At 34.0% G+C, this 57,509-nt stretch carries 59 protein-coding genes and 1 tRNA gene (2 of these 60 only partly in view); 32 read left to right on the top strand and 28 right to left on the bottom strand.

Annotated elements, in window-relative coordinates; all coding sequences use genetic code 11:
- Positions 1-672 carry the 5' end (the start) of a leucine--tRNA ligase gene (locus B0M43_RS03010; protein ID WP_078006889.1) on the bottom strand. Its footprint begins 2,337 nt before the window's first position, so 672 of the gene's 3,009 nt are visible here — the first part of the coding sequence; its start codon is at positions 670-672; its stop codon lies beyond the left edge, outside the window.
- A gap of 319 nt (positions 673-991) precedes the next feature.
- On the opposite strand from B0M43_RS03010, the gene B0M43_RS03015 reads away from it, so the two are divergent.
- The 5 genes from B0M43_RS03015 to truB all read left to right on the top strand — a co-directional run bounded on the left by B0M43_RS03015 (position 992) and on the right by truB (position 4,643).
- A complete protein-coding gene (locus B0M43_RS03015) occupies positions 992-1,339 on the top strand; it encodes a winged helix-turn-helix domain-containing protein (RefSeq protein ID WP_078006888.1) in 348 nt (115 codons plus the stop codon).
- Positions 1,340-1,850: 511 nt separating this feature from the next.
- The gene (locus B0M43_RS03020; RefSeq protein ID WP_065448618.1) at positions 1,851-2,726 is read left to right on the top strand and encodes an ABC transporter permease; all 876 of its coding nucleotides are present in this window, start codon (positions 1,851-1,853) and stop codon (positions 2,724-2,726) included.
- Positions 2,727-2,806: 80 nt separating this feature from the next.
- Positions 2,807-3,064, top strand: a complete 258-nt coding sequence (locus B0M43_RS03025) for a DUF3098 domain-containing protein (RefSeq protein WP_065448619.1) — start codon at positions 2,807-2,809, stop codon at positions 3,062-3,064.
- Positions 3,065-3,150: 86 nt separating this feature from the next.
- Positions 3,151-3,948 carry an undecaprenyl-diphosphate phosphatase gene (locus tag B0M43_RS03030; protein ID WP_065448620.1) on the top strand — a complete coding sequence of 266 codons (798 nt, stop codon included), beginning with the start codon at positions 3,151-3,153 and terminating at the stop codon, positions 3,946-3,948.
- Entirely contained in the window at positions 3,948-4,643 is a 696-nt protein-coding gene (gene truB, locus B0M43_RS03035) for a tRNA pseudouridine(55) synthase TruB (protein ID WP_078006887.1), read from the top strand. Before B0M43_RS03030 ends, truB begins: the two co-directional genes overlap by 1 nt.
- A gap of 369 nt (positions 4,644-5,012) precedes the next feature.
- Here truB and B0M43_RS03040 read toward each other — a convergent pair whose 3' ends face one another.
- A complete protein-coding gene (locus B0M43_RS03040; RefSeq protein ID WP_065448622.1) occupies positions 5,013-5,630 on the bottom strand; it encodes a thioredoxin family protein in 618 nt (205 codons plus the stop codon).
- A 189-nt stretch (positions 5,631-5,819) separates the two neighbouring features.
- On the opposite strand from B0M43_RS03040, the gene pyrH reads away from it, so the two are divergent.
- From pyrH to B0M43_RS03055, 3 genes are all read left to right on the top strand, one after another.
- A complete protein-coding gene (pyrH, locus tag B0M43_RS03045; RefSeq protein ID WP_065448795.1) occupies positions 5,820-6,527 on the top strand; it encodes a UMP kinase in 708 nt (235 codons plus the stop codon).
- Positions 6,528-6,603: 76 nt separating this feature from the next.
- Entirely contained in the window at positions 6,604-7,167 is a 564-nt protein-coding gene (frr, locus tag B0M43_RS03050; RefSeq protein ID WP_065448796.1) for a ribosome recycling factor, read from the top strand.
- 117 nt (positions 7,168-7,284) lie between these two features.
- Positions 7,285-9,777, top strand: coding sequence for a DUF5686 family protein (locus tag B0M43_RS03055; protein WP_078006886.1), 2,493 nt, complete (start codon positions 7,285-7,287; stop codon positions 9,775-9,777).
- A gap of 413 nt (positions 9,778-10,190) precedes the next feature.
- Here the strand turns inward: B0M43_RS03055 and B0M43_RS03060 are convergent, their stop codons facing one another.
- The 4 genes from B0M43_RS03060 to B0M43_RS03075 form a co-directional block, all read right to left on the bottom strand.
- Positions 10,191-12,461 (bottom strand): cation:proton antiporter, encoded by a 2,271-nt coding sequence (locus tag B0M43_RS03060; RefSeq protein WP_078006885.1) that lies wholly within the window; start codon positions 12,459-12,461, stop codon positions 10,191-10,193.
- Between the two features lie 114 nt (positions 12,462-12,575).
- Positions 12,576-13,295 (bottom strand): LytTR family DNA-binding domain-containing protein, encoded by a 720-nt coding sequence (locus B0M43_RS03065; protein WP_078006884.1) that lies wholly within the window; start codon positions 13,293-13,295, stop codon positions 12,576-12,578.
- On the bottom strand, positions 13,258-14,019 hold the full coding sequence (locus B0M43_RS03070; protein ID WP_078006883.1) for a sensor histidine kinase: 762 nt from the start codon (positions 14,017-14,019) through the stop codon (positions 13,258-13,260). Before B0M43_RS03070 ends, B0M43_RS03065 begins: the two co-directional genes overlap by 38 nt.
- A gap of 266 nt (positions 14,020-14,285) precedes the next feature.
- The gene (locus tag B0M43_RS03075; protein ID WP_065448629.1) at positions 14,286-14,615 is read right to left on the bottom strand and encodes a multidrug efflux SMR transporter; all 330 of its coding nucleotides are present in this window, start codon (positions 14,613-14,615) and stop codon (positions 14,286-14,288) included.
- 179 nt (positions 14,616-14,794) lie between these two features.
- On the opposite strand from B0M43_RS03075, the gene B0M43_RS03080 reads away from it, so the two are divergent.
- From B0M43_RS03080 to rpoN, 4 genes are all read left to right on the top strand, one after another.
- Positions 14,795-17,161, top strand: a complete 2,367-nt coding sequence (locus B0M43_RS03080) for an RND family transporter (protein ID WP_078006882.1) — start codon at positions 14,795-14,797, stop codon at positions 17,159-17,161.
- A 419-nt stretch (positions 17,162-17,580) separates the two neighbouring features.
- Positions 17,581-19,029 (top strand): asparagine--tRNA ligase, encoded by a 1,449-nt coding sequence (gene asnS, locus B0M43_RS03085; RefSeq protein WP_078006881.1) that lies wholly within the window; start codon positions 17,581-17,583, stop codon positions 19,027-19,029.
- Positions 19,030-19,275: 246 nt separating this feature from the next.
- Entirely contained in the window at positions 19,276-19,671 is a 396-nt protein-coding gene (locus B0M43_RS03090) for a GxxExxY protein (protein WP_078006880.1), read from the top strand.
- Positions 19,672-19,761: 90 nt separating this feature from the next.
- Positions 19,762-21,222 carry an RNA polymerase factor sigma-54 gene (rpoN, locus tag B0M43_RS03095; RefSeq protein WP_065448634.1) on the top strand — a complete coding sequence of 487 codons (1,461 nt, stop codon included), beginning with the start codon at positions 19,762-19,764 and terminating at the stop codon, positions 21,220-21,222.
- Positions 21,223-21,681: 459 nt separating this feature from the next.
- Here rpoN and B0M43_RS03100 read toward each other — a convergent pair whose 3' ends face one another.
- Complete coding sequence (locus B0M43_RS03100; RefSeq protein ID WP_065448635.1) at positions 21,682-22,128, bottom strand: hypothetical protein; 447 nt, start codon at positions 22,126-22,128, stop codon at positions 21,682-21,684.
- 20 nt (positions 22,129-22,148) lie between these two features.
- Positions 22,149-22,739 (bottom strand): thymidine kinase, encoded by a 591-nt coding sequence (locus tag B0M43_RS03105; RefSeq protein WP_078006879.1) that lies wholly within the window; start codon positions 22,737-22,739, stop codon positions 22,149-22,151.
- A 236-nt stretch (positions 22,740-22,975) separates the two neighbouring features.
- On the opposite strand from B0M43_RS03105, the gene B0M43_RS03110 reads away from it, so the two are divergent.
- The 9 genes from B0M43_RS03110 (at position 22,976) to B0M43_RS03150 (ending at position 32,193) form a co-directional block, all read left to right on the top strand.
- Positions 22,976-24,055 carry a hypothetical protein gene (locus B0M43_RS03110; protein ID WP_078006878.1) on the top strand — a complete coding sequence of 360 codons (1,080 nt, stop codon included), beginning with the start codon at positions 22,976-22,978 and terminating at the stop codon, positions 24,053-24,055.
- Between the two features lie 140 nt (positions 24,056-24,195).
- Positions 24,196-24,930 (top strand): 16S rRNA (cytidine(1402)-2'-O)-methyltransferase, encoded by a 735-nt coding sequence (gene rsmI, locus B0M43_RS03115; protein ID WP_078006877.1) that lies wholly within the window; start codon positions 24,196-24,198, stop codon positions 24,928-24,930.
- A gap of 105 nt (positions 24,931-25,035) precedes the next feature.
- Positions 25,036-25,380, top strand: a complete 345-nt coding sequence (locus B0M43_RS03120) for a HopJ type III effector protein (RefSeq protein ID WP_078006876.1) — start codon at positions 25,036-25,038, stop codon at positions 25,378-25,380.
- A 237-nt stretch (positions 25,381-25,617) separates the two neighbouring features.
- Positions 25,618-27,318, top strand: coding sequence for a single-stranded-DNA-specific exonuclease RecJ (recJ, locus tag B0M43_RS03125; protein WP_078006875.1), 1,701 nt, complete (start codon positions 25,618-25,620; stop codon positions 27,316-27,318).
- Entirely contained in the window at positions 27,308-28,588 is a 1,281-nt protein-coding gene (locus tag B0M43_RS03130; RefSeq protein WP_078006874.1) for an MFS transporter, read from the top strand. The genes recJ and B0M43_RS03130 overlap by 11 nt, the downstream gene beginning before the upstream one ends.
- A gap of 3 nt (positions 28,589-28,591) precedes the next feature.
- The gene (locus tag B0M43_RS03135; protein ID WP_078006873.1) at positions 28,592-29,515 is read left to right on the top strand and encodes an alpha/beta fold hydrolase; all 924 of its coding nucleotides are present in this window, start codon (positions 28,592-28,594) and stop codon (positions 29,513-29,515) included.
- Between the two features lie 48 nt (positions 29,516-29,563).
- Positions 29,564-30,427 carry a carboxypeptidase-like regulatory domain-containing protein gene (locus B0M43_RS03140; protein ID WP_078006872.1) on the top strand — a complete coding sequence of 288 codons (864 nt, stop codon included), beginning with the start codon at positions 29,564-29,566 and terminating at the stop codon, positions 30,425-30,427.
- A 117-nt stretch (positions 30,428-30,544) separates the two neighbouring features.
- Positions 30,545-30,901, top strand: a complete 357-nt coding sequence (locus tag B0M43_RS03145) for a hypothetical protein (RefSeq protein ID WP_078006871.1) — start codon at positions 30,545-30,547, stop codon at positions 30,899-30,901.
- Between the two features lie 83 nt (positions 30,902-30,984).
- Positions 30,985-32,193, top strand: a complete 1,209-nt coding sequence (locus tag B0M43_RS03150) for a cytochrome c3 family protein (RefSeq protein WP_078006870.1) — start codon at positions 30,985-30,987, stop codon at positions 32,191-32,193.
- On the opposite strand, the gene B0M43_RS03155 is transcribed toward B0M43_RS03150, so the two are convergent.
- The 4 genes from B0M43_RS03155 to B0M43_RS03165 form a co-directional block, all read right to left on the bottom strand.
- Entirely contained in the window at positions 32,194-32,937 is a 744-nt protein-coding gene (locus tag B0M43_RS03155; protein WP_078006869.1) for a UDP-2,3-diacylglucosamine diphosphatase, read from the bottom strand. It abuts the gene before it with no gap.
- Positions 32,938-33,031: 94 nt separating this feature from the next.
- Positions 33,032-33,484 (bottom strand): 6-carboxytetrahydropterin synthase, encoded by a 453-nt coding sequence (locus B0M43_RS03160; protein ID WP_065448647.1) that lies wholly within the window; start codon positions 33,482-33,484, stop codon positions 33,032-33,034.
- Between the two features lie 31 nt (positions 33,485-33,515).
- Complete coding sequence (locus B0M43_RS24395; protein WP_168199923.1) at positions 33,516-33,692, bottom strand: hypothetical protein; 177 nt, start codon at positions 33,690-33,692, stop codon at positions 33,516-33,518.
- 109 nt (positions 33,693-33,801) lie between these two features.
- Positions 33,802-34,566 (bottom strand): enoyl-CoA hydratase/isomerase family protein, encoded by a 765-nt coding sequence (locus B0M43_RS03165; RefSeq protein WP_078006868.1) that lies wholly within the window; start codon positions 34,564-34,566, stop codon positions 33,802-33,804.
- A gap of 269 nt (positions 34,567-34,835) precedes the next feature.
- Between B0M43_RS03165 and B0M43_RS03170 the strand changes: the two genes are divergently transcribed.
- The 3 genes from B0M43_RS03170 to B0M43_RS03180 all read left to right on the top strand — a co-directional run bounded on the left by B0M43_RS03170 (position 34,836) and on the right by B0M43_RS03180 (position 36,979).
- Positions 34,836-34,909, top strand: a tRNA-Ala gene (locus tag B0M43_RS03170).
- A 66-nt stretch (positions 34,910-34,975) separates the two neighbouring features.
- The gene (locus tag B0M43_RS03175) at positions 34,976-35,224 is read left to right on the top strand and encodes a GIY-YIG nuclease family protein (protein ID WP_078006867.1); all 249 of its coding nucleotides are present in this window, start codon (positions 34,976-34,978) and stop codon (positions 35,222-35,224) included.
- A gap of 384 nt (positions 35,225-35,608) precedes the next feature.
- Positions 35,609-36,979 carry a hypothetical protein gene (locus B0M43_RS03180; protein ID WP_078006866.1) on the top strand — a complete coding sequence of 457 codons (1,371 nt, stop codon included), beginning with the start codon at positions 35,609-35,611 and terminating at the stop codon, positions 36,977-36,979.
- A 75-nt stretch (positions 36,980-37,054) separates the two neighbouring features.
- Here the strand turns inward: B0M43_RS03180 and B0M43_RS24400 are convergent, their stop codons facing one another.
- Complete coding sequence (locus tag B0M43_RS24400) at positions 37,055-37,231, bottom strand: hypothetical protein (protein ID WP_165606650.1); 177 nt, start codon at positions 37,229-37,231, stop codon at positions 37,055-37,057.
- Between the two features lie 339 nt (positions 37,232-37,570).
- Here B0M43_RS24400 and B0M43_RS03185 point away from each other — a divergent pair, with 339 nt between their 5' ends.
- The 4 genes from B0M43_RS03185 to B0M43_RS03200 all read left to right on the top strand — a co-directional run bounded on the left by B0M43_RS03185 (position 37,571) and on the right by B0M43_RS03200 (position 40,013).
- On the top strand, positions 37,571-37,999 hold the full coding sequence (locus B0M43_RS03185; RefSeq protein WP_078006863.1) for a hypothetical protein: 429 nt from the start codon (positions 37,571-37,573) through the stop codon (positions 37,997-37,999).
- 175 nt (positions 38,000-38,174) lie between these two features.
- The gene (locus tag B0M43_RS03190; protein ID WP_246860192.1) at positions 38,175-38,582 is read left to right on the top strand and encodes a hypothetical protein; all 408 of its coding nucleotides are present in this window, start codon (positions 38,175-38,177) and stop codon (positions 38,580-38,582) included.
- Between the two features lie 22 nt (positions 38,583-38,604).
- Positions 38,605-38,958, top strand: coding sequence for a hypothetical protein (locus B0M43_RS03195; protein ID WP_078006861.1), 354 nt, complete (start codon positions 38,605-38,607; stop codon positions 38,956-38,958).
- 23 nt (positions 38,959-38,981) lie between these two features.
- Positions 38,982-40,013, top strand: a complete 1,032-nt coding sequence (locus B0M43_RS03200) for an oxidoreductase (RefSeq protein WP_078006860.1) — start codon at positions 38,982-38,984, stop codon at positions 40,011-40,013.
- Between the two features lie 5 nt (positions 40,014-40,018).
- Here B0M43_RS03200 and B0M43_RS24605 read toward each other — a convergent pair whose 3' ends face one another.
- Positions 40,019-40,180 carry a hypothetical protein gene (locus B0M43_RS24605; RefSeq protein WP_165606651.1) on the bottom strand — a complete coding sequence of 54 codons (162 nt, stop codon included), beginning with the start codon at positions 40,178-40,180 and terminating at the stop codon, positions 40,019-40,021.
- A gap of 28 nt (positions 40,181-40,208) precedes the next feature.
- Here B0M43_RS24605 and B0M43_RS03205 point away from each other — a divergent pair, with 28 nt between their 5' ends.
- Together B0M43_RS03205 and tnpA are read left to right on the top strand one after the other, a co-directional pair.
- Positions 40,209-40,601 carry a VOC family protein gene (locus tag B0M43_RS03205; RefSeq protein WP_078006859.1) on the top strand — a complete coding sequence of 131 codons (393 nt, stop codon included), beginning with the start codon at positions 40,209-40,211 and terminating at the stop codon, positions 40,599-40,601.
- Between the two features lie 289 nt (positions 40,602-40,890).
- Complete coding sequence (tnpA, locus tag B0M43_RS03210) at positions 40,891-41,382, top strand: IS200/IS605 family transposase (protein WP_210418045.1); 492 nt, start codon at positions 40,891-40,893, stop codon at positions 41,380-41,382.
- 504 nt (positions 41,383-41,886) lie between these two features.
- Here tnpA and B0M43_RS03215 read toward each other — a convergent pair.
- From B0M43_RS03215 to B0M43_RS03230, 4 genes are all read right to left on the bottom strand, one after another.
- On the bottom strand, positions 41,887-43,092 hold the full coding sequence (locus tag B0M43_RS03215) for a hypothetical protein (RefSeq protein WP_123921786.1): 1,206 nt from the start codon (positions 43,090-43,092) through the stop codon (positions 41,887-41,889).
- Between the two features lie 99 nt (positions 43,093-43,191).
- The gene (locus B0M43_RS03220) at positions 43,192-44,148 is read right to left on the bottom strand and encodes a lipid A deacylase LpxR family protein (RefSeq protein WP_078006856.1); all 957 of its coding nucleotides are present in this window, start codon (positions 44,146-44,148) and stop codon (positions 43,192-43,194) included.
- On the bottom strand, positions 44,138-44,920 hold the full coding sequence (mtgA, locus tag B0M43_RS03225) for a monofunctional biosynthetic peptidoglycan transglycosylase (RefSeq protein ID WP_065448657.1): 783 nt from the start codon (positions 44,918-44,920) through the stop codon (positions 44,138-44,140). Before mtgA ends, B0M43_RS03220 begins: the two co-directional genes overlap by 11 nt.
- A complete protein-coding gene (locus tag B0M43_RS03230) occupies positions 44,920-46,032 on the bottom strand; it encodes an FAD-binding oxidoreductase (RefSeq protein ID WP_078007000.1) in 1,113 nt (370 codons plus the stop codon). The genes mtgA and B0M43_RS03230 overlap by 1 nt, the downstream gene beginning before the upstream one ends.
- A gap of 252 nt (positions 46,033-46,284) precedes the next feature.
- On the opposite strand from B0M43_RS03230, the gene B0M43_RS03235 reads away from it, so the two are divergent.
- Together B0M43_RS03235 and B0M43_RS03240 are read left to right on the top strand one after the other, a co-directional pair.
- Positions 46,285-48,186 carry a S9 family peptidase gene (locus B0M43_RS03235; protein WP_078006855.1) on the top strand — a complete coding sequence of 634 codons (1,902 nt, stop codon included), beginning with the start codon at positions 46,285-46,287 and terminating at the stop codon, positions 48,184-48,186.
- Positions 48,187-48,364: 178 nt separating this feature from the next.
- Positions 48,365-50,806, top strand: a complete 2,442-nt coding sequence (locus B0M43_RS03240; RefSeq protein WP_078006854.1) for an ATP-binding protein — start codon at positions 48,365-48,367, stop codon at positions 50,804-50,806.
- On the opposite strand, the gene B0M43_RS03245 is transcribed toward B0M43_RS03240, so the two are convergent.
- The 10 genes from B0M43_RS03245 to rpmF all read right to left on the bottom strand — a co-directional run.
- Entirely contained in the window at positions 50,803-52,152 is a 1,350-nt protein-coding gene (locus tag B0M43_RS03245; protein WP_065448660.1) for a sigma-54 dependent transcriptional regulator, read from the bottom strand. The genes B0M43_RS03240 and B0M43_RS03245 overlap by 4 nt on opposite strands.
- Positions 52,153-52,281: 129 nt before the next feature.
- On the bottom strand, positions 52,282-52,578 hold the full coding sequence (locus B0M43_RS03250) for a hypothetical protein (protein ID WP_065448661.1): 297 nt from the start codon (positions 52,576-52,578) through the stop codon (positions 52,282-52,284).
- A gap of 16 nt (positions 52,579-52,594) precedes the next feature.
- Complete coding sequence (locus B0M43_RS03255; protein WP_065448662.1) at positions 52,595-52,888, bottom strand: PepSY-like domain-containing protein; 294 nt, start codon at positions 52,886-52,888, stop codon at positions 52,595-52,597.
- Between the two features lie 26 nt (positions 52,889-52,914).
- Positions 52,915-53,205, bottom strand: coding sequence for a hypothetical protein (locus B0M43_RS03260; RefSeq protein WP_065448663.1), 291 nt, complete (start codon positions 53,203-53,205; stop codon positions 52,915-52,917).
- Between the two features lie 28 nt (positions 53,206-53,233).
- Positions 53,234-53,530, bottom strand: coding sequence for a hypothetical protein (locus B0M43_RS03265; RefSeq protein ID WP_065448664.1), 297 nt, complete (start codon positions 53,528-53,530; stop codon positions 53,234-53,236).
- A gap of 78 nt (positions 53,531-53,608) precedes the next feature.
- Entirely contained in the window at positions 53,609-53,905 is a 297-nt protein-coding gene (locus tag B0M43_RS03270) for a hypothetical protein (RefSeq protein WP_078006853.1), read from the bottom strand.
- Between the two features lie 434 nt (positions 53,906-54,339).
- On the bottom strand, positions 54,340-55,689 hold the full coding sequence (accC, locus tag B0M43_RS03275; protein ID WP_065448666.1) for an acetyl-CoA carboxylase biotin carboxylase subunit: 1,350 nt from the start codon (positions 55,687-55,689) through the stop codon (positions 54,340-54,342).
- 99 nt (positions 55,690-55,788) lie between these two features.
- Complete coding sequence (gene accB / locus B0M43_RS03280; protein ID WP_055093857.1) at positions 55,789-56,274, bottom strand: acetyl-CoA carboxylase biotin carboxyl carrier protein; 486 nt, start codon at positions 56,272-56,274, stop codon at positions 55,789-55,791.
- Positions 56,275-56,297: 23 nt separating this feature from the next.
- Complete coding sequence (locus tag B0M43_RS03285; RefSeq protein WP_065448667.1) at positions 56,298-57,296, bottom strand: beta-ketoacyl-ACP synthase III; 999 nt, start codon at positions 57,294-57,296, stop codon at positions 56,298-56,300.
- A gap of 173 nt (positions 57,297-57,469) precedes the next feature.
- Positions 57,470-57,509, bottom strand: the end of a protein-coding gene (rpmF, locus tag B0M43_RS03290; RefSeq protein ID WP_007137315.1) for a 50S ribosomal protein L32. Its footprint extends 155 nt past the window's final position; 40 of the gene's 195 nt are visible here — the last part of the coding sequence; its start codon lies off the right edge, out of view; it ends in the stop codon at positions 57,470-57,472.

Raw genomic sequence — 57,509 nt, forward strand, 5'->3', positions numbered from 1 at the left:
TACTTCCGTTTCTGCCAAATATGTCATTCTGTATTGCAAAAGGATTTTTTCTTTTTGATCTTCAGTATACGAATTCCATTCTGCTGCGGTAAAAATTGCCACATTATCATCGCAAACGGCTTCGACCAAAACATTTCCTTCTTCTTCAAAAACTTTTACAAGCTCTGAAATATCAAATGCTTTTCCTTGTTTTCTGCAATACCACGAATTGAATAATTGGATAAAAATCCATTGTGTATGTTTATAATAATCAGGATTTGACGTACGAACTTCCCGGCTCCAGTCAAACGAAAAACCAATTTTATCCAATTGTTTTCTGTATCCTGCAATTTGTTTTCCTTCTTTATCTACTCCTCCATCAATATTTACGCGCGTCGTATCTTCAGGACGTTGTCCGGTTTGTATCGCGTATTGCTCTGCCGGCAAACCAAAACTATCGTAACCCATTGGGTGCAAAACATTGAAACCCTGATGTCTTTTGAAACGAGAATAAACATCTGAAGCAATATAACCCAGCGGATGCCCTACGTGCAATCCGGCTCCAGATGGATAAGGAAACATGTCCAGAACATAATGCTTTGGCTTTTCAGAATTGTTTGATGCAGCAAAAGTTTGGTTTTCAGCCCAATATTTCTGCCATTTTTCTTCGATTTCGTTTGGATTGTATTTCATTCTAAGTGACTAAGATTCTAAGTTACTAAGGTTCTAAGGCTTTTCACTAAATTAATTATTGGCGCAAATTTACATTTATTGTCGTTTGTACCAAAGCTATTTCGTTGACAAACAAATAAAATAACAAAATACGTATTTTTAATTAAGTAAAAATACGTGATTTTGTACTTTTGTATTTAGGATAATATCATTTTTTGCTAAAACAATTGCGAAGCAATAAAGTTCCGTAGGAAAGACCCATATTATAGGGTTGGACTTCAGTCCAGTTTAAAATAAAGAATAATAATGCCTATTTTTGAATAGCATTAAAAAAATCAAAATGGCTGACAGCAAAAAATACAAAGTTGAAGTTCGGGTTTGGATTGAAGAAAATGAAGGAGCTTTTCTTGGAATTGGAAAAATTTGGTTATTAGAAAACATTCGAAAAACCGGCTCAATTACCAATGCTGCTAAAGAAATGAAAATGGCCTATCGCCAGGCCTGGCAATTGGTAGAAGAAATGAATCAGCGTGCCGAAAGTCCTTTGGTCGAAAAACTTCTGGGCGGAAAAGGAGGCGGCGGTGCAAGACTTACCGAAGCCGGAGAAAAAGCCATTACTGTTTTCTACGAAATTGAAAAACGCATTAAGGATTTCGCTCTAAAAGAAACCCAAAATTTAAAATTTTAAAACTCATTATTTGTTTTAAAATTACCTTTAAAAACGCAAAGAATTAAAGCCTCGCGAACTTTTCGGTTATTATTTTTAGAAAATAGCAGCAAAACGTAAACCGCGTTTTCAACTGTGAGAATAAGCACAAATAAACCGCACAATAAAATTATTGTAAATCAAATCCGTTTTTATTCGTGTTTTCATCAAGTAAATCTGTTTTGCCCGCATTAAAATTAGACGCTGATTTACTGATTCGCTAAAGCGAAAACGCTGATAAAAACGGATTTTCAAATTACTTTCTTGACTTAATAGTATTGACCTCTAGATCGTGGCTTTGCGGGATGAAAACAGAAAAAGCTTTGCTGCCGAAGCTTCGGGATTGCGTAAAACTTGACGCACTTTGTGATTAAATAAACTTTTTATTCAACATCTAATTGTACATTTATGGTACTAAAGTTAAAACTTTGATCGTTATTAACTTCAAATAAAGAAATTCTTTATTATTTTTACCACATAATTTAAGCAAACTATGAGTTCTAACTTTGATAAATTTCAAAAGCGCAGGTTAATTTCCTCTTATTTTTCGGTTGTATTAAGTGTATTTCTGGTTTTATTCCTTTTAGGAGTACTGGGATTATTCATTATCAATTCTAAAAAACTGGCCAATGATTTTAAAGAAAAAATTGCTATGACAGTTTTCTTTAAAAACGAAGCCAATGATAGCGTGATAAAAGCATTCGATACCGAATTGAAAAGAGCGCCTTTCGCAAGATCTTATGTTTATGTTACCAAAGACAAAGCAGCAAAAGAGCATACTGATATTATTGGAGAAGATTTCCTGACCTTTTTAGGAGAAAATCCTTTATTAAACTCATACGACATTCACTTAAAAGCTGATTATGTCGAGAGAGACAGTATTGTGCAAATTGAAAGCAAATTACGCAAAAACACTATGATTGAAGACATTGTTTACGACAAACAATTGGTAAATCTGGTAAACGACAACATCAAAAAAGTAAGTATGTGGATTTTGATTATCAGCGGTTTTCTTGCTGTAATCGCTGTCTTATTAATCAATAGTTCTTTACGCTTATCGATTCATTCTAATCGATTCATTATTAAAACCATGCAAATGGTGGGCGCTACAAAATCGTTTATTCGTAAACCTTTTGTAACCCGTAGTGTAAAATTAGGAATGTTAGGTGCTGGATTGGCTATAATTGCCTTAATTGGGGTTTTATTTTATGTAGAAACCAATTTTCCCGGTTTAGGAATTTTAGAAGATAAAGTATTAATCGGATTGGTATTATTAGCTGTTTTTGGGCTGGGTATTTTAATAACCTGGGTAAGTACGCATTTTGCAACTCAACGTTTCCTGAATTTAAGAACAGACGACCTTTACTAAAAAAGTATTCAGTCACAGTTTTAAGTCTACAGTAAAAATAAATAGTCTTTGACTTCAATCAGAGAGACAAAAAAATAAAAATGAAAAACAATAACAATACAGAACAACAACAGCCGCAAAAACAAGAATTCCTTTTTGAAGGTATTAACTATAAAATTCTATTAATTGGAATTGGCGTTATTGCCCTTGGTTTTATATTAATGTCTGGCGGAGGAAGTAAAGATCCTAACATTTTTAATGAAGATGTTTTTAACTTTAGACGTATTCGTTTAGCTCCAACAACTGTTTTAATTGGTTTTGGAATTGCAGTTTATTCTATTTTTAAAAAATCTAAGTAGACTCCTTAGACTTCAGACCTCTTAGATTGTTAGATTCATCTTATCTAAGAAGTCTAATATTCTAACAATCTAACATTCTAAATTTAATGAATACATTACAAGCTATTATTCTTGCCATAATTGAAGGAATCACAGAATTTTTACCTGTTTCTTCAACCGGCCACATGATTATTGCCTCTTCTTTTTTCGGAATTGCCCATGAAGATTTTACTAAATTATTCACCATTGTCATTCAGCTTGGTGCCATACTTTCTGTAGTTGTTTTATATTTCAAACGGTTCTTTCAGACACTTGATTTTTATTTTAAACTTTTGGTTGCATTTATTCCGGCTGTAGTTTTAGGATTATTACTAAGTGATTTTATCGATGGTTTATTAGAAAATCCGGTTACGGTTGCGGTTTCACTTTTAATAGGAGGATTAATTTTATTAAAAGTTGACGAATGGTTCAATAACCCAAATACTTCCGAAACTTCAAAAGAAATCACGTATTTGCAAGCTTTTAAAATCGGAATGTTTCAATGTTTGGCTATGATTCCGGGAGTTTCACGAAGCGGAGCCAGTATTGTTGGTGGTATGTCTCAAAAACTATCCAGAACAACAGCTGCCGAATTCTCATTCTTTTTGGCCGTACCAACGATGTTAGGCGCAACAGCAAAAAAATGTTACGATTATTATAAAGCAGGATTCGAATTATCTCACGATCAGGTTAATTTATTGGTTATAGGAAATGTTGTTGCTTTTATTGTCGCACTTTTAGCGATTAAAACTTTTATTGGTTTTTTGACTAAAAACGGCTTTAAAGTTTTTGGTTATTATCGAATAATTGCCGGAATCGCTTTATTACTGATTCACTTTTTCATTCATCCTCTTACCATTATCTAATGACGCCTGAAGATTATTTAAACGGACAAATTTTATTGATAGACAAACCTTTAAAATGGAGTTCGTTTCAAGCTGTCAATAAATTAAAATACCTTTTGATCAATAAAGTCGGACTTCCTAAAAAGTTCAAAATTGGTCATGCCGGAACTTTAGATCCTTTGGCAACCGGATTATTATTGATCTGCACTGGAAAATTCACTAAAAGAATTACCGAATTGCAGGGTCAGGCCAAAGAATATACCGGAACTTTTTACATCGGAGCCACTACTCCATCGTATGATCTTGAAACCGAAATCGACGAAACATATTCAACTTCACATATTGACGAAGCTTTGATTCATGAAACCGTAAAACAATTTTTAGGTGAAATCGATCAAAAACCACCTATTTTTTCTGCTATTAAAAAAGATGGCGTTCGTTTGTACGAACATGCACGCGCAGGAGAAACCATAGAAATTGAAAGTAGAAAAACGACCATTCACGAATTTGAAATCACAAGAATTGCTTTACCTGAAATCGATTTTAGAATCGTTTGCAGCAAAGGAACCTACATTAGATCTATAGCTTATGATTTTGGAAAAGCTATGCATTCAGGATCACATTTAACTGTTTTACGTCGTACAAAAATTGGAGACTACGATGTAAAAGATGCGATTGATGTTACTTTATTTGAAGAAAGCCTTAATTTAGAATAAAACAGAAAGCACATTACAAATGAAACCATCGTAATGTGCCAACTCCTAAAATAATTCTATTTCATAGGGTGCTTTTTTTGGAGTTAATAATTACATACATTTTTTCCTCCAAACAATACACCTGAAACAAAATCATAAAATCTTTCGAATAACTTTTTCATAATAGTGCATTTTTTAATTGTTAAACATTAAATAAACACCAATAAAAAGAGTAAATCAGAAAATAAATAATAGAAGTGGGATGATGTTACTAAAGTACAAAACTTTTAAAACAAAAAAAACATTTTACTACATTTTTTAAAAGCTACCGCATTTAATTTCAATACATTACAAAACAAAATCCCGTTTTTAGTGCCACAATAAATCCAACTACAAGCGATTATATTTAATATCTTCTGTAATTTGCATGAGTTCTTCCTGAACCGAAATTCCTTTATCTGCCAAATACCACAATTGCAGATCCGTTTTTATTTTTTCGTCGATTACACCAAATTCTTTTTTATAGTTCGCCATTAATTCAGATGCTGCTTTTGGTCGGGGTCCCCAATTGGCGCGGACAATTCCTGCTTCTTTACAAATTACAATAACTTTCGGAATTGCTTTTCCGCCATTCGTAAGATATTGGCTCATTAATTCCTCATTTTCGTCACGCAACACAATTCTAAGATCGATTTTTTTATTCGATGCCAAAGCCATTTTATTAATTATAGGAAGTATTTGAGCTGCATCACCGCACCAGCCTTCAGAAATTACAAGCCAAATATATCTATGATCCAGGTTTTCTAATTTTGAAATAACTTCATCTGTAAGTTTGATCGTTTTATCTAAGCGATTCATTCTGGCATCGTTCAGTTTACTATAATTGGTTAAACTTTCAGATTGTTCGCTACCGGTTGATTGTCCGTTGACTAATAAATCACTAACCAATTTGCGATATTCAGCATAAGTATGACTCTTAAATAATGCCTTAGCGATAATGTTTTTCATATTTGTTTATTTTTTGAATTGCATAAAATTACAAATTTCAAGAAGATTCAAAGAATGACTTTTATCACATTCAAAAAAATCCTGAAAACTCCCTATAAATTTAAAAGTAAAAGAACTATTAATTTTTTGAAAACATTATTTTTAAAAATGAGAATATGTCTATATTTGCACAAATTAACGCAACAACACATGAAATATAAAAGAATTCTTCTAAAACTGAGTGGCGAAGCCTTGATGGGTGATTTACAATATGGTATTGACCCGAAAAGATTAGCCGAATATGCTGACGAAATTAAGCAAATTCATAGTAAAGGGGTAGAAATTGCTATTGTTATTGGAGGAGGAAATATTTTTAGAGGCGTTGCAGGTGCAAGTGCTGGTATGGATAGAGTACAAGGTGATTACATGGGAATGCTGGCTACTGTGATAAACGGAATGGCATTACAAGGCGCTCTTGAAGACAAAGGAATGAAAACCCGTTTGCAAACTGCCTTAAAAATGGAGTCTATTGCAGAACCTTATATTAAAAGAAGAGCAGACCGTCATCTTGAAAAAGGAAGAATTGTAATTTTTGGAGCCGGAACCGGAAATCCTTATTTTACAACTGATACTGCAGCTGTTTTAAGAGGTATCGAAATCAATGCAGATGTCATCTTAAAAGGAACCCGTGTTGATGGTGTTTACGATTCTGATCCGGAAAAAAATGCATCAGCAGTAAAATTTGATATGATCTCGTTTGATGACGTTCTTAAAAAAGGATTAAACGTAATGGATACAACAGCTTTTACATTAAGTCAGGAGAACAAATTGCCAATCGTTGTTTTTGATATGAACAAAATTGGAAATTTATTAAAAATCTGTGAAGGCGAAAACATAGGAACTGTAGTAAATATATAGTCATCAGTAACAGTTTACAGTCGCAATTGCCGACCTGAACTGAAAACTGAGAATGAAAACTGAAAACTTAAAAAAAATGACTGAAGAAATAGAATTTATATTAGATAGTACTGAAGAATCAATGAATGGTTCGATTGCGCATTTAGAGAAAGAATTTCTTAACATTCGTGCAGGAAAAGCTTCTCCGGCAATGCTAGGAAGCGTTTTTGTAGATTACTACGGATCAGCAACACCACTTTCGCAAGTGTCTAAAATTAGTGTTCCTGATGCAAGAACAATTACATTACAGCCTTTTGAAAAAAACATGTTACAAGTAATCGAAAAAGCAATTATGATTGCTAATATCGGTTTCAACCCAATGAACAATGGTGATGTTATCATTATCAGCGTTCCGCCTTTGACAGAAGAGCGTCGTAGAGATTTGGCCAAACAGGCAAAATCTGAAGCTGAAGATGCCAAAATTGGTGTGCGTAATGTGCGTAAAGATGCTAATACTGATATCAAAAAATTAGAAAAAGAAGGAACTTCTGAAGACATTTGTAAATCTGCCGAAGAACAAGTTCAGAATCTAACTAACACTTATATCAAAAAAATAGATGAACTTTTGGTTGCAAAAGAAGCCGAAATCATGAAAGTATAATGATATTATCACAAAATAAAAATCCGTTTAGTTAAATTCTACTAGACGGATTTTTTTTATTGCTATTTTTGCATACCAAAAATTACATTTTGTTCGTTTGAAACTATAATATTCTCTATGAAGCTATTCTGTTTATTGACTTTGTTTTTCACGCTTACTATTCAGGCGCAATTTCAAATAAACGGAATTGTAACAGACTCCAACAACAAACCGCTTCCTTTTGCAACCATAACAACTCCAGACAACATCAATACAATTACTGACGTTGACGGGAAGTTTATTTTTACACCTTCTGAAAAGGCAAATACATTTTCGGTTTCCTATATCGGCTTTCAAACCAAAATTATCTCGATTACAGAAAAAAGATACTATTCAGTTTCGCTTTCTCAAAAAACCGACGATTTAAAAGAAGTTATTATTTCTAATGAAAATCCGGCGTTAACCATCATAAAGAAAGTAATCGCCAATAAAAACAAAAACAATCCACAAAAAAAACTGAGCAGTTTTGAGTACAAAAGCTACAATAAACTTATTGTAACGGCCAATCCTGATTCTATAGATGGCAGAATCGATTCTACAGCAGCTTATAAGGATTTCGATAAAAAACGCATCAATGTTGATTCATCCGATTATAAATTCAAGGAAATAATAACCAAACAGCACTTGTTTCAAACCGAAAAAGTCTCACAATATCAGTTTGCAAATAACAAGCTAAAAGAAACCATTCTGGGCACCAAAATGGCAGGATTCAAAAATCCTATTTATGAAGTTATTGCTTTCAACTTGCAATCGATATCGATTTACGACAATAAATATGAGCTATTTGAAACCAAATACGAAAATCCAATTTCGAATACGGCACCGTCAGCTTACAATTATAAATTACTTGATACTGTAAACATAAAAGGCCGCGAAACCTATATGATTTACTTTAAAAACAAACAAAAAAGAAAAGCATCAGGATTAGAAGGCGTTCTATATATTGATCAGGAGAACTTTGCCATAGCTAAAGCTGTAATGCGTATAAAAGGTGTTCTTGATATTAGCGGAATTCACGAATTTGAATATGTACCCAATGAAAAAGTATGGTTTCAGAGCAATACGACTTTTAAAATCGTAAAAGGGAAAAACGATGATGACATCAAGATTCTGGGCGGAACAATTCAGTTTGACGGAGATGTAGAGGATAATTTTGAACAAAGAAAAAAATCAGCTTCAGATTTTACCTATCTGCTATCTGAAAGTAATAATTTCGACGTTCATTACAATACCAGTCCGCCAATAAAAAATCCGTCACTTTATATTGAAATTAAAGACGATGCCAGCAAAAAACCTGAAGCATTCTGGAATCAGTACCGAAAAGAAGCCTTAGACTTAAAAGGACAAAAAACATATCAATTGATAGACAGCCTTTCGATCAAGAAAAGAATCGAAAACCGCTTAGGTTTTGGCCGAAAAATTATCAATGGTTATATCCCAATTGGCCCTGTTGATCTTGATCTGAAAAAAATTATCAGTTATAATAATTATGAAGGTTTTCGCCTTGGTCTTGGCGGAATCACGAACGATCGTTTTTCTAAAAATTTCAGAATCGAAGGCTACTCTGCTTACGGGACAAAAGATGGCGAAGTTAAATACAGTTTAGGAACCGGAGTTTTACTCAACAAGAGTACCAATACGTGGGTAAACGCGTATTATACAGATGATGTGCGCGAAATTGCAAGTACCGTTTTTGCCGTTGATAAGCGTGTTTTTAAAATTTATGATCCTCGCCCAATCAATATTAGCACATTTTATCAATATACTGCATGGAAAGCGAATGTTCAGTCTAAAATTATTCCAAAAACCGAAGCTGTTTTCGAATTAGCCCGAACTGATGTTGTGCCTCAGTTTGATTATATGTTTAATTACGGCGGAAAATTATATTCGAGTTACGTTATGACAACTGCCATGGTTTCTATTGTTTGGGCACCATTTAGCAACTTTATGCAAACACCAACCGGAAGAAACGAATCGGAAAAAAGATTTCCAAGATTTACTTTTCAGTACACACAATCCTTACCTGATGTTTTAGGAAATGATTTTTCTTTTGGCAAAATCGATTTCAAAACCGAGTATGAAAAAAATTACCTGAACGGTCAAAAAACAAGTTTACTTTTACAAGGAGGTTACGCAATTGGCGATGTGCCGCTTACGCATTTGTACAACACAATGCCTAATAATTTAACCAAAGAAACCGTTATCCAGCGTATTACTTTTGCTGGCCGAAACAGTTTTGAAACCATGTACTTTAATGAATTTTTCTCGAGCCAATACATCTTTTTCCAAATCAAACATGGTTTTGACCGAATCAGAATCCTTAAAAAAGTTCGTCCCTCTTTAGTTTTAGTAACCAGAATGGCTTGGGGAAATATGGAAAATCCTCAACAACACGTTGGTCCAACCTACAAAACATTAGACAAAGGTTTCTTCGAATCCGGAATCGAACTCAACAAGATTTACAAAGGTTTTGGTTTAGGTGGTTTTTATCGCTACGGTCCAAATCAGTTGCTGAAATTTGAGGATAATATTGCCGTTAAAATTTCTTATGTTTTAGACTTAGGATTGTAATTTTTAAACTCCAATTTTTTAAATTGCTTCGCCTGTTTACTAAAGCTCAAGTCAAAATTCCAATTATACATATAGTTTGTCATCTCGGCCGGCGGGAGAGATCACACTCGAAACTCCGCACAAAATATCGCTAATCTTTGTCGAGCAACGAGCGAAGATAATTCCTATGTAAGGATGACAAGATTGTCGTCAATCTTTGTCGAGCTCCGAGTGTGATCTCTCCCTTCGGTCGAGATGACAAAAAATGCGAATAACAAAACAAAAAAATCCGTATAAATCCGCGTTTTCGCACGAGCGAATCCGTGTCATCCGCGTGCCATCTCGCAATCCTGAGAATATTCCAAAAAAAAATCCCAAACCCAATCATAAAAATTGGAATTTGGAATTTTCAAAATTATTGGAATTTAAAACCCTTATGGTTTCAAAATCAAAACCGAAGGCGTATTATTCAGCCATGTACTTTGAGATTCTATTAGTTTTTTCCAGCTGTCTAAACTAATGATCATTAAATTCTGGTTTTCTAAAAACTCTTTTTTAATAGTTCTGTCGTGCATAATCATAATATGATTGGGTGCAATTTGCTCAATCGAACGAATTGTTTCCTGAATATCCCTGGTATTTTTTACTTCACCGCTCGCATCGAGAACCGTAATCTGAGATCCGTTATTGTTAATTAATTTCTTGGCATATTCAATTAAAAAAGAATCTTCTTTAGTAAAAATAGGCATGAAAACCTGATTCACTTCTTCCAGTTCTTTATCAATAAAAATACCAACCGGCATTTTACTTTTTGCAATAATATGGCGTGTTCTTTCGTCGAAAGGAGAATTTTCGAACAAACCTTCTTTTCCTGTAAACTTATCAATCAAACGATCCGGATTTACGATTCGGGTAGTAAAACCAAGAATTTTACCCAGCAAAGTTCCATCAAAAATAGACTGACCTAAACCCACTAATAATAAATCATATTCGCCTTGGTTTGCCGTATCAATAATATCTGTATCAATATCATTGGTTACTTTAAAAACACTCACCATGTTTTGATTCAAACGTTCTGATTCTTCGATTACCGGAACTAACATTTTACGTTCGTGATCCTTGATGTCAAACGAATGTATCTCGGTACTTAATGATAAATGCATCGCCGTTACAATCGAATTATCACCTTGTTTCTTCACCAGACTATTAGCAAGTTTCAATAATTTTTTCCCTTTTTCAGGAGTTGCAAAAGAAAGCAAAATTTTGAATTTGCTTTTATTACCAATTTCCTGAGGAACTGCCTTGACCTTATCTTTAAAAATAAATCCTATAAAATCTAAAGCCGGACCCGTCATAAAAGTAGTTACTAAAGCCATAATAACCATCATGGTAAAAATTTCTGTAGATAATACTCCTAGATCGTAGCCAATATTTAAAACCACAAGCTCCATTAAACCACGAGTATTCATTAATGCCCCGATTGCTAAACTGTCTTTCCAGCTTTGCCCTACAAATTTGGCAGCAAAAGCACTTCCTAAGAATTTCCCGGCTACGGCAACTGCTATAATTACAGCTGTCACTTTCCATAGATAAGGGTCGTTTAACAAACCTATTTGAGTACGTAAACCGGTGAACACAAAGAACAATGGCAATAAAACAATGATCGCAACATCTTCGACTTTTTCGATAAAAATATTTCGGAATTTATTATTTTCAGGCATAATCGCTCCTGCTAAAAAAGCACCAAACAAAGCGTGAATTCCGATTAACTCAGAAGCATAAGCAGAGAATAAAAGCGTAATAAAGAAAATAGCAACAACAGGTTTATTCAAGCTTTCGCGAGTTGAATTTAAATCCCCAACCCTTTTCAGGAACGGACGAACTATTTTGAGCATGATAATAACATATAAAATAGCCAAACCAATTACGTATAAAGAACTTGTAAACGAACCTGCTTTTACAATTGCAATTACAACAGCCAGAATACACCAGGCTGTAATATCATCGGCCGCAGCACAAGTTATAGCTATAGTCCCCAGTTTTGTTTTTTGCATGCCTCGCTCCTGCACGATTCTGGCCAATACCGGAAACGCCGTAATACTCATGGCGATTCCCATAAACAAACCAAACGATGCAAACTCAACACCAACCGGAGCAAAAGTATGGTAGATAAAATAAGCTAATGAAAGACCCAGAGCAAAAGGGATAACAATACTGGCGTGACTTATAACTACAGCATCATGAGCTTTATTTTTTAATACTTTCAAATCCAATTCCATCCCGATAACGAACATGAAAAGGATCAAACCAATCTGACTTAAGAATTGTAAATTCCCTAAAGATTCTTTTGGAAACAATGCTGCAGAGAACTCAGGAAAGTACATTCCGACCAAAGAGGGCCCTAAAACAATACCTGCAATCATTTCGCCAATTACAGATGGCTGCCCTATTTTTCTAAAAACCCATCCAAACAAACGTGCTACTAAAATAATCGTAACGATTTGTGCCAATAAAATAGCCAATGGATGTTTTAAATTATCTATCATTGAATCGAGAAAATCATTCCAATGATTGCTTTCGATTTGTTTGTGTACGATTCCGCGCCCCACTTCGAGTGCAGCACCTTTTGAAATTACCCAATATATCAAGGCAGTGAATCCGCCAATAACAGTAACGTAAAATAAGGAGTTTTTAATATTATTCATAACTCGTTTTTTTGATTTTAATGGTGCAAATATCAGCACTGAGAATTAAGTGATAAAGCAATTTTAAACCTAATTTTCAATGTATGTAACAAGTCGGAAAAACTTTGTAATAAGTTATATTTTTACCTTTTTCAAAAAGTCAGAACGATAGGTTTCGCTGAGAATTAAGGTACTGTTTTTATCATTTTTCTCTAAATGATGCAGTATAATTTCGTTATGATTAAAAAATTTAATGGCTTTTACCGCTACAATTTCTTTCTTGTTTACGCGGCAAAAATCGGCATCGGGCAATTCGTTTAAAAGTGTATCAAATTTTACATTTTTCAAGTTTAGAAAACTTCCGTCAATAAGCAAAACTGTTTTATCCCGGCTATCACTAACAGCCGTTTTGATGTACACGATCTGATTAAAATACAATAAAGTTTTACCTTTATCTGTATTTAACTGAATAAACTTTTTAGCCGCATCCGGTTTATGAAAACGCTCAAAAGCTTTTGAGATCGCTTTTTCTAAACGTTCCAGTTTTACTGGTTTTGTGATATAATCTACTGCATCAATATTAAAAGCATCAGCAGCATAATCTTTATAGGCGGTACAAAAAATTACTAATTTATTGTCTAGCATTTCTGCCAGATGCAAACCGTCAATTCCGGGCATTTCGATATCTGATATTAATAGATCAAAATCGAGATTCGGAATATCGGCAAGAAGTTTCTCCGGATTATTATACGTTTTTACAATTTCGACTTCGTGAATTTGCTCGCAAAGCATTTTTAAGTACGTTAATCCCGGTAACTCATCGTCCAGCAGCAAGCATTTCAGTTTTGTATTCAAGTAAATCTATTTTAAGATGAGCTATATAAACATCGTTTTCTACAAACTTATCGAGTTTGAAGTTGTTTTTATAAATAATACGCAAGCGGTGTTCTAAAGTCGCGTGACCAAAACCGCTTCGTTCTTTTTTTAATACTTTTTTATCAGAGATTTTATTCGAAACCGTCATAAAAAAAGCATTATCCCTAAACTCAAAAACTACCGAAATAAAAGCATCAGCACTTTGCAAATCAGCATGTTTAAAGGCATTTTCGATTAAATCGATAGAAATTAATGGTGCCAATAAAGGCTGATCGTATAATTTATCTTCTTTATTGATATTGGTTTTAATCTTCAACTCAAAAAGCGGACTGATCTTGATTTTGTTGATTTCGATTAAATTCAAGGCAAAATCAATTTCCTCTTTTGCGGTGACAAACTTCTTTTTACTTTCGTATAGAATATAATCCAGAACATTCGCCAGTTTATCTAAAGCAAAATACGTTTGATACGCATGCGACTGAATCGAGTTCAAAATATTCTTAAACAAATGCGGATTCAGTTTTGATTCTAAAGTTTCTAACTGCAAATCATTCACTTTCATTTCGAGCGCATAAAAACTTTTCTCAGCATCATCTTTTGCTTTTTTAAACTGCATCAATTGATACATCAAAAAACAAATGATGACGATAAGTAATAAAAGAATCGCCAGAAATATAAAAGTGATGGTATTGTTTTCTTGCATGTTTATGTAAAGTTAAAACGTTTTTTTTTGCCCACGGGTTTTACGGATTGAACGGATTTACACAGATTTTATTTTTATAGTATTTAATTCTATCTGCGTAAATCTGTTAATCTTTACAATCTGCGGCTGTTTTTTTCGCCACGAATTGCACCAATAAGCACGAATTATGATATCTGCAAAATCTGCGAGAACTTTTTTTATTATTTAACCAAAATTAATTTATCCGCGTAAATCTGTTAAATCCGTAAAACCCGTGAGCCAACTTTCTAATGACTAGAAACAAACTTCAACCCAATAATTGAAGCAATCAAAGTCGAAAGAAAAAATATTCTCCAGAAAGTTGCCGGTTCTTTAAAAATTAAAATCCCCACTAAAACAGTTCCAACGGCGCCAACTCCTGTCCAAACGGCATAAGCGGTTCCTATAGGCAAAACTTGCGTGGCTTTATACAATAATATCATACTGATCGAAAGGCAAACAAAAAAACCAACCATCCAATATGTGGAGATCATTCCTGTTGTTTCTTTGGCTTTGCCTAAACAAGAAGCAAACCCTACTTCAAATAGTCCGGCAATTATTAATAAAATCCAGTTCATTTTCGTCTCATTTTTAAATTACGTACAAATATGAGAAAAGCTGATCATTAAAACACAAAAAGAGAGAAATATATCACAAACGTCAAGTGCGTATTTTGTGTTAACATTAAGTAAAATACAAGCGATTATTTATGATTTAGAGCTCTTTTCACTACATTTGCATCCATTTTAAAGAATTTATGAAAAACGCTGTACAAGTTGGATTTTGGGAAAAACTAGCCCGAATCATACTTAAGAACCGAATTATAATACTAGTAATCCTATCTGCTTTAACGATTTTCCTTGGTTATCAATGGAAAAACCTTTCTATGACTTATACCGAAGCGAATTTGCTTCCTAAAGATCATATCGTAAACAAACAATACCAACAGTTTCTAGATAAATTTGGTGAAGAGGGAAATTTGGTAGTAATCGGGTTTCAGGATCCGAAATTTTTTACCCCTAAAAATTATGCGGCCTGGAATGAATTAATGACGGGTTTAAAAAATTCTAAAGAGGTAGATTTGGTCGTTTCACTTAATGATTTAAAGAAACTGGAAAAAGATACTGTTAACGAAAAATTTGTTCTAACACCTTTTATTGATCAAAAAAAAGCACTTGACCCTGAATACTTAAAAAAGGTACAATATGATTTGTTTCACAACTTGCCTTTTTACGAAGGATTATTGTTTAATAAACAAAGTGGTAGTATTCGTTCAGCAATTTACATTAATAAAGCACTTGTAAATACACCAGAAAGAAAGACTTTTATCCTTGAAAACCTGGTTCCGAAAATCGATAAATTCGAAAAAACTACCGGGGTTGATTTGAAAGTTTCAGGAATGCCGTACATCAGAACGATTAATGCGGACAACATGAAAGGTGAAATCGGACTTTTTATTGGAGCGGCGTTATTTACAGTTTCTTTGATTTTCTTTTTCTTTTTCCGTTCGTTCAGAGCGACTTTTATTTCGATTTGTATCTTAATAATTGGTGTAATTTGGTCTTTCGGGACACTTGGATTATTTCATTATAAAATCACGATTCTAACGGCAATTATTCCGCCATTAATTATCGTTATCGGGATTACGAATTGTATTTTCCTGATTAATAAATACCAGCAGGAAATAAAACTGCATAACAATCAGGCAAAGGCTTTACAGCGTATTATTTCGAAAATTGGAGTTTCGACTTTGATGACGAATTTAACCACAGCAATAGGTTTTGCAACGTTTATGATTACGGGTAATGATTTGCTTTTTGAATTTGGGTTGGTGACTTCGATCAACGTAATTTCGGTTTATTTGCTGACGCTTTTAATTGTGCCAATTGTATACAGTTTTATGTCGATTCCGGGCGAAAGACATTTGTATCACTTAAACAAAACCTACATTTCGACTTTATTGAATTTTGTTGAAAATGTGGTAAAAAACAAACGAAAAGTAATTTATACCATTTACGGTTTGCTTTTGGTTTTTAGTGTAATTGGGGTTTCACAAATGAAAGTTTCGGGAAGCTTGATTGGTGAAATGCCAAAAAGTGCTTCATTTTATAAAGACATTTTATTCTACGAAAAAGAATTCAACGGTGTAATGCCACTTGAAATAATGATTAATACCAAACATAAAAAAGGTGTTATGAAATTATCGACGATGAAAAAAATGGATGAATTGCAAAACACAATTGCTGAACTTCCTGAATTATCGAAACCAGTTTCTGTAGTGAATCTGGTTAAATATTCTAAACAGGCTTTCTATAATGGAAATCCGGAATATTACCAATTACCAACTTCGCAGGAACAGACGTTTATTTTATCGTATGCAAAAAATGCGACAAAAAATAGCAAAGACAACTTAATGAAATCGTACGTAGATTCGACTGGACAATATGCCCGAATCACGACTTTCATGAAAGATATTGGAACTCAGGAAATGGCAAGAGTAGAGAAAAAATTACGCTCAAAAATTGCTGAAATTTTTCCCGAAGATCGTTACGAAGTGACTCTGACAGGAAAAGCATTGGTTTTCCAGAAAGGAACATCGTATTTGGTCGACAACTTAATCGAGTCATTGATTTTTGCAATTTTAGTAATTGCAGGATTAATGTTGTACTTATTCAGATCGTTCAAAATGGTAATGGCATCTGTAATTACGAATATTTTACCACTTTGTATCACGTCCGGATTAATGGGTTATTTCGGGATTCCGTTAAAACCTTCTACGATTTTGGTATTTAGTATTGCGTTCGGTATTTCGGTCGATAATGCGATTCAGTTTATGGCGAAATACAAACATGATTTAATTCAGAGTAATGGAAAAGTCAAAAAATCTGTTTTTAGTGCTTTGAAAGAAACAGGAATCAGTACTTTTTATACTTCGGTAGTTTTGATCTTGGGATTTGCTACTTTCACGCTTTCAAGCTTTAGCGGCACAATCGCTCTTGGTGGATTAATTTCTTGTACTTTGGCGTTTGCAATGTTTGCCAATTTATTGGTTTTACCTGCTTTGGTTTTGACTTTTGAGAAGAAAAAGGCTAAGAAAGAGGATTTGGAGGGATTAGAGAATTAGATTTCTTTTCGCCACGAATTCACGAATTAAACATATCATCTTTGTCAATGTTTAAAACTTTGACAAAGTTTTCACACACAATCTTGTCATTCCGAGGAACGAGGAAACCCCGTGAGAAGCTCGCCAAGGATTGACGATTTTGATTGTAGAGTTACTTGCGGGGATTCCTCGTTCCTCGGAATGACAAAAAAAAGTGAGATACAAAAATTATAAAGCAGCAGTTACGCGCTTTTGAAAACGATTGCCCTAGCCCCGATAACAGCGGTATCCTTTTTCTTGCTCCTTTAGCAATAAAAAGATATAGCGGATAGCGGGAAACAGCTTCAAAAATTAATTATTATCGTTTATATTTGCAACTCGATATAAAAACACTGATTTGATTTTAATCTAAAATCAGCAATCTAAAATCTAAAATTAAAATGAAACACACAAAAGTTAAAGACTTATTAAACAGTACGACGACGCTTCAGGAGGTTAATGCAAAAGGATGGGTGAGAACTTTTAGAAATAATCAGTTCATCGCTCTTAATGACGGTTCTACCATTAATAATATACAATGTGTTGTTGATTTTGAAAATACACCGGATGAAACTTTAAAAAGAATTACTACTGGAGCTGCTATTTCTGTAATTGGTACTTTGATCGAAAGTAAAGGTGCGGGCCAGAAATACGAAATTCAGGTAAACAAATTGGAGATCTTAGGAGATTCTGATGCAGAAAAATTCCCGATACAGCCAAAAAACAAACCTAGTTTAGATTTCTTACGCGAAAATGCACATTTACGTGTTCGTACGAATATGTTTGGTGCGATTATGCGTGTGCGTTCGGTATTATCGTTTGCGGTTCACAACTATTTTCAACAAAAAGGATTTGTGTATGTAAATACGCCAATCATTACCGGATCTGATGCTGAAGGCGCTGGAGAAATGTTTAAGGTTACGGCTTTACCTTTTGACAACACGCCAAGAACTGAAGACGGAAAAGTAAATTATAAAGAAGATTTCTTCGAAAAAGAAACGAACTTAACAGTTTCGGGACAATTAGAAGGCGAAACTTACGCAATGGCTTTGGGTCAGATTTATACTTTTGGACCAACTTTTAGAGCTGAAAACTCTAATACTTCTCGTCACCTTGCTGAGTTTTGGATGATTGAGCCGGAAGTTGCTTTCAACAATCTTGATGACAACATGGATTTAGCTGAAGATTTTATTCAGTACGTTATAAAATACGCTTTGGATAATTGTCAGGATGATTTAAAATTCTTAGAAGGAAGACTTTTAGACGAAGAAAAATCAAAACCTCAGGCAGAAAGAAGCGAAATGGCTTTGCTGGAAAAATTGAACTTCGTTTTGGAGAATAACTTCAAACGTGTTTCTTATACTGAAGCAATTGACATTTTGAGAGATTCAACTCCAAACAAGAAGAAAAAATTTCAATACATCATCAACGAATGGGGAGCTGATTTACAATCAGAACACGAGCGTTATTTGGTTGAAAAACACTTTAAATGTCCGGTAATCTTGTTTGATTACCCTGCAAACATTAAAGCGTTTTACATGCGTTTGAACGACAACACAGAACCTGGAAGAGAAACGGTTCGTGCAATGGATATCCTTTTCCCTGGAATTGGAGAAATTGTTGGTGGTTCTGAAAGAGAAGAGCGTTACGATGTTCTAATCGAAAAAATGAAAGCTCTGGAAATTGACGAAGAAGAATTATCATGGTATTTAGATACCAGAAGATTTGGTTCTGCAACTCACGCAGGTTTCGGATTAGGATTTGAGCGTTTGGTATTGTTTGTAACAGGTATGACAAACATTAGAGACGTAATTCCTTTCCCGAGAACTCCAGGAAATGCGGAATTTTAGAAAAAAGGAATTTGCCACGAAGGCACAAGGACACTAAGTTTTTTGTACCCTGTTGGTAAAAGTTTGCCACGAAGGCACAAAGGCGCAAAGTTTTTTTTATAAATTTTGCTAAAGACTCTAAAAGAAATAAAAATACCACGAAGACACAAAGTAAGTCAATCATGTATTTTTATTTTTTAAGATTATGTCTTTAAAAAGAAAATTAAATTCGCGTCTTTGTGCCTTCGTGGCAAAACCCATAAAAATATGCTCTCTGAAAGAATAGAAGAAATTGGAAAAATAATTGTAAACTCAGCATTTAAAGTTCATAAACAACTTGGACCAGGATTATTAGAAAGAGTTTATGAAGTTTGTTTGGCTCATGAAATCACAAAAGCTGGTCTTGATGTAAAACGACAAGTTGACATTCCGATTTTTTATGACGGAATTGAATTTGAAGAAGGATTAAGATTAGATTTGCTGATTGAAGATTCTATAATTATAGAAATAAAAGCAGTTGAACAAACAAATCCAGTTTGGGAAGCACAAATTATAAGTCAATTAAAATTGCTAAATAAAGATTTAGGCTTTTTAATTAATTTCAATGTACCATTAATCAAAAGTGGTATTAAAAGATTTATAAACACGAAAAGAGTATTTTAAAAGATTTCAATAAAAGCCTTTGAGGCAATTAAAAAATAAAAAACTTTGCGCCTTCGCGTCTTAGTGGCTAAAAAAAATTAGTGCCTTATTATGCTAAAGCAATTTTTAAATTTAAAATTATCACAAAAATTATCTCCTCAGCAAATTCAGCTGATGAAGTTAATTCAATTGCCTACGCAAGCTTTTGAACAACGTTTATTAGAAGAAATGAACGAAAATCCGGCTTTGGAAGCTGGTAAAGAAGATGAATACGAAGCGGATGAATTCGCTAATGAAGAATACGATGATTATGATGATGCCGAAGGCGACAGAATCGAAGCAGACGATATTAACATTGACGAATACTTAAGCGACGACGATACTCCCGATTATAAAACTCAGGTGAATAATTACAGTGAAGACGAAGAAAGAGAAACTCCTTTTGCGTCGCCGATAAGCTTTCATCAGGATTTAATCAATCAGCTGAATACTTTTATTTTGAATGATGAAGAACGCGAAATAGCGGAATTCCTTGTTGGAAGTATTGATGATATGGGTTACATCCGCAGAAGTGTTCCGGATATTGTAGACGATATGGCTTTTACTCAGGGTATTTATACAGATGAGAAAATGGTCGAGAAAATGCTTCAAGTTATTCATGAGCTGGAACCTTCAGGGGTTGGAGCGCGTGATTTGCAGGAATGTTTGTTGTTACAATTGAAGCATAAAACTCCAACTGAATATGTTGATTTAGCAATTGATATTATCGAAAATCAGTTTGATGCTTTTACAAAAAAACATTACGACAAACTGCTTCAAAAATATGGTGTTTCGAACGAACAGCTTAAAAAAGCGATTCACGAAATCGAAAGACTAAACCCGAAACCGGGAGGATCTTATACCGGAAATAATAAAGTAACCGAAAATGTTGTTCCTGATTTCGCAATCAGAATTGTTGATGGCGAACTGGAATTAACTTTAAACGGAAGAAATGCTCCTTCCCTGCACGTTTCTAAGGATTATCAGGAAATGATGCAGACGTATAAAGATTCTCGTGATAAATCATCGGCACAAAAAGATGCGGTTCAGTTTATCAAACAAAAACTGGATTCGGCTAAATGGTTTATCGATGCGATAAGACAACGTCAGGAAACCCTTTTTGTGACCATGAATGCGATTATGCATTATCAGGAAGAATATTTCTTAGATGGCGACGAAACCAAACTAAAACCAATGATCTTAAAAGACATTGCGGATATGGTTGGTTTGGATATTTCGACAATTTCGCGTGTAGCCAACAGTAAATATGTGGAGACTCCATACGGAACGAAACTAATCAAAGAATTCTTCTCTGAAGCTATGAAAAATGATCAGGGTGAAGATGTTTCGACTTTAGAAATCAAAAAGATTCTTAAAAATACAATTGAAGAAGAAGACAAAAAGAAACCTTTACCAGACGATCAACTGGCCGAAATCTTAAAAGAAAAAGGTTACCCTATTGCCAGAAGAACTATCGCCAAATATCGCGAACAACTCGATATTCCGGTAGCGAGAATGAGGAAGAAGATTTAGGTTTTTGAAAATTTAATATAATTACCGTAATCTATATTAAACTGGACTGAAGTCCAGCCCTACAATGTGGTTCGAGCCTAAGGCTCTTTATAGTTACGGAGGAACATATTATATTTTAGGGCTGGACTTCAGTCCAGTTTAGACAAAACATTATCATTTGATTTTACACAAAAAACAAAACCCGGCAATTTTTTGAATCTGTCGGGTTTTGTTATTTACAAGAATTTGTATAATTACTTATATCATTCGGAAGATTTGAAAAATCATTTTCACTAAATAAACTGGACTGAAGTCCAGCCCTACAATATTATTCGAGCCTAAGGCTCTTTATAGTTCCGAAGGAACATATTATATTGTAGGGCTGGACTTCAGTCCAGTTTATATACGATATATGCAAAAAAACAAAACCCGACAGATTTCAGAATCTGTCGGGTTTTGTTTTATATCAGAATAGCTAAATTATTTATATTGATCCGGTAATATTTTCACATCAAACAAAAAAGTTTTCTTTTTGTCTTTGTAACTATAAACCAGCGAGTAATCATTATCCCTAAAAACCTGAAGTCCCGGATTTGCTTTAGCAGTACTTATTAAACTTTTTTCGATTTCCGCTTGTATAACATCAATCTCTGCTGTTTCATTTTCCACATTCGTTAATGTCAAATTATACTGAACCACGCTTTCTTGTGGTAAATTAGGTAAGCTGACACTATCTAATCGAATACCTTCCTGAATTTTAAGCGGGCAATTTTTATTGTATTTTGCAACCAATTCTGTTACTTCGACTTTTACTTCTCCTCTATTTTCAGAAAGGAAAAACTGAAAATAAACAGCTAAAGCCACCGCAATTACAATTACACCTAATAATAAGATATTTTGTTTTCTTTTATTCTTCTTGTCTTGCATTGTTTAAGGCTTAAATAAATTTATTTCTCCTGATTTTTTTTCATCGCATTGTAATAAGCAGCACGGCTCAACGGTTCGTATTCTTCCGTTTCACCCAGCATGACTAACTTATCGTTATCTGTTTTACGAAAACTATAATTTGCCAGATTTCCTGTTCTGGTACAAACGGCATGAACTTTAGTTACATATTCGGCAGTTGCCATAAGTGCCGGCATTGGGCCAAAAGGATTTCCTTTAAAATCCATATCAAGTCCTGCCACTATCACACGAATTCCCTGATTGGCAAGATCATTACAAACTGTAACTATCTCATCATCAAAAAATTGTGCTTCATCAATTCCTATAACATCGCAACCCTGTGCCAAAATAGCAATATTGGCTGCGGCCGGAACCGGAGTAGAACGAATTTCGTTAGCATCATGAGACACTACCATTTCGTCATGATAGCGGGTATCAATAGCGGGTTTAAAAATTTCGACTCTTTGTTTGGCAAATTGGGCGCGTTTTAATCTGCGGATTAACTCCTCGGTTTTACCCGAAAACATTGATCCACAAATAACTTCAATCCAACCAAATTGTTCTTTGTGATTTACTGTATTTTCGAGAAACATTTTGTATTTTTCTACCTTTAAAAATGAATAGTTTTTATTACTTTGTACTGGTAATAAATCGACGTGAGAAATCGTTGTTTTTCACTTTTTCAAAAGTAGAAAATTTTTATCAAATCGGAGATTCGCAAACGCTTATTAACAGAAATAAAAAAATATCTTTTAGATTTCTACCGGTAATAAAGACATTCAAATACAAAATATACTAAAATACCCTATTCACTATAATTTCAACAGTTATGAAAAAAAAATTGGAAGCCGATTTAATCAGCATTGCACATCGAATTTTAAAAATAAAAAATAAATCCGATATCAATCAATTGTATCTTGAAACTCAGAAGTTATACGAGAAATTAGCGATTTTAAAGTTTGTAGATGAAAATTTCGACACTTTGAAACCAACAATTGGTCACAGCGAAATTAGTACCGAAATTGAATCTATTTTTGACAAAGAAGAAACAATTCCGGAAGAAGTTAAAATCGCAGAACCCGTTGCAGCGGAAGAAACTTCAATTGAAACTGTAGCTGAACCAGAAGTTACAGAAGAAATCAAAGCAGAAGAAACTGAAGAAACTGTTGCGGAAGAAATTCCGGCAGAAGATATTTCTGGGGAAGAAATTGTCGCAGAAGTACCTGAAGAAATAACTACGGAACCTATCAGCGAAATTGTTGCCGAGCCAATTACTGAAGTTATTGAAGAACCTGTTGCTGAAGAAACTGAGGAACCAATTGTCGAAACTAAAGAAGAAACACAGCCTGCTGAAGAACTTTCTTTTACAACCGTTAGCGATTTAAAACCAATCCCGGATTTTGTACCTCTTTTTGAATTGGAAAAACCAGAAGAAAAAGAACCGGAAAAAGAAGAACCGAAAGCAGAAATTTCAATTCCAAATCCTATGACAATCTCGTTTGAAGATTTTGGATTGAATTATGCCGACGCTCAATTTGTAAAAGTAGATAGTTTCGAAAACGTTGCTTCTACTCCTGCTCCAGTGGTCAATGAATTTAAAGAGAAAAAAGAAATTATAGAAACTGTTGTTATAGAAAAACCAACAGAAGCAAAGGCAGTTACCTTGAATGAAAAGCTGGCAAAAGGTTTTCATATCGATCTGAACGACCGAATTGCTTTTACAAAAAACCTTTTCGGAAACAGCTCTGAAGACTATAGCCGTGTTCTAAATCAGTTATTGACTTTTGACAATTACAACGAAGCTCAGGAATTTATCGAAAACATGGTGAAACCGGATTATAACAATTGGGAAGGAAAAGACGATTACGCAGAACGTTTCCTGGGAATTGTAGAGAAAAAATTCTCATAAAAAAAGCAAAATACAGATTTCCCGAATTAACACGGATTTCTTCTTTGTGAAATTTTAAAAGCACCTGCAATCTGTGTTAATTCGTGACTCGAGCGACAGCGAACAGACGAAGTAAATTCGTGCTATAATATAAAAAAAATATGTCTAAATTATATATCGTTCCCACGCCAATTGGCAATCTTGAAGACATGACTTTTCGTGCCATCAGGATTCTGAAAGAAGTCGATTTGATCTTGGCCGAAGACACCAGAACGAGTGGGAAATTGTTGAAGCATTTTGAAATTGGCACACACATGCACAGCCATCACATGCACAACGAGCACAAAACAACCGAGAACTTAATTGCGCGTTTGAAAGCCGGCGAAACTATCGCCTTGATTTCGGATGCAGGAACTCCGGCAATTTCAGATCCGGGCTTTTTATTGACACGCGCTTGTGTAGAAAATAAAATCGAAGTAGAATGTTTACCAGGAGCAACAGCTTTTGTTCCGGCTTTGGTAAACAGCGGACTACCAAATGATAAATTTGTTTTTGAAGGTTTCTTACCTGATAAAAAAGGCCGCCAGACTCGTTTTTTGGCTTTAGCCGAAGAAACCAGAACGATGATTTTATACGTTTCGCCACATAAACTCGTTAAGACTTTAGCTGAGTTTATTCAGTATTTTGGAGAAGACAGGCAAGTTTGCGTTTCACGTGAGTTATCAAAACTGCACGAAGAAAACGTTCGTGGAACCGCGAAAGAAGTTCTAACCCATTTTGAAAAAACAGCGCCACGCGGCGAAATTGTCGTTGTGGTTGCCGGAAAAACAATAATAAAAGAACCTAAGAAAAGTAAATTTTCTAAGGATGATGAAAAAGAAGAAGAAGAAGAATAATTTTCGCCACAAATTTCACAAATTATCACAAATTTTTTAAGCTGAATTCAAATGTAATTCGAGAAATTAGTGAAATTCGTGGCAAAAAAACTAATACCAAACAACATGAGCATCCAAGCCTTTTTAGAAAAAGTAAAACAAACTCCAAACGAAATAACATTCCCTGAAACTATTGCAGTAATCGAGGAAAATTACAATTTTACCCCAACTGCTTTCCAGAACGGAACGCAGCATAATGCAGCCGGTGAAAACTCAGGTTCTTGTAAATTATTCTCTTTCGCAAAACTGCAAAACTTAAGCAAAGACGAAACTTTAGCCTGTTTTGGAGCTTTTTATTTCGAAGAAGTTTTAGGAGATCCAAACGGAACGAACCATCAAAACATTAGAAATTTCATCAACTTAGGCTGGGACGGAATTCAGTTTGAAGGAAAAGCTTTAGAGTTGAAATAATTTTACATTTTAGAGTGTAGATTTTACATTTTTTTTGAAAACTGACACACTCTAAAAGACCGCATTAAAGTTAAAACAGAACATTTGCCACAGATTAAAAGATTAGCACAGATTAAAAAATTCTTAAAATCATTTATCCCGATAGCTATCGGGAGTGGCAAAAAAAATAAATATCAGATTAAACGATTTTCGATTTCTTCAATCTAAAATCTAAAATCAAAAATCTACAATAAAAAAATGCGTTGGACATTAAAACCAAAACCTTCTGAAGATCAAGTCAAACATTTGGCACAAGCCCTTAATGTAGAAGATTTTGTAGCAACCCTTTTGATTCAGCGTGGCATTGCAACTTTTGAAGATGCCAAGAATTTCTTTCGTCCTTCGTTAGAACATCTTCATGATCCTTTCTTGATGAAAGACATGGATAAAGCGGTTGCGCGAATAGAATTAGCGATTGAAAACCAGGAAAACATTTTGGTTTTTGGCGATTATGATGTCGACGGAACGACTGCCGTTTCTTTGGTTTCGGCTTATTTAAAATCGCATTATCCCAATATTGCCACTTATATCCCGGATCGTTATGCCGAAGGTTACGGAATTTCTTTTAAAGGAATTGACTTTGCTGATGATAACGGATTTTCATTAATCATAGCACTAGACTGCGGAATAAAATCTATTGATCATATCGCCTACGCGAAAGAAAAAAACATTGATTTTATTATTTGTGATCACCACCGCCCCGGAGAATTTCTTCCGGATGCCGTTGCGATTCTGGATCCAAAAAGAGAGGATTGTTTTTATCCGTACGATGAATTGTGCGGTTGCGGCGTGGGTTTTAAATTGATTCAGGCTTTAGGAACAAACAGAAATGAAACAATAGAAGATTTAGTTCCGTATCTGGATTTGGTTGCAACAGCAATTGCAGCCGATATTGTACCCATAACAGGCGAAAACAGAGTTTTGGCTTATTTTGGTTTGCAGGTTATTAATGCAGATCCGAGACCCGGAATTAAAGCTTTGGTACATCAGGTAAAAAAGAAAACATTGGATATTACCGATGTTGTCTTTATTATTTCACCCCGAATAAATGCTGCCGGAAGAATCAAACACGGAAATCATGCGGTTGAATTATTGACGGAATTTAATTTTGAACAAGCACAACAATTTGCATCCGAAATAGAGCAATACAACTCAGACCGAAAAGATCTCGACAAACAAATTACTAAAGAAGCTTTTCAGCAAATTATACAAAATCAGGAAGAAGAACGATTTTCAACAGTTGTTTTTCAGGAAGACTGGCACAAAGGCGTGATCGGAATTGTGGCTTCAAGATTAATAGAAACCTATTATCGTCCCACTTTGGTTTTTACCAAAAGCGGCGATAAATATGCGGCATCTGCAAGATCTGTAAAAGGATTTGATGTGTATAACGCTCTTGATGCCTGTTCACAACATTTAGAACAATTTGGAGGCCATATGTACGCTGCAGGAATGACTTTGAAAGCAGAAAATTATAAGACTTTTAAAGATGCTTTTGAAAAACAAGTCGAGGAAACCATTTTACCTGAAATGCGAACTCCGGAAATAGAAGTCGATGCCGAAATTAATTTTAGCGACATTACCCCAAAACTAATCCGGATTTTAAAACAATTTGAGCCTTTTGGTCCTCTGAACATGACACCCGTTTTTATGACGAAAAATGCAAAAGACACGGGCTACGCTAAAACTTTAGGTGCAGATGAAGAACATTTGAGACTTTTTGTAAAACAGAATAACTCAGACGGAATTGCCGCCATAGGTTTTGGCCTTGGCAAAAAAATAAACATCGTAAAAAATCACAATCCTTTTCAGTTAGCTTATTCTTTAGCTGAAAACGAATGGAACGGAACTGTTTCTACCCAACTTATGCTTAAAGACATTAGAACAAATGACAACTAAAACAAACAAGCAAGATCCTTATCAGGCGTTACGTTACAGAGAATTTAATGTATTTCTACTATTGCGTTTCGCTATGGTTTTTGCCTGGTCGATGCAATTTATCGTTATTGAATGGGAAGTGTATAGTTTAACCAAAGATCCGCTTTCCCTAGGACTTATTGGTTTAATGGAAGTAATTCCTGCCGTTGGCATGGCGTTGTTCGCCGGACATATGGTCGATCAGCGAGAGAAAAAAGGTTTATTGGTAAAATGTATTCTTGGCTTTTCGGTAATTAGCTTTGGACTTTTTTTACTAACCTGGCCAAAAGTTGTTAACGGTTGGTCTACTGGAGCGATCTTATATTCGATTTACTTTTTAGTTTTTATTGGCGGACTGGTTCGTGCTTTTTTAGGGCCAACTATATTCTCGCTTTTATCTTTAATTGTACCCAAAAAAGTATATCCTAATGCTGCAACCTGGAGCAGTTCGGTTTGGCAAATTGGGTCAGTTTTAGGACCTGCAATTGCCGGATTTTCTATTAATTATATTGGGGTTCACTGGTCGATGTGTTCTGTGTTTGCATGCTCACTTTTTGCTTTAATTGCTTTATCGCAAATCAGTAAAAAACCAATCCTGAATCCTAAAATAGGCGAACCTATCATGGAAAGCCTTAAAGAAGGTTTAAAGTTTGTTTTTAATAATAAAACGATTTTAGGAGTGCTTTCACTTGATATGGTTGCCGTTCTTTTCGGCGGAGCCGTTGCGTTATTACCTGTATTTGCTCAGGATATTTTAAAGGTTGGTCCAGAAGGTTTTGGTGTTCTGAGAGCTGCCCCGGCAGTTGGTGCTTTTATCACAATGATGATTTCAGCTTATGTTCCTTTGTACAAAAAAGCGGGAATGAAACTTTTAGGAGCCATTTTTGTTTTTGGATTATCGATTATTCTATTTGGAATTTCCACTATTTTCTGGATTTCTGTATTCGCATTATTTTTAAGTGGACTTGCTGACGGAATTTCGGTTGTGATTCGTCAAACGATTTTACAGCTTAAAACTCCAGATCATATGCGTGGTCGTGTCGCTGCCGTAAACTCAATGTTTGTAGGATCATCCAACGAATTAGGCGCTTTTGAAAGTGGTTTAACAGCAAAATTAATGACACCCGTTATTTCGGTGGTTTTTGGTGGAAGTATGACCTTACTGACTGTTTTAGGCTTTGGTTTAAAATCTCCTACTTTTAGAAACTTAGATCTTCGTAAAGACATGGAAGATCATCAAAACATGGAATAACAAATGAAGAAAATATTTTTATTATTGTTGCTTTCCATTTCATTCCTAGTTAGCAGCCAAACACTTTATATTAAAACCTACGGAAACAAAAACGACAAGCCCATTATTTTTATTCATGGCGGTCCAAGTGGCAATGCAACTCTTTTTGAAGGTACTAATACTGCTGAAGAACTATCAAAGAAAGGTTTTTTTGTCATTGCTTACGATCGAAGAGGCGAAGGAAGATCTGCAGATCCTGAGGCGAAATTTACTTATGATGAAGCTTTTCAGGATTTAAATGCAATTTACAAAAAGTATAATTTAAAGAAAGCCACACTTCTTGCGCACAGTTTTGGCGGATTGGTAGCAACTTTATATACCGAGAAATACCCTCAAAATGTGAGTAATCTTATTTTGGCTGGAGCTTTATTTTCTCAACAGGAAACGTACAACCATATTCTGGATTCGGTTAAAAAAATATATACTGCAAAGAATGATTTGGCCAAACTCGATAAAGTGGCTCTTGTTGAAAAACTTAATAAAAATTCTGCCGAATATCGAAAAGGATGTTTTGAACTTGCCGGAGAAAATAATTTCTTTAAAATACCAAATCCAACTGCCGAATCTAAAATGCTATATGCAGATTATGATGCAAGTATTTTTTATCAAACCAATATCCGAAATAAAAATGCCCCGCTGCTTTTCTATAAAAACGAAAAACAAAACAATATTGACAGCAGACCTTTTCTAAATAAAATAAAAAGCAAAGGCATTCCTATCTATGCGATTTACGGGAAACAAGATGGCGTATTTTCAACAAAACAAATGAGCTCTATTAGGAATTTAGCAGGCAAAAATCATTTCGCTTTACTGGATAATTGTTCGCACTATCTATTTGTAGATCAACAAAAAGAGTTTCTTTCGAATGTTAAAAATTGGATAAAGTAAGTTTTGTTTTTAATTGAATTTCATTTCTTTATAAAAAAATAATTGCAAATGAAATTCGTAAAACTACTACTTCTATTCCTGATTACTTTTAACATGTTTGCTCAGAAAAAAAACATTTCCGGCGAAATAAAAGACTCCCAAAGCAATTCGATTTTAGAATATGTAAATATCGGTATTGCGAATAAAAATACAGGAACAGTTTCGAATTCAAAAGGAATCTTCAATTTAAGACTTAACGATAAAGTTACTGCTAATGATACAATTGTATTCTCGCACGTGGGTTATAAATCCAAAAAAATAATTGTAAATCAATTAAAGCAGGAAAATAATCTGATTCTTTTAGAACCTTCGGATAATATGTTGAAAGAAGTGGTTATAAAGTTTAAACAACCCAAAACCAAACAATTTGGCAGAAGTTCAAAAGGTCTTTCTTTGATGCATTCTAATTTTTATTACGCTTTTGATAAAGATGTTGATGACAGATTGAGTCGGGAAAAAGGAATGAAGTTTAAGATTAAAAAAGACTGTAAGGTAAACGATTTTAATTTTAACATTACTGCAAACGAATTCAAATCAGTCAAATTTAGATTGAATTTCTACAAAATAGAGAATGATTTACCTACCAACCTTATTGTTGATAAGGATATAATTTTTGAGATAAAAAATGGATTTCGCGGTTTATACACTTTAGATTTAAAACCTTATGATATTTATCTTGATAAGGAAATGGGAGATATTGCCGTAACCATTCAATGGATTGAAAGTGTAAAAGAAAACGAAGAAAGTAAATTTCTTGCCATTTCAACTGCCATGTCAGCTACTGAAACCAGTTTTTACAGGGAAAAAAATATGAGTTCATGGCACAAAAGCGGACAGAGCCTAACATTTTACCTCAACACTTTGTGCCAATAAACTTTAATCTCTTATTACTTCAGTTTACTGGCTAACAAAAAATATCTTTTTTTATGACTTTTTTATTTAGAATTAATATAAATAATATTTATATTTGTTGTAATAAAGGAATTTATAATGAGAGAAATAGAACAATTATACCACAACAACTTCGGCATTGCTTTCTACTGGAAAAAGGATAACGAAATTATAACTGATAAAATACAATTGGTTTTTAAGGAAACCGGATTCTATTTTACAGTACAGGAATTAAATTATTTTTGTGATTTAATTGAGGACAGCATGATCGAAAATGCTTGTTGCGAAGCTTGTGAATTAAAAAACTCATGTCATAAATTTTTACTTAAAACGCCATGCGCTTCGATCGATTTAGCAGTTTCTGTAAAAGAATTAAAATCGATTAAAGACTTGGTTGAAGGTTCATTATTTAGAATTGAACTTGACGAATATGTTTACGGAGCCGGATTAAATTAACGCACATTCTAAATATTTTAACAACATTTTTTCATTATTGAAATATATTTTGATTTTATACAAAAAAAAGTATATTTACAGCAATGAAAAAAACACGCATTCTTTTTGCCGTTGTTATTTTGATCGCTTTTTTCGCAAGCTGCAAAAACGAATCTGACAACTACATTGATCCTCGCGGAACCGATTATGCCGGTTCCGAAAGCTGTATTCAGTGCCATCAGGTACAATACAATATGTCTTTGCAAAGTTCTCACTTTAAAGCTACTGCTCCCGCAATTTCAGGAAATGTTTTAGGCAATTTTGACAAGGGCAATCATACTTTTATTTATGACAAAGATACTAAGCTGGTCATGGAAAAACGTAACGACAGTCTTTATCAGGTTCTATATAAAAATGGAAAAGAAGTTCAGGCCCATCGATTTGAAATTGTTTTTGGCAGCAAACACGCACAAACATCGGTTTATTGGCGAAACAACAATACTTACGAATTGCCGCTTTCCTATTATAATGCTATAAATAACTGGGCAACCAGTCCTGGATTTCCTGCCGACAAGCCCTATTTTGACCGAAAAATAGAGAGAGATTGCTATGCCTGCCACAGTTCAAATATTAGCAGCAGGAGCGTAAATCAGAAATCTGACGAAGTAAATTTTCTATCTGCAGATGTTGAAGATATAATTAATAAAAAAACAATTGTATACGGAATTGATTGTGAACGTTGTCACGGACCTGCTAAAAAACATGCTGAATTTCATCTGAAAAATCCAGATATAAAAGTAGCCAATAGCATTGTAAGTTATAAAACATTAAACAGACAACAAAAGTTAGACGCCTGTGCACTTTGTCATGCAGGAAATGACGGAATGAAAATGAAATCCCGCTTTGATTTTAAGCCCGGAGATAATTTATCTGAATTTTACAGAAGTACCAGAGACCCTAATGACACAACATTTGACGTACATGGAAATCAATTTCGTTTAATGTCGCAAAGTAAATGTTTTATCAAAAGTGAAAAAATGGATTGTATTACTTGCCATAATCCACATGAAAATGCGTCTAAAAATTTAGCCTCCTATTCTAAAATTTGTATGAGCTGCCATCAGGGTTTAAAACATAATGACACAACTTTAAAAACAATGTCCGGAAGTTTACTGGCTAATAATTGCGTTGAATGCCATATGCCAAAAAAGATGTCTAATGCTATTAAATTTCAAATTTCTAACAGCAAACAAATGTCGAATTACATTTTAAGAACACACAAAATTGGAATTTATTCAGGTAATAAAAAATAATTATTCCCCGAATTTTTTAAGTTCAAAAGTTTCTCCGTCAAACACACCATAGGTAAAATAACCAATCCAGTCACCCAGATTTACATATTTGGCATCTTGGCCAACCTCAATAATCATTGGTAAATGGCGGTGACCAAAAATAAAGTAATTGTAATGTTGGGTTTCGAGTTTGCGTTTGGCGTATAAAACCAGCCATTCGTTTTCCTCGCCTAAAAATTTTACATCTTCGGCACCTGAAATGAGTTTATTTTTTACTGATAAATATTGAGCCAGACTTACACCAACATCGGGATGCAGCCAACGAAAAAGCCATTTAGAAAACGGATTTGTAAAAACCTTTTTCATTCGTTTATAGCCTTTGTCACCAGGACCTTTTCCGTCGCCGTGACCAATTAGGAATGTTTTTCCGCTAAAAGTAAATTCTTTGTTATCATGATAAACCGGAATATTCAATTCGGTTTGAAAGTAATCGTTCATCCATAAATCGTGATTTCCCACAAAAAAATAAATAGGGATTCCGCTATCACGAATTTCCGCCAATTTGCCTAAAACCCGCACAAAACCCTTTGGAACAACTGTTTTATATTCGAACCAAAAATCGAATAAATCACCTAATAAAAAAATAGCTTCCGCATCCTGTTTCACCTCATCGAGCCATGCGACAAATTTTTGTTCGCGCGGCAAACTCAACTCAGGCGTTGGAGCACCAAAATGCTGATCAGAAGCGAAATATACTTTTTTCATTTAGATTATTAGATTGTTAGACTTCTTAGATTATTAGACTTAACCTTTTGTCACTCTGAACGAAGTCAAAGAATTGGAATTTGGAATTTAATTTTTAGATATTGTCAGATGCGTACCATTCGGCAAACGATGATTCTGTTTCCTGAAGTTTAAGTGAGAAAAGAGAAATATCTTTTGGTAAACGTGCAATAATTCGATCTGCAAAATCAACTACCATGTTTTCGCTTGTTGGCTGATAATCAACTAAAATTACGTGATGTCCACGATTTTTCAATTCATTTGCCAATTCGATATGAGGTGTAGTTTCGTTAAAAACCGTTGCATGATCAAACTGATCGACGATTTCTTCTTTTACAATTTTCTTTAAGTCCGAAAAATCAATTACCATTCCGAACTTTACATTCGATCGATCTGTGATTGGCGAACCAATAACTGTTACCGATAATTTATAACTATGTCCGTGAACGTTTTTGCATTTTCCGTCGTAACCGTACAAAGCATGTCCGGTTTCGAAACTAAATTGCTTTGTAATTCTGATATTACTCATCGATTTGAATTTTAGGTTGCAAATTTACAAATTAATAACCGTTTTCGTCTCTTTTTTTAGCTCTGTTATACATCCAATATGCAATTCCTATTAAAACCACAAAAGGAATAAACGATCCGATGATCACTCCTATCTGATAACTGCCATCAGGAGCTGTTTTAATTTTCTCTGCAACATCAACTTTTTGAAATAATGAAATGATAGTCATAAGTTATAAAATTTAATAAATTCCAATATTTTAAAATTCCAAATTCCAATAAAAACTTAATTATATCGAATTTGGAATTTGGAATTTCCTATTTGGAATTTTATTTTTTTTATTTTTTAAACTGCGTCAAAGCCTTTTTTGAAAAATCAGATAAAACCAATTTTCCGGTAATCGCAGCACGTTCTATAAGTAATGATTCCCAATGTTCTGTTCCTTCCCAAATGATTTTCTTCATTTCCTGCAAAGCCTCAGGATTATACAAACTCAATTTTTGGGCAAAATTGGCCACTGCATTATCAAGTTCTTCTGCTTTATGAATTTCCGAAAATAATTTATTTGCTAAAGCCCATTCAGCAGATTTCCATTCTTGTGCAGCTAGCGTCATTTCGGCCATTGCAGCTTTTCCTATTTTGCGCGAAACGGCTGGCTCAATCACAAACGGACCAATACCAATCGCTAATTCTGATAGTTTTACAGCACTTTCAGGAGTTGCCAAAACATAATCGCAAGCCGATATAATTCCGACACCGCCGCCAACAGCTTTTCCCTGAACACGACCAATAATAAGTTTAGAACAATTGCGCATGGCATTTAGCAAATGAGCAAAACCAGAGAAAAACTCAGTTCCCTGCTCCTCATTTTCTACCTGCAAAAGCTCATCAAACGAAGCACCTGAGCAAAACACTCTCGATCCTTCGCTCTGTAAAATAATTACAGACACATTTTCGTTAAGGCTTAAAGAATTAATTTCGGCTGTTAATCGATCCAACAATTGTCTTGGAAAAGAATTACTCGCCGGATGACCAAATTGCAATGTTGCAACAGCATTATTAAAGATAGTTTGCAAAGAACCGTTTTGATTTTCTAAACTCATAAAAAATAGATTTGATCGTAAAGTTACGGTTTTGAAAAATAATTTTACCTGAACGTGATTTGAAATTTGTTTTTTGAAAATTAATTGACTTTATTTGCTATCGCTTTGGGGGATTAGCTCATTTGGCTAGAGTATCCCGATCTGATCGGGAAGGTGACCGATTCGATTTACACAAAGCTAACAAAAAAGGGGGATTAGCTCATTTGGCTAGAGCGTCCCGATCTGATCGGGAAGGTGGCCGATTTGATTTACACACAGCTAACAAAAAAGGGGGATTAGCTCATTTGGCTAGAGCGCTTGCCTGGCAGGCAAGAGGTGATCGGTTCGAATCCGATATTCTCCACAAATTTTACAATAAAAAAATACCCAAACATAAACATATGTTTGGGTATTTTCATTTATAGAAACTATGTTTTACACTTATATCTTATTTTCCACCTCACTTAACAAATATTATATTGGATCTTGTCAAAATATTGAACAACGCTTGCAAGATCATTTAAACAGCAGAAGTAAGTTTACCAAAATCGCCAAAGACTGGGAATTAAAATATTTTGAAACTTTTCTAACCCGCAGCGAAGCCTGCAAAAGAGAATTGCAAATTAAAAAAATGAAAAGCAGAAAATACATCGAAACCTTAATACAAACAAAAGGCTAGAGTATCCCGATGCATCGGGAAGGTGATCGGTTCGAATCCGGTATTCTCCACCAGTAAAATCAAGCACTTACATAACATTTGTAAGTGCTTTTCTTTTTGGCACAAACTATACTGCAACATTTTTGCTATTCCCTTTTATAAAAAATCCAAAAAATGCAAAAGCTTTATTGATTTAGCTTTGCGAACTTTGTATTTTTTAAAATCACTCTTACATAAAAATCTTTGCGTTCTCTGCGGTAAAAAATAATTAGTTAGTATAATTTAACCTCTGTAACAATTCTTCAAACAAATCGTCTATATAACATTAAACAAATTTCAGCATAAAAGAACATTTTGCTTCATTTACAAAACAGACATCCACTAACATAAACCAGAACCAACCGTATGAAAAATAAAATCTTACTTCTATTTTTATTTTTAACAACCTTAGGATTTGCACAAAAACCAACCTTTAAGATTAAATATTCTGAGCAATTGGCAGTTTTTGTTTTTTTACAAAGTCTCTCTGAGAATTACCCTGAAAATGTTTTCAAAACTGAATTTGAAAAATCAAAATACAATACAGATAAATACAAAACCATCATTTCAAACTTCGATAAACTAAATATTTACTACAGTTATCCGTTTGACGAATATCCTTTTGGCTCCAAAAAAACAATGCAAACAGAAGATATCGTGAAAAAAAATCTGATTGAAACCGAAAACTTAACAGATTTCAAGATTCGAACTATTGGCTTTATTTCCAGCAAGACGCTGAGTGATTTTACCGAAAGCATTTCGGCATTTACCCCAATTTACAACGAACTAATCTATAATCCTAATAAAGAAAAATTCGAAAAACAAATCGAAGAAATCAAAAAATATTCTAACGACCATAGTCTCGAAAACTATTTTCAAACAGGATTAACATTTTACAATTCAAGTTGGGACAATTCAATTCCTTTCGAAATAGCTTTTTATCCCCTGCCCAATTCTCAGGGATTTACAGCACAAGCATTCTGCAACAACTTTATTAGCGCAGTACAAACCGACTTAAAATCGCATAAAGATTTGTTTAGTGTAATGCTGCACGAAACGTATCATATTATTTATGACGAGCAATCACTTGAAGTAAAAACCCAAATTGACCAATATTTTAAAGAAAGTAAATCAAAATACAGCAATTACGCCTATCAGCTTATGAACGAAGCTTTGGCAACAGCATTAGGAAATGGCTATGTTTATAGAAAACTAGACGGAAAAATGGATCCCGGAGACTGGTATAATAAAAAATACATCAGTCTTATGGCAAAGCAAATTTATCCCTTAGTAACAGAATATATCGATCAAAAGAAACCTATGGATAAAAACTTTATCGACAGTTACATCAATCTCTACGAAGTAAATTTTCCGGAATGGATAAACGAACTCAATAACATAATGAGCTACCGATATGTTCTAACCGAAAACAAAGAAGACATCAATGCCATAAGAAAAATGTATCGTTATCGTTCCAGAACCGAAGAAGAATATCAAATTACAAAAAGCAGCATTGAAAAAATGAAAACAACATCGCTTACAAAAGTGATCGTCATCTCAAAAAACAGTGCCGAAAATATCAAACTATTAAAAAATGAATTCCCGGAATTAAAAAACTGGAACCCTAATGCCAACAAAGAATTTGCAAATATGATATTATTACACGACAAAAGTCAATTGATTGTCCTGAACCAAAAAACAGCAACAATCGAAACACTTTTTAAATCCATGAAATAAATATTATTAAGCCCAACCGTTACATAAAATTATAAAAGAAATCAAGAGTCAGTTTATCAATTGGTTCTTGATTTCTTATTTTTCACTCGCATTGTTGTCAAAATCCGGTTCGTCTTCTTCGGGTTTCTTAAAATCGTTGTTCAGTAAATCGGTTAATTTCTTTTTCTCTTTCTGATTCTTTTTGGTAGTCAATACCACTAAAATAATCGCCACCGCAACTACAATTCCTATTATTATCCAATTGATATCCATAACGCTAATTTTTATTAAAGTTAATGATTTAAACTTGTAGAACATTATCAAAACGTTAAACCTGAAGTATCATAAAATTCAGGAGCAGAAACCCAAGTTTTCAAAAAGAACATTAGTCCTGCTCTCCACTGTATCTTTTCCCTGCTAAAGAAGCAGGAAAAAGGATGCCGTTTCGATCAGGGCTAAACGAGAAGTTTTTAGTTTTATTAGAAACATTTTTCTTTATATTTATATCTGCAAAAAGGCATTTGGTTTTTAATTTACTTAAAACCTTTACAAAACAATACCCCAAATACCGTGAATACATCATCTAATAATTTCAGTGTCGCCCTCACGAAAATGCTTAAAAATCTAAAAAAGCCTTTATCAATTGGCTTGCTATTCTTCATAAGTACCTTTTTAGAAATTTACTGGGCTGTTGGCGAACTTTCGGACAGGATGTCAAGTGGCAATCCTGATGCTTCGTTTTTTGATGATGCTTATTTAATTTCATTGTTTACAACTATCTTTTTGACCATTGTATTTCTTTTTCTTTCCCTCATTAAAAACAAATATTTAAAAGTCACCATTCAATTCATGTTCTTAATTTCAGTTTGGTTTTTCTGGAATTATACCATTTTTGTCGATCGCGAATCGTCGTGGAGCACCTATACTTTCAACGAAGAACTTTATTACACCCTTTCGGTTTCAATTTTGCCGGTCTTAATTTTATCAATTCCCACAATATTTGGTTTAAATTATATCTTAAAAAGTCATGAACCAAAATAAAAAATCAACAATAGTTTTAAGAGTTTATCTGATTCTTAGTTTGCTTCTGGCAATAGATTGCCTCTTATATTACTATAAACTCATTAGTTTCCGAGGCTATTACAGCGATGTGGTTCTCTATTGGCTGTGGTTTTTAACCAGCTTTGTGGTGATTGTAGTGTTTTGGAAAAAAATTATGGCAAAATTACTTTTGGGAGGAATTATATTAGCCATAATACTCAGTATTTTACCTCTGATGATGCCTTTTTACGCATGGATACTTTCGACTACACCATTAGGATTAATGATAGATAGAAATCTAAATGAAAAATACAGAGCGCAAATTGTAAGTTACAGCGCAATGGCTCCACCGTGGCTTGAAGTAATAGAAAAACACGGTTTATTGGAAAAAAGAATATTAAAAAGTACCGATAATCAACTTATGAACGATAATCTAAATGTAAAAATCCGAACAGCAAAAGATATTATTTTTAATCACGAAACTGATAGCACACTTACGCTTACTCTATTTTATGGCGGCCCAAACAAAACCATTACTTTCAACAAAAATACCGGGGAAGTCTTGAACATAAAAACAAATTGAATTGAACTAAAAACAAAACAATATGACACTATTACTCCGTTGGTTACTCGTGCCTATAATAGCAATGATCATATTACTGTTCTGGAAAGGCAGTCCAATACTTATAAAATCAGCCTTATTAATTGTTCCGTTGGTTCTCATAGTTAGCTGGTTTGCGCACGAAGGAGCCTTTAGCGGAAGCGGTGGATTAGAAAAACTTTATGGCATATTAACCATAATCGCATTCCTGGTTTGCTACGAAATTGGCATGTTATTTAATCGCTTTTATTTGGCAAAAAAAAGCATCGAAACCGTTCATGACGATATACTTCTCACTATTGGTGCAGTTATATTAGTATTGTCAATTGTATATTTCTTTATAATTATTTCAGAATAAATAAAAAACTAACCTGCCTGATTATGAATCTTAAAATACAAGCAATTACTGTTGTCTCATTTATTTTCCTGCTTTCCTGCAACAACAAACAGGAAACCAAAAGCAGTAAACCTCAACTAAATAGAACAGCAACTACCCAGAACGATTCTGTACAAACCGATGAACTTCCAAGAAAGGAAAGCATCAATTTATTTACTGTTACTTACAGAGACAGTACTGACGTCGCTTTTATTTCGCTTTCAGACATTTACCCACTCAACGATACGGCTTCAGACACACTTGCTTTGCCCAATATCGAAAAAATGGAAAAAAAAGCAGCAAAATATTTCACCTTAGAAAAAAAATACAGAAATCATTTTTTATCCAAAACCAATATTTCCGAAAACGACTCTTTGTTTGTCTACGATTATGCAAAAAACAAACTGGCATCATTTGCCATAAAAAATCTTAAAGCCGCTGCATGGCTAAACGGTTATTCATCCGAAGAAGACTGGCCTTATCCCAAATACTATTACATGATTGGGTTCGAAATCAGCAAACAAAGTCTAAAAGGGTTTAGCGATTATTATTCTGATGTGATCGTTTATGCAGGCAAAGAAAATCCGTTTGCAAACGAACCCTTAAAACCAATTGTCTGGAAAAAAATCCCTGGTAAAGACTATCCATCTAAACCTATGAAAAAAGAAGATCGTGCACTCTTAAAAAGCATCGTTGCTGGCAATACATATTTATATAACACAGCTACTTATCAATATTTTCTACAAGACTATCTCGACAGTGATAAAATAATTTATGCCAGACGCCTTTTGGTAACCAATTCTAAAACCAAAGAAATCATAATCGAGAAGCTTTACAGCCAAAGCGAAGGCACCTCTCCCGCCCCACTCAACGGAGAAAACGGAGATCACTCATTTGATCAATACACAGGTAAACTCTTTAAAAATAAACCGCCAGTTGTATTTGGTTTTCAATATGAATCTTTTGGCTGTCCGGCAATTTCGCTTATCGACAAATCAAACGAAGACATTTATATTCAATGCGATAACCGACATTAAATTGATCATTTAGAAAATAAGGAGCAGAAAAATTCATTTTCAAAAAGACCAATTGTCCCGCTCTCGGCTATATCTTTTTCCTGCTCAAGAAGCAGTAAAAAGGATACCGCCTCGATCGGGGCTAAACTAGAAATTTTAGTTTTTATAAGAACTTTTTTTAGTTTCATTACCCAATAATTTAATTAAAACGTTTTCATGAAAATTTCTTTCTGGCTTTATTGTTCAAACCTCGAAGTGTCATTTGATTTTTATCAAAAAGTTTTTAATCTCAAAAACGAAACTTTTTCCAACAAAGCAAAAACTTTCTTTGTACCAATTGATAATCATGCTGAATTAAAAATAAGCACTTTACAGAAACCCCTTAACGAAGGAAATATCGAAATAAACGAAGCAGATATAAATGATATGTACAATCGTCTCATAAAAAATCAGCTTCCGCAAAGCGATGAATCAGACATAGAAAAGATGCCGGCAGGTACATTTTCAGGCCCTTGGGATTATCCCGGCGGAAAAGCACTTTTTCTAAAAGATCCGGACAATCATTTTATTGTTTTTATGGAGTGGTGTCTTAATAATCTCGTTTATTGAAAGAGAAATAGTCATTTGACATACAAATTAAAAAAGCCATTCTAAAGAGAGTTGCGTTTTTGATTGATAGAATAATAGTTAAAAAACATAACTTATTTTGACTAAAAAATGACTTTTAGAGGAATAGCAGAAAACGGAATTAATTTATTTTTATGATTAGAGATTATGCTTAATTATTTAAACAAAAAACAATATCAGAATAAATCATAAGCTAGAAGCTGTAATTGAAAATGGGCTGAAAGCCCAAAAGCAATAGCGTAGTGCATCGCACTACGAACTAAAAGCAATCGTGAATATTGCCCTGAAAGGGCCAAAGCAAAAAAATAATATGTCCCAATCACTATCAAAAGTATATGTTCATTTAACATTTAGCACCAAAGGACGTTATCCATTTATTGACCATACTATACAAGAGAGATTATGGCAATATCTTGGCGGAATTTGCAAAGGGTTAGAATGCAATCCAATTCAGATTGGAGGAGATAAAGATCACGTACATATCTTATGCTTATTATCTAAAAAGATTACTCAAATGAAATTGGCAGAAAAAGTAAAAAAGCAATCTTCGAAATGGATAAAAACGATAGATAAAAATTACGCAAAATTTTATTGGCAAGAAGGTTATGGCATTTTTTCTGTCAACCCATCACAACTGGAAATAGTAACACAGTACATTAAAAATCAAGAAGAACATCATAAAAAACATACATTTAAAGAAGAGTTGCTGGCTTTTTTAAATAAATACCAAGTAATATATGATGAACGTTTTCTTTGGGATTAGGCTTTCGCCCTTACAGAGCTGAAAATTGTAATCGTTTTAGTTCATAGTGCTTCGCACTACGCTATTGCTAATGCTCTTTCAGAGCAGTTTACGAAAAATTTAATTTGCAATTTGTAAACAAAAAGAGGTCCGTTAGCGCAATTTGCAATCATCATTATTAGAAACTTTTAAAAATGGGCTGAAAGCCCTAAAAGCAATAGCGTAGTGCAACGCACTACGAATTAAATCAAAAGTGGAAATTGCCCTGAAAGGGCAAAAGAATTGAGAATAAAAATTCAAAGAAAAAAGTATTTTCTAGAAGAGCATCATGTTAAACATGCTTTTTGAAATTAGGCTTCCGCCCTTACAGGGCAGAAAATTACAATCGTTTTCCTTCATAGTGCTTCGCACTATGCTGTTGCCAAGGCTCTTTCAGAGCAACAGGTTTCGAATACTTATGATTTACAATTTGTGCTCGCAAAAAGAATACTTTTTTGTAACCAAACCAGAATCATCATAAAAAAATTAACGAGCCAAGATCGTAGGCTTTTTAGATTTAACATAAATAAGATCTGGCTCATTATCCCAGGAAATTACGAGACGATCTTTCGTTACTTTTTTAATGATTCCCAAATACCATTTACTACGAGAATAATGCACCCAAAGAGAATCGTTCTTGTAATTACAATCGTAAACTTTACCATCACTATCGTTTACAAAATAATCAGCATTGATTTCTATTTTATTGAAATTGACTTTTCTGGCAGATTCCCATTTACCGTAACAGTCAGCAATATTTAATGGTTCCTTTTTCTTTCCAAAAGTTAAATTAAAAGATTCTCTTCTTGAGAATTCGTTTAATCCTTTATTTTCTATTTTACTAAAAAACGCTTTTTTATCATAGCTTTTTAGCGGTTTCCAATTAAGATCTAAAATTGAAATTTTAAAATCTTTAGGAAAACCTACCAATGTATCTTTAGCGTGCAAAGGCAATGGAACAAATTGTTCCGCTCCTTTGTCTATTACAAGCGGATCGATAACATTGTTTTTTTGTCGTAACTTCCATTCTTCATTTACTTCCCTTACAATATCTATCGAATCGGATTCTTTATAAACCAATTTATATTCCTCTCCGTATTCACTAATAAATTGTTTGCGTTTTGCTATGGCAATTTTGATTTCCTGTTTTTTATAAAATTCAATCTCTTTTTCAGAAAATTTAAAATCTATCAAAACCACTACTTTTTCATCACTTTCATTTTTCAGGTTTAAATATCTAAAACCATCTTCAAAGGTTTCCGGCTCCTGTGGTTTTGAAGTTGCAACAAAAGAGAAACAAGAAAGAAGAAAAATCAATTTTAGAAAAACGGGATGAACTCTATATGTGACAGATTCTTGTTTTAATAACCAAAATGAAACCAGAATACTTATCAAGGCAATATTATCTGAAAAATCTACAACACGATAAAAACCGAAAAAGTCAATAACAGCTTCTGAAAAAGTGCTTTTCCAAAAAACAAAAAATAAAGCTACAGCAATATGAATTTCTTTGATTCTTTTTGGAAAAAGCACACTCCAAAAAAACGAAAAAGCAAGAAGTCCCGCAAAATCAGATAATTTTCCGGTGAGATAATTATGAAAGACTGTTTTTAATATGAAGTCATTTAAAAACAGCATCACTAACGAAACAAGAAAAACAGGATGCGCTAATCTATTTAAATTTTTTATCATATCTAGCATTATTGATTAGCTCTAACTAACTTCTATCCCATTCGAAAAAATTGCAAATCAAAAAAACTTTGTCTCTTAGCGCCTTCGCAGCAAAACGTATTATTTCAACAAATACCCAAATCGAATCGATCCATAAAAATAACCTGAATTGGTATTCGTTTCCGGATCTCTTAATTCTCTGCCTCTATAAATAAAAGAATACGACATATTGAAGTTGTTATGTCTGTATTTTAATCCAAATTCGGCATTAAAACGAAGCGGTTCCAGCTCAAAAGTTAGCGGACTTGTATTACTAAACATGCTTCCCTGAATCGTAGCGTCATAAAATTGGTAATTAACGCTTGGCATCGCATAAAAATAAAACTCTCTGATATTGTATTGCGGTACAGAACTTACCGAGGCATCATGCAAATTCGAATCATAAATTGGTAGTAATTTTTTAAAACCAATTCGGGTTAAGAATCCCGTAGAAACGCCATCAAAGATAGTTCCCACGTTCGCTTCTGACTGAAAATGAAGATCTATGAAATCGTTGTGTTTTGCCGGAAACATTTTCTTCGAATACATCACATGTGCCTGAACAGCAAAAGCATTATGCAATTGATTTTCCCAGCCAAATACTTCTTTATATCCAATAATATGATGAAAACTTTCCTGGGTTTCTTTTCCCAAAGCATTTGGTCCCATAAAACCTACTTGAAAATCAGTCTTTAAAACTGATTCGCTTTGGTAAAAAAAGCTTCTTCCCGCTTCTGCAAAAAGATATCCGGTAAAAGGGCGATCATTTATCGTTACAGCTTCTGCATTAATAAACCTGGGATTATAAATGTACTGACCAATACGGAATTCAGTGATTTTTTTGTTGATTTTAGGATTATCATTTTTCGATAAAAACCGATAAAAAAGTTCTAAACCATTGGTATAATACATATCATTTTTAGATGATGTGTACAAATCGTTGTCGGTAATAAAACCAATTTCTGTTGTTTTTACCTGACCAAAAGCCAAAGCCGTTGTCAATACGAGGAGCGCAATAAAAGATTTTTTATTTGGCATTATAATTTATTTTTCCAACCGCGCGCATTTCACGAACAATTCGTTCTTTTCTTCTGTTTATATAACTTGAAGATCCTGTTGCTTTAAATTTTCTTGGGTTTGGTAATATTGCCGCAATTCCGGCGGCCTGCATTGGTGTTAAACTAGATGCATCACGGCGGTACCAATGTTCTGTTGCTGCATAAGCACCGTACACTCCGTCTCCCATTTCGATACTATTAAGATAGACTTCCATAATACGTTCTTTACCCCAAATTACTTCGATTAAAACCGTAAAATAAGCTTCGAGACCTTTACGGAAATAACTTTTGCCCTGCCATAAAAAGACATTTTTGGCGGTTTGCTGCGAGATCGTACTTCCGCCACGAATTCGGCGTCCGCGTTCGTTGCTTTTATATGCTTTTTGAAGCGCTTTAAAATCGAAACCATTATGCTTTAAAAAAGTTCCGTCTTCACTGGCGATTACGGCTTTTTGCAAATTCATCGAAATTTTCTCGATAGGTTCCCAATCGTGATCAAAGAAAACTTCTTTACCATCGAGTTTATTTTCGATCGCCCTAATCAGCATCAAAGGGGTAAACGGTACTGGAATATATTTAAAAAACACCACAGACGCGATTGAGATTCCGAAAAACCATAAACATAATTTTATAAAAAACCATTTTACTTTTTCGCCAAAAGAGCGATTGCCTTTTTTTGGTGCTGCTTTAGGTTTTGGTTTCGGTTTGTTTGCGGTTGTTGTTTTTGGTATCGGTCTTTTGGTTACTCCCATTATATTAAATCTGCTAATTCTGTTCCTATTAAACTCCCAATCGCTACTCCCATCCCGCCTAAACGCACTCCACAAAACACGTTTTCAGACAGTTGAGCAACAACAGGATTTTTACTATTTCCAATTCCCATGATCCCACTCCAACGATGTGCGATCTGGAAATCCTGATTTGGTAAAATTACATTTTTAAGTAAATCCTCCAATTTATTTTGCACAATTTTCGTCTGCCCAAATTGTGTTGTTGTTTCTGCCTCAAAATCAAGATTTCGACCTCCGCCAAGCAAAATTCTATTTTCTATATTTCTGAAATAATAATAACCTCGATCCAGATGAAAAGTGCCTTTTATATCTAAATTTGCGATAGGTTCTGTAATTAAAACCTGTGCTCTTGCAGGTTGTACAGCTCCTTTTGTAATGGTATTTGCAAAACCATTTGTGGCAAAAAGTAGTTTATTCGATTTAAAACTAAAATCAGTCAAAACAATTTCGACCTGATTTCCTAAATCGGCGTATGAAGTCACGGTTTGCTGGTTCAGAATTAAAACATTTGAAGAAACAGCCTGCCTTAGCAATTCCTGCATCATATTTCCGGTATCCACCTGAGCTTCAAAAGGATTAAAAATTAAATATTCATTCACCTTATCAAACCCAAATCGGTCCACTTCTTTAGAAAAAACATCGGCTTTAAAAAGTGGTTTTAAAATTTCATTTACAAAAGGCAATCTCGAAATACATTCGCTAAATCCGCTTTCATCCTCTTTCAGAAATAATTCATATCCGCCGTGAGGCTTAAAATCAATCGCAGCATCTCCCAGTCTTTTTCGAAGTAATTGCAAACCTTTCCAACGTTTCTCTATCAGATTTATTACATCTTCTTCTGAATGTGTTTTGAGATCTTCCAAAATTTCAGAGAGACTTCCAAAACAGGCAAAACCGGCATTTTTTGTACTTGCACCTTGTGGCAGCATTCCTTTTTCTAACACCAGAATTTTTGCTGCAGGGAATCTTTCGCGTAAGCGTAATGCAGCATGCAATCCTACAATACCGCTGCCCACGATAGTATAATCAACATTTGTGAACCAATTTTTAAGTTCCCAATAACTTAACTCCATTTTTATCTTAAAATAAATTCCAATCTTTTGAATTCCAAATTCCAATTTAGGAAATAAATTTAAAACTTTATTTTCAATCGCCACGAATTCATGAATTTTCATTTTAAAAAATTATCAAAAAAAATTCGTGAATTCGTGCCAGAAAAACTTTAGTATAAACTTTTGGGATTTTTAACATTTTTGGGATTTGGAATTTAACTATTTGGAGTTTAAAAGTTGTATTTTTAGCCCCACGAATATTAGAATTTTATTATGAAAAAAGTATTATTTACAACCTTAATAATGATGAGTTTAAACGCTATCGGACAGAATGTAATGTCTCCGGAATTGTTATGGAAATTAGGAAGAGTAAGTGCTCTTGGACTTTCGAAAGATGCGAAGAATGTTGTTTTTAAGGTTTCGACGCCTTCGATCGAGGAAAACAAATCGTCTTCTAAATTTTACATTATCCCTGCAAATGGCGGAAATGCAACTGAAATTAAAGACACAAAAGATGTTTTGGCCGACAAAAATGTTTCGCCAGACGGAAAATTTTTAGTGTACAATGAAGAAGTAAAAATTGACAAGGTTTTAGGTAAAGATTTTTATCCAAAACTGGACAAATCTGATGCTCAAATCTACGATGGTTTAGATTATCGCCATTGGGATACCTGGAATGAAGGTAAATTTAACCACGTTTTTTATAAAGAAAACAAAGACGGCGCAAAAGGAATTGACATTTTGAAAGGTGAAAATTTTGATTCTCCGCAAAAACCTTTTGGTGGCGACGAAGATTATATCTGGTCTCCTGACGGAAAAAGTATTTTATATGTGTGCAAGAAAAAAGCTGGAACACAATATGCAATTTCTACCAATACAGATATTTATGAGTACAACTTAGAAACTCAAAAAACGACAAACAGAACCGAAGAAAACTTAGGTTACGATACGGCTCCTCAATTTTCTCCAACAGGAAACTTAACCTGGCTTCAAATGAAACGTGACGGTTATGAAGCTGATAAAAACGATATTATTGTTGAGTTTAAAGGAATCAAAACCAACTTAACGGCAAATTGGGACGGAACTGTAGATAATTTTATTTGGAGTAAAGATGGCAAAAACGTATTTTTTGTAGCTGCTGTTGATGGTACAAAACAATTGTTTACGGTAAACTTTCCTGGATTAACCAAAATTGCAATCAATGTTCGCCAATTGACTAAAGGAGATTTTGACGTAAATGATTTAGTAGGTTTGGCTGGTGATGACATTATTGTTACCAGAAATGATATGAATCACGCTCCCGAAATTTATGCTTTTAATTTAAAGAAAAACAGCTGGAAACAATTAACAAACGTAAATACCGAAACGTACAAGACATTAGCATTAAGCAAAACAGAAAAACGTTATGTTACGACTACAGACGGTAAAAAAATGTTGGTTTGGGTAATTTTGCCTCCAAATTTTGATGCTTCTAAAAAATATCCAACTTTATTATTTTGTCAGGGAGGACCACAATCTCCGTTGACACAATCGTATTCTTTCCGTTGGAATTTTCAATTAATGGCTGCTAAAGGTTATGTGGTGGTAGCACCAAACCGTCGTGGAATGCCAGGACATGGTGTAGAATGGAATGAGCAAATTAGTAAAGATTGGGGCGGACAGGTTATGGACGATTACCTATCTGCAATTGACGATGTAGCTAAAGAAAGTTTTGTAGACAAATCGCGTTTAGGTTGCGTTGGTGCAAGTTACGGAGGATACTCTGTATTTTATTTGGCCGGAATTCATAAAAACCGTTTCAAAACTTTTATCGCGCATGATGGCGTTTTCAATACGGTAAGTATGTTAGGAACTACCGAAGAGGTTTTCTTTAACAACTGGGATTTTGGCGGTGCTTACTGGGAAAAAGACAATGCTGTAGCGCAAAAAGCATACACTACTTTTAACCCTGCAACTTTGGTACAAAACTGGAACAAACCTATTTTAATTTTTCAGGGTGGAAAAGATTACCGTGTACCAATTGGGCAAGGACAAGAAGCTTTTCAGGCTGCGCAATTAAGAGGAATCAAATCAAGATTTGTATATTTCCCGGATGAAAATCATTGGGTTTTACATCCGCAAAATGCTCAGGTTTGGCAAGGTGAATTTTTTAAATGGTTAGACGAGACACTTTAATCCTATAATTAAACGATAAAAATAGCCGTAGATTTATATAATCTGCGGCTATTTTGTTTTTCACATCTTTTAATTATGTAAAATATTAGCATTAATTTGTATTTCTAAAACAGAAATTTTGAATAAATTGCAGCGATTTCACATCACAAAATCTTCTCAATCCCCACAATAGCAATCTATGGAGAGTAAAAAAAGTTATACAGCACTCAAAGTCCTTTTTAGTTACATTGCTCTTTTGGGATTAGTAGTTACTGTAGGATGGTTTTTATATTCTGAAAATGTAGTTTATAAAAAATTAGAAGATAAAATCGCTTTTGAAAAAACCAAGATCCTCAGGGTAAGTAAATTGTTTTCGAATGTGTATAAAACAGAAAGTTTAGCAAGGAAAACGATTCAGACTAATTCTGAACAAGATTTTAGAAGTTATATTATCGAAACTGATTCTTTAAAATCAAGAATCGATACTTTAAAACAAATTGTTACGACTCAATATCAAAAAACGTTATTGGATAGCGTTACGTATTTATTGTCTGAAAAAACGAAAAACATTCGGCAATTAAAAACCATAAAAAATAAGGCCGAAGACGAAGTCTCTGTTAATACTGCGATTGATGAAATTACCAAAATGGAGTTTAAACTTCGAAAATTAGAACTTCAGGATTTCAATAAAAACCCGAATCAGCTGGGCAGTTATCAGCGCAATGTACTGCAAAAATATGTTGATTATCTCAATCAGAATATTCCGGATGACAGCACGAATACACTGAGCAAACAAGCATCGGATTCTATTTTGGCCAATTCTAAAAAATTGCTAAGCAATGTAAAAATCAAGGCCGAAAAGAAAAAAGAATCACTGAATTTTGAAGAGAACAAATTATTGAAAAATGAAATTGCCATTTCGGACCAGCTTCGTAAAGTACTTCGAATTATCGAAAGAGAAATTATCATTAACTCTATAAAAAACAATTCGCTAAAAGAAAAATCCCTTAAAAAAGTCAATGAAATTGTAACCGTTTCAGCTATTGTTGGTTTGGTCCTAACATTGTTTTTCTCAATTTTAATTGTGAGCGATTACTCAAAATCGCAGGTTTATAAAAAACAACTCGAAATTGCGAATTTCAAAACAAAGAATTTGCTTAAAAGCCGCGAACAATTAATTTCAACGGTAAGTCACGATTTAAAAACGCCGCTGAGTACCATTGTGGGTTATTCTGAACTTTTGGGGAATTCTGATGTTACTACAAAGCAATCGTATTTCATTAAAAACATCAAAAACTCATCAGAATATATTACGCAATTGGTTCAGGATTTACTGGATTTCTCTAAGATTGAAGCCGGAAAAATTACGATCGAAAAAGTTCCGTTTTTATTACCTGACATTATTGATGAAGTTGCAAAAAGTATTCAGACCGTATACAAACATAAAAACATTGATCTTATTATTAATGTTGATGAGAAACTGAATTCGAAAATTGTTGGAGATCCTTTTAGACTGAAACAAATTTTAAGTAATATTATAGGAAACGCATATAAATTTACCGAAGAAGGTTTCATCAAAATAAGCGGATACATAGCTGAAAATGATCAATTTTATACCATTAGAATTGAAGATACAGGAATTGGAATCGAAAAAGGAAATCAGAAATTGGTTTTTGAAGAATTTGCACAGGCCAATGAAAATATTGAAAAAGAATATGGAGGAACTGGTTTGGGATTGTCTATTTGCCAAAAAATAATTTCGATTTTGGGTGGCGATTTAAAACTGGAAAGTACATTTGGTAAAGGAAGTACTTTTGAAGTACAACTTCCGTTACAGTTTGATAATAGTCCGAATTCACTTCCCGAAGTCAAAAAACCTCTAGTTCGTAATACTAAAAAACAAATTTTTATAGTTCTGGACGATGACATCAATCTTTTGAATTTGACAAGCGGCGTTTTAAAGCAGGAACAACATCAGGTACTGTCTTTTAATAGTGGTATAAAAGCTTTAGAAGCGATCCAGAATACGAATTTCGATTTTATTATTACAGATATACAAATGCCGGAAATGGACGGTTTTGCTTTTTTGAAAAAATTAAAAAATTCTGGATATTCCACTTATAAAAACCAGCCTGTAATTGCCTTAACAGGAAGAACTGATCTTGACGCGGCTGTGTATAACGAAGCCGGTTTTACAACTGTAATACAAAAACCGTATTCGCCTAAAATATTACTGGAAACCATACATCTTATTTTAGAAAATGATACATTACCCAATGTTGACATTAATAAACAAGAACAAAAAACCAGTTCTCAATTGTATTCGTTGGATACACTAAAAGAATTTTTAGGTAATGATACTACAGCATTAAAAGAAGTTTTAAAATCATTTATCGAAAGCAGTTCTGAAAACTTAAATTTATTAGAGAATGCGATGATTGATAAAAACACAGCTGAAATTAATTCAGTTGCACACCGAATTGCGCCAATGTTCAAGCAAATTCAGGCGCGTGAAATTGGTGAAATTTTAAAAGTCTTAGAAAATAAGGATCTTGAAACTTCTGATTTACCCGATATTTTTAAAGTTTTGAAAGCAAAAACAGATGTACTTTTTAAAGCTCTACAGAAAGAAATAGCTTAATCTATATTGTAATGCTTTAATTTATTATAAAGTGTTTTTCTGGTAATCTTAAGCAATTTTGCCGCTTCGGATTTATTATTCTGTGCTTTTGATAAAGCATAGATAATTGCTTCTTTTTCGTTTTCCGACAAAGAGAAATCACTATTATTAGTTTGTTGTTTTTGGATCTGAAAAAACTCAACCGGCAACACATCACTTTGTATAAAATCGCCCTGAGTTAAAAGCGTAGCACGTTTGACACAGTTTTGAAGTTCACGCAAATTTCCAGGCCAGTTGTAGTTTTGAAAAATAGTAACTACTTCTGGTGAAAATCCGATGATATCTTTATTCAATTGCTGATTGGCCTTTTCAAGGAAATAATCGGCAAAAACCATTAAATCTTCGTCTCTGTCTTTTAATGATGGAGACTGAATAGAGAATTCGTTGATTCTATGGTACAAATCTTCTCTAAAATCGCCATTTTTTACTGCTTCGCGCAAATCTTCATTCGTAGCCGTAATGATTCTGATATCAACATTAATTTCTTTATTACTACCAACAGGTTTGATTTTACGTTCTTGAAGCGCTCTTAAAAGCTGTATTTGATTTTCGTATGAAAGGTTCCCTATTTCATCTAAAAAAAGAGTTCCTCCATTAGCCGCTTCAAAATAACCCATTTTATCGCTGATGGCTCCGGTAAAAGATCCTTTTAAATGTCCGAAGAATTCACTTGCCGCCAATTCTTTCGGAATAGCTCCGCAATCGACTGCAATGAAATTATTGTTTTTCCTTAAACTTTGCTGGTGAATACTTTTGGCGATGATTTCTTTTCCGGTTCCGCTTTCTCCAATAATCAAAACCGACATATCGGTTGGACTTACCAAATGAATATGATCTAATAATTTTTTGGATGCAACAGAAATTCCTTTAACAAACTCATTTTCATTGCTATTAGTTTGCTTTTTTACAGATTTCTTTTCCTTTACAGGAATTTCTTCTTCTGTTTCTGAAGTTTTTAAAGCATTGGTAATAACCAGTAAAACCTCATCGGGATTGAAAGGTTTCGAAATATAATCAGCTGCGCCGTTTTTAATAGCTTTTACTGCAGTATTAACATCTGAATATCCTGTCATAAGAATTACAGGTATTTCAGGATACGATGTTTTAAACTCAGACATTAACCCAATACCATCAGAGTCAGGCAAGCGAAGATCTGTCAAAATTAAATCGAATGATTCTTTTTTGATGGCTAATCTTGCTTCTGCAGCAGAGAAGGCAATGGTTACTTCGTATGCTTTTTTTACCAGAAATTTTTCTAATAATTTGCAAAACGAAATATCATCTTCTATGAGTAATATCTTTGACATTTGTTTTTAGGGACTTTTTTGCTAAAATAAGACTATTAAAATTGTCTTTTCACAAAATTATGCAAAAAAAAAGAGATTGCATACTGCAATCTCTTTTTCACCAAAAACATAAATCTAAATTCACCTAATTTATATCTTCAACCAGTTGCCATTGACATCTGAAAAAACAGTAGCCTTTTGGTCACCAACCGATATTTCGAGTTTATACTCTTTTTTTTCATTTACAAATGCTTTGTCCAGTTTTGCTCCCGGATAAGCAGTTTGCAGTGCGGTTTTTATAGCAGGAGGTACAGCATCTGTACTCACTTCTGTATATTCTGCCTGAGCAGTAACAACCGTCTTAGTTTGTTCCGGCGTTACCTGATTACTTGCGTAAAGAGATAAACTACCTAAAACTATTACTGCTGATAAGATTAACTTTTTCATGTTGCTCTCTTCTTAATTATTTTTTAATGATGTTTCCTGAAGCATCTGTAAATACAGTATACTTTTTGTCACCACTCGAAATTTCCAACTTGTACTCATTCTTTTCGTTTTTATAAGCTTTTTCAAGTTTTGTATTCGGAAAAGATTTTTCTACAGTTGATTTTACAGCTGCCGGAACAGCATCTGTACCAATTTCAGTAAATTCATCCTGAACTGTCACTGACTGAGTCATTGAAGTTGTTACAGGATTAGCTGCCTGAATTGACAAACTTCCTAAAATGATTGCTGCTGATAAGATTAACTTTTTCATAATAATAGTTTTTATGGGTTACTTAATTATTTTTTAATAATTTTACCAGTAGCATCTGTATAAACAGTAGACTTTTCACCTCTTACAGTGATTTCTATTTTATACTCTTTTTTCTCGTTTACATAAGCTTTGTCCAATTTTACACCTGGATAAGCCTCGTCTAACGCTGTTTTAATAGCTGCCGGTACGGCATCAACTTCTTTATATTCGTCCTGAATGTTTACTGATTGAACCATTGAACTTGTCACGGCTACATTCCCTGCTTGCATTGACAACCCTCCTAACAGGATAGCTGCCGATAATATTAACTTTTTCATAGTGATAGTTTTTACGGTTATTTTTTAATTATTTTTTAATCCAAGATCCATCTGCGTTAGCAAAAAGTGAACCTACTTTGTCACCTACTGTAACGTCTAGTTTATACTCTGATTTAGCATTTTTGTATGCTTTAGAAAGTACTGCATCCGGATACGCTTTTTTAAGAGCATCTGTAATTGCAACTGGCACTTCTTCTAATTTAATTTCAGTGTATTCGTCCTGAATTGAAATTGTTTTTACGATTGTATTTGTTATTGGCGAAGTTGAAGCAAATGATGTTAAACCTCCCAAAACGATTGCGGCTGATAAAAATAGATTTTTCATAATAGTTATATTTTAATATTGTTAATTTTATTTTAGTATTGCTAATTCGAATCTGCATGAGAATCTAGTTTAGCGTGATTATTTTTTAATCCAGGTTCCGTCTGCATTAGCAAAAAGATTTCCTACTTTGTCACCAACGGTAACGTCCAATTTGTATTCTGCTTTTTCGTTTTTATATGCTTTAGTAATTACAGCATCCGGATAAGCTTTTTTCAAAGACTCAGCAATTGGAGCTGGTAATTCTTCTAATTTGATTTCTGTGTATTCATCTTCAATAGAAATCGTTTTTACGATTGTATTTGTAATAGGAGTAGTTGAAGCGAATGAAGTTAAACTTCCTAAAACAATTGCGGCTGATAAAAATAGATTTTTCATAATGTATATATTTTAATTATTTAATAGTTGTTTACGCTTTAGATAATGAAAATATTGTGCCGCAACGCGAACGTTACCTCCCTAACTGCTTAATCTCTTATTTTTAAAGGGATTAAGCCATATGTGCCAAAATTATGAATTGTGAATAAGTGTGTAATTCTCATAGATATTGTGTAAAAAGTATACACAAATAGTGTTTACTTAGAGAATTTCAATGAGGAAACTGCTAAACTTAGATCTTGCAAAAACTAAAAACATCTGAATCATAATTCCTTTGTAATTATTTTCTACCAACGAAATATTCCTAACAATAACAAAAACAGCATACAGTTCAATGCAGGCCAATTAAACGACAAAACCCGATAGCATGAAATCTATCGGGTTTAGCACTATTATAAAACAAAAAAGGCTGCCAAAAATTGACAGCCTTTATATTATTCTTCTATAGGTTTCATTTTAAATGTATCCATAAATGCAGTTGTATAATCTCCTGCAATATATCTAGGATCATCCATTAATTGTCTATGGAAAGGTATTGTAGTTTTAACTCCTTCGATAACGAATTCATCCAAAGCTCTTCGCATTTTGCTGATTGCTTCTTCACGAGATTGTGCCGTTGTAATTAACTTAGCAATCATCGAATCGTAATTTGGCGGAATTGTATAGCCAGAGTAAACGTGAGTATCTAAACGGACTCCGTGACCTCCCGGCATATGAAGTGTAGTGATTTTTCCTGGTGAAGGACGGAAATCATTATAAGGATCTTCAGCATTAATACGACATTCGATAGCGTGTAATTCCGGCAAATAGTTTCTACCTGAAATTGGAATTCCGGCAGCAACCATAATTTGCTCACGAATTAAATCGTAATCAATTACTTGTTCTGTAATTGGGTGCTCTACCTGAATACGAGTATTCATTTCCATGAAATAGAAATTTCTGTGTTTGTCAACCAAAAATTCTACAGTACCAGCTCCTTCGTATTTAATAAATTCAGCAGCTTTTACAGCAGCTTCTCCCATTGCAGTACGTAATTCATCAGTCATGAAAGGTGAAGGCGTTTCTTCAGTCAATTTTTGGTGACGACGTTGTACAGAACAATCTCTTTCAGAAAGGTGACATGCTTTTCCGTAAGAATCTCCAACAACCTGAATTTCGATATGACGTGGTTCTTCGATAAGTTTCTCCATGTACATTCCGTCATTTCCAAATGCAGCAGCAGCTTCCTGACGTGCACTTTCCCAAGCTTTCAATAATTCATCTTCTTTCCAAACCGCACGCATTCCTTTTCCACCACCACCTGCTGTTGCTTTAAGCATTACAGGGTAACCAAATTCTTTAGCTAATTTTTGTGTTTGTTCGAAAGATTCTAATAATCCTTCAGAACCTGGTACACATGGAACCCCTGCCGCTTTCATTGTAGCTTTTGCAGAAGCTTTATCTCCCATTCTGTCAATCATTTCAGGAGCGGCACCAATAAATTTGATTCCGTGTTCCTGACAAATTTTAGAGAATTTAGCATTCTCAGAAAGAAAACCATAACCTGGATGTATTGCGTCTGCATTTGTAATTTCTGCAGCAGCAATAATATTTGACATTTTCAAATACGATAAGTTACTTGGAGGAGGACCAATACAAACCGCTTCGTCAGCAAACTTAACATGTAGACTTTCTGCATCGGCTGTAGAGTAAACTGCTACAGTTTTGATTCCCATTTCCTTACATGTACGAATTACACGAAGTGCAATTTCTCCTCTATTCGCAATTAATATTTTTTTAAACATCTTTTTAAAATTAGATAATTAGATAATTAGATAATTGGATAATTAGATTTTAAGCACTTTTAAGAAAGTCTAAAAATCTAAAAATCTAACGATCTAAAATTAAGATGGATCAACTAAGAACAAAGGTTGGTCAAATTCTACAGGAGACATATCGTCAACAAGAATTTTTACAATTTTACCTGAAACTTCTGATTCGATTTCGTTAAATAATTTCATTGCTTCAATTACACAAAGAACATCACCTTTAGAAATAGTACTTCCAACTTCAGTAAATACTGGTTTGTCCGGAGATGGTTTTCTATAGAAAGTTCCAATAATTGGAGATTTAATAGTAATGAATTTAGAATCTTCTGCCGGAACAGATGCTTCGCTAGTTACGTTTACAACAGCTGGAGCTTGTTGAGGAGCAACTGCTTGTGGCAAGGCAGCCTGAGCAGGCAATTGTTGTACATAAGTAGTTTCAGTTACATTTCCTTCTAAAGTTGTTCTAATCGTGATTTTTACATCATCCATTTCTAACTTTACCTCTGCAACTCCCGAATTTGCTACAAATTTGATTAGGTTTTGAATTTCTTTTAAATCCATAATGATTTGTTTTTAGTTTTAATTTATTTCTTATCGTAAGCCCATTTTAGGTAAATAGATCCCCAAGTGAATCCACCACCAAAAGCGGCAAAAATAATATTATCTCCTTTTTTGAACTGGTGCTCAAAATCGCTTAATACCAACGGCAACGTTGCTGAAGTTGTATTACCATATCTTTCGATATTCATTAATACTTTTGATTCTTCAAGATTCATTCTGCTTGCAGTAGCATCTATAATACGTTTGTTTGCCTGATGCGGCACTAACCAATTAACATCTTCGTTAGTTAAATTGTTTCTTTTCAAAATCAACTCACTTGCATCAGCCATATTCGTTACAGCATATTTAAAAACGGTTTTTCCGTCCTGAATAATATTGTGTTGATTGTTTTGAACGGTTTCTAAAGTAGTTGGTATTAGAGAACCACCGGCAGGAATTTTAAGAAAATCGCGTCCTACACCATCGCTTCGTAAGTATTCATCTTGCAAGCCTAAGCCTTCATAATTTGGTTCAAAAAGAACAGCTCCCGCTCCATCTCCAAAAATAATACAAGTTGCTCTGTCTGTATAATCTACAATTGATGACATTTTATCGGCACCAATTAACAGTACTTTTTTGTATCGCCCTGACTGCACATAAGCTGCAGCAGTTGACATTCCGTATAAAAAACTTGAGCAGGCTGCTTGCAAATCGTATGCAAATGCATTTGTAGCTCCAATTTCTGTTGCAACATAAACTCCTGTAGAGGCTACCGGCATATCGGCAGTAGCTGTTGCCATTATAATCATATCAATCTCTAAAGGATCAATATTTGCTTTCGCAATTAAATCTTGTGCTGCTTTTATGGCAAGAAACGACGTTCCTTTATCAGCATCTTTAAGAATCCTTCTTTCTTTAATTCCAGTACGAGTAGTAATCCATTCGTCATTGGTATCGACCATTGTTTCTAATACTTTGTTCGAAAGAACGAAGTCAGGAACATAAGCTCCAACAGCGGTAATTGCGGCTGTGATTGTATTCATTATATTCTATTATTTCGTTTCAAATACTACGTACCTGAAAAATTTTTAAAAGACTTGAAAATTACAAAAAAAAACGAAATGAATTTGTATGCATTTTCTTAAAAAAAGAAAATTATAACCAACAAAAAAAACTCTCACTATGTGAGAGTTCTAGTATCATTTACAAAAACGTATTAAGCAACCGCTACAGATTTATCGATAACAACTTGCCCT

Origin of the sequence: Flavobacterium sp. KBS0721, from assembly GCF_002007065.3 — a bacterium.
Lineage (GTDB): Bacteria > Bacteroidota > Bacteroidia > Flavobacteriales > Flavobacteriaceae > Flavobacterium > Flavobacterium piscis.

Bases quoted from the DNA above. Each gene is read 5' to 3' on its own strand.
- B0M43_RS03195 (WP_078006861.1), top strand. From the start codon at position 38,605: ATGACACTATTACTCCGTTGGTTACTCGTGCCTATAATAGCAATGATC.
- B0M43_RS03105 (WP_078006879.1), bottom strand. From the start codon at position 22,739: ATGTTTCTCGAAAATACAGTAAATCACAAAGAACAATTTGGTTGGATT.
- B0M43_RS03165 (WP_078006868.1), bottom strand. From the start codon at position 34,566: ATGAGTTTAGAAAATCAAAACGGTTCTTTGCAAACTATCTTTAATAAT.
- B0M43_RS03220 (WP_078006856.1), bottom strand. From the start codon at position 44,148: ATGCCAAATAAAAAATCTTTTATTGCGCTCCTCGTATTGACAACGGCT.
- B0M43_RS03090 (WP_078006880.1), top strand. From the start codon at position 19,276: ATGCTCTCTGAAAGAATAGAAGAAATTGGAAAAATAATTGTAAACTCA.
- B0M43_RS03070 (WP_078006883.1), bottom strand. From the start codon at position 14,019: ATGCAAGAAAACAATACCATCACTTTTATATTTCTGGCGATTCTTTTA.
- B0M43_RS03130 (WP_078006874.1), top strand. From the start codon at position 27,308: ATGACAACTAAAACAAACAAGCAAGATCCTTATCAGGCGTTACGTTAC.
- B0M43_RS24605 (WP_165606651.1), bottom strand. From the start codon at position 40,180: ATGAAACTAAAAAAAGTTCTTATAAAAACTAAAATTTCTAGTTTAGCC.
- rsmI (WP_078006877.1), top strand. From the start codon at position 24,196: ATGTCTAAATTATATATCGTTCCCACGCCAATTGGCAATCTTGAAGAC.
- B0M43_RS03215 (WP_123921786.1), bottom strand. From the start codon at position 43,092: ATGATAAAAAATTTAAATAGATTAGCGCATCCTGTTTTTCTTGTTTCG.
- B0M43_RS03240 (WP_078006854.1), top strand. From the start codon at position 48,365: ATGGAGAGTAAAAAAAGTTATACAGCACTCAAAGTCCTTTTTAGTTAC.
- B0M43_RS03265 (WP_065448664.1), bottom strand. From the start codon at position 53,530: ATGAAAAATCTATTTTTATCAGCCGCAATCGTTTTGGGAGGTTTAACA.
- B0M43_RS03135 (WP_078006873.1), top strand. From the start codon at position 28,592: ATGAAGAAAATATTTTTATTATTGTTGCTTTCCATTTCATTCCTAGTT.
- B0M43_RS03205 (WP_078006859.1), top strand. From the start codon at position 40,209: ATGAAAATTTCTTTCTGGCTTTATTGTTCAAACCTCGAAGTGTCATTT.
- frr (WP_065448796.1), top strand. From the start codon at position 6,604: ATGACTGAAGAAATAGAATTTATATTAGATAGTACTGAAGAATCAATG.
- B0M43_RS03250 (WP_065448661.1), bottom strand. From the start codon at position 52,578: ATGAAAAAGTTAATCTTATCAGCAGTAATAGTTTTAGGTAGTTTATCT.
- B0M43_RS03040 (WP_065448622.1), bottom strand. From the start codon at position 5,630: ATGAAAAACATTATCGCTAAGGCATTATTTAAGAGTCATACTTATGCT.
- B0M43_RS03260 (WP_065448663.1), bottom strand. From the start codon at position 53,205: ATGAAAAAGTTAATATTATCGGCAGCTATCCTGTTAGGAGGGTTGTCA.
- B0M43_RS03020 (WP_065448618.1), top strand. From the start codon at position 1,851: ATGAGTTCTAACTTTGATAAATTTCAAAAGCGCAGGTTAATTTCCTCT.
- B0M43_RS03235 (WP_078006855.1), top strand. From the start codon at position 46,285: ATGAAAAAAGTATTATTTACAACCTTAATAATGATGAGTTTAAACGCT.
- accB (WP_055093857.1), bottom strand. From the start codon at position 56,274: ATGGATTTAAAAGAAATTCAAAACCTAATCAAATTTGTAGCAAATTCG.
- rpoN (WP_065448634.1), top strand. From the start codon at position 19,762: ATGCTAAAGCAATTTTTAAATTTAAAATTATCACAAAAATTATCTCCT.
- B0M43_RS03270 (WP_078006853.1), bottom strand. From the start codon at position 53,905: ATGAAAAATCTATTTTTATCAGCCGCAATTGTTTTAGGAAGTTTAACT.
- B0M43_RS24400 (WP_165606650.1), bottom strand. From the start codon at position 37,231: ATGGATATCAATTGGATAATAATAGGAATTGTAGTTGCGGTGGCGATT.
- B0M43_RS03155 (WP_078006869.1), bottom strand. From the start codon at position 32,937: ATGAAAAAAGTATATTTCGCTTCTGATCAGCATTTTGGTGCTCCAACG.
- B0M43_RS03140 (WP_078006872.1), top strand. From the start codon at position 29,564: ATGAAATTCGTAAAACTACTACTTCTATTCCTGATTACTTTTAACATG.
- B0M43_RS03230 (WP_078007000.1), bottom strand. From the start codon at position 46,032: ATGGAGTTAAGTTATTGGGAACTTAAAAATTGGTTCACAAATGTTGAT.
- B0M43_RS03030 (WP_065448620.1), top strand. From the start codon at position 3,151: ATGAATACATTACAAGCTATTATTCTTGCCATAATTGAAGGAATCACA.
- B0M43_RS03100 (WP_065448635.1), bottom strand. From the start codon at position 22,128: ATGCAAGACAAGAAGAATAAAAGAAAACAAAATATCTTATTATTAGGT.
- B0M43_RS03120 (WP_078006876.1), top strand. From the start codon at position 25,036: ATGAGCATCCAAGCCTTTTTAGAAAAAGTAAAACAAACTCCAAACGAA.
- B0M43_RS03110 (WP_078006878.1), top strand. From the start codon at position 22,976: ATGAAAAAAAAATTGGAAGCCGATTTAATCAGCATTGCACATCGAATT.
- B0M43_RS03025 (WP_065448619.1), top strand. From the start codon at position 2,807: ATGAAAAACAATAACAATACAGAACAACAACAGCCGCAAAAACAAGAA.
- B0M43_RS03175 (WP_078006867.1), top strand. From the start codon at position 34,976: ATGTTTTACACTTATATCTTATTTTCCACCTCACTTAACAAATATTAT.
- B0M43_RS03080 (WP_078006882.1), top strand. From the start codon at position 14,795: ATGAAAAACGCTGTACAAGTTGGATTTTGGGAAAAACTAGCCCGAATC.
- pyrH (WP_065448795.1), top strand. From the start codon at position 5,820: ATGAAATATAAAAGAATTCTTCTAAAACTGAGTGGCGAAGCCTTGATG.
- B0M43_RS03190 (WP_246860192.1), top strand. From the start codon at position 38,175: ATGGCAAAATTACTTTTGGGAGGAATTATATTAGCCATAATACTCAGT.
- B0M43_RS03160 (WP_065448647.1), bottom strand. From the start codon at position 33,484: ATGAGTAATATCAGAATTACAAAGCAATTTAGTTTCGAAACCGGACAT.
- B0M43_RS03245 (WP_065448660.1), bottom strand. From the start codon at position 52,152: ATGTCAAAGATATTACTCATAGAAGATGATATTTCGTTTTGCAAATTA.
- B0M43_RS03060 (WP_078006885.1), bottom strand. From the start codon at position 12,461: ATGAATAATATTAAAAACTCCTTATTTTACGTTACTGTTATTGGCGGA.
- B0M43_RS03200 (WP_078006860.1), top strand. From the start codon at position 38,982: ATGAATCTTAAAATACAAGCAATTACTGTTGTCTCATTTATTTTCCTG.
- recJ (WP_078006875.1), top strand. From the start codon at position 25,618: ATGCGTTGGACATTAAAACCAAAACCTTCTGAAGATCAAGTCAAACAT.
- B0M43_RS03145 (WP_078006871.1), top strand. From the start codon at position 30,545: ATGAGAGAAATAGAACAATTATACCACAACAACTTCGGCATTGCTTTC.
- asnS (WP_078006881.1), top strand. From the start codon at position 17,581: ATGAAACACACAAAAGTTAAAGACTTATTAAACAGTACGACGACGCTT.
- B0M43_RS03150 (WP_078006870.1), top strand. From the start codon at position 30,985: ATGAAAAAAACACGCATTCTTTTTGCCGTTGTTATTTTGATCGCTTTT.
- B0M43_RS03075 (WP_065448629.1), bottom strand. From the start codon at position 14,615: ATGAACTGGATTTTATTAATAATTGCCGGACTATTTGAAGTAGGGTTT.
- B0M43_RS03180 (WP_078006866.1), top strand. From the start codon at position 35,609: ATGAAAAATAAAATCTTACTTCTATTTTTATTTTTAACAACCTTAGGA.
- truB (WP_078006887.1), top strand. From the start codon at position 3,948: ATGACGCCTGAAGATTATTTAAACGGACAAATTTTATTGATAGACAAA.
- B0M43_RS03015 (WP_078006888.1), top strand. From the start codon at position 992: ATGGCTGACAGCAAAAAATACAAAGTTGAAGTTCGGGTTTGGATTGAA.
- B0M43_RS24395 (WP_168199923.1), bottom strand. From the start codon at position 33,692: ATGACTATCATTTCATTATTTCAAAAAGTTGATGTTGCAGAGAAAATT.
- B0M43_RS03255 (WP_065448662.1), bottom strand. From the start codon at position 52,888: ATGAAAAAGTTAATCTTATCAGCAGCAATCATTTTAGGAAGTTTGTCA.
- B0M43_RS03285 (WP_065448667.1), bottom strand. From the start codon at position 57,296: ATGAATACAATCACAGCCGCAATTACCGCTGTTGGAGCTTATGTTCCT.
- accC (WP_065448666.1), bottom strand. From the start codon at position 55,689: ATGTTTAAAAAAATATTAATTGCGAATAGAGGAGAAATTGCACTTCGT.
- B0M43_RS03055 (WP_078006886.1), top strand. From the start codon at position 7,285: ATGAAGCTATTCTGTTTATTGACTTTGTTTTTCACGCTTACTATTCAG.
- B0M43_RS03185 (WP_078006863.1), top strand. From the start codon at position 37,571: ATGCTTAAAAATCTAAAAAAGCCTTTATCAATTGGCTTGCTATTCTTC.
- mtgA (WP_065448657.1), bottom strand. From the start codon at position 44,920: ATGGGAGTAACCAAAAGACCGATACCAAAAACAACAACCGCAAACAAA.